The sequence below is a fragment of the Micromonospora echinospora genome (assembly GCF_014203425.1).
In the GTDB taxonomy this organism is placed as follows: Bacteria; Actinomycetota; Actinomycetes; order Mycobacteriales; family Micromonosporaceae; genus Micromonospora; species Micromonospora echinospora_A.
On the sequence record NZ_JACHJC010000001.1, the window covers coordinates 3,250,001 to 3,307,671 of the forward strand.

General features: G+C 72.1%; 49 protein-coding genes, 1 tRNA gene, 2 rRNA genes and 1 pseudogene (2 of these 53 running past the window's edge). 30 read left to right on the forward strand and 23 right to left on the reverse strand.

Translation table 11 applies throughout. The annotated features are described in order from the left end of the window. Positions 1-2,977: ribosomal RNA gene (locus tag FHU28_RS15350) — 23S ribosomal RNA — on the forward strand; it begins 133 nt to the left of the window's first position. 77 nt (positions 2,978-3,054) lie between these two features. Continuing rightward, a 5S ribosomal RNA gene (rrf, locus tag FHU28_RS15355) occupies positions 3,055-3,171 on the forward strand. 94 nt (positions 3,172-3,265) lie between these two features. Here the strand turns inward: rrf and FHU28_RS33075 are convergent. Then, positions 3,266-5,188 carry a hypothetical protein gene (locus tag FHU28_RS33075; RefSeq protein ID WP_221454927.1) on the reverse strand — a complete coding sequence of 641 codons (1,923 nt, stop codon included), beginning with the start codon at positions 5,186-5,188 and terminating at the stop codon, positions 3,266-3,268. A gap of 3 nt (positions 5,189-5,191) precedes the next feature. Here FHU28_RS33075 and FHU28_RS15360 point away from each other — a divergent pair. Both FHU28_RS15360 and FHU28_RS15365 read left to right on the forward strand, forming a co-directional pair. Then, positions 5,192-5,956 (forward strand): annotated as a pseudogene (locus FHU28_RS15360) (hypothetical protein); the annotation flags it as partial. Positions 5,957-6,297: 341 nt separating this feature from the next. Then, the gene (locus FHU28_RS15365) at positions 6,298-7,293 is read left to right on the forward strand and encodes an HAD-IIA family hydrolase (RefSeq protein WP_184689562.1); all 996 of its coding nucleotides are present in this window, start codon (positions 6,298-6,300) and stop codon (positions 7,291-7,293) included. A 52-nt stretch (positions 7,294-7,345) separates the two neighbouring features. Here FHU28_RS15365 and FHU28_RS15370 read toward each other — a convergent pair whose 3' ends face one another. Then, entirely contained in the window at positions 7,346-7,681 is a 336-nt protein-coding gene (locus tag FHU28_RS15370; protein ID WP_184684760.1) for an SCP2 sterol-binding domain-containing protein, read from the reverse strand. 112 nt (positions 7,682-7,793) lie between these two features. Between FHU28_RS15370 and FHU28_RS15375 the strand changes: the two genes are divergently transcribed. The 13 genes from FHU28_RS15375 to FHU28_RS15435 all read left to right on the forward strand — a co-directional run bounded on the left by FHU28_RS15375 (position 7,794) and on the right by FHU28_RS15435 (position 23,967). Then, entirely contained in the window at positions 7,794-8,429 is a 636-nt protein-coding gene (locus FHU28_RS15375; RefSeq protein WP_184684762.1) for a phasin family protein, read from the forward strand. After that, positions 8,426-8,653, forward strand: a complete 228-nt coding sequence (locus FHU28_RS15380; protein WP_073831637.1) for a hypothetical protein — start codon at positions 8,426-8,428, stop codon at positions 8,651-8,653. The genes FHU28_RS15375 and FHU28_RS15380 overlap by 4 nt, the downstream gene beginning before the upstream one ends. 21 nt (positions 8,654-8,674) lie before the next feature. Continuing rightward, positions 8,675-9,523, forward strand: a complete 849-nt coding sequence (locus FHU28_RS15385; RefSeq protein ID WP_184684764.1) for a TlyA family RNA methyltransferase — start codon at positions 8,675-8,677, stop codon at positions 9,521-9,523. After that, positions 9,520-10,404 carry an NAD kinase gene (locus FHU28_RS15390; RefSeq protein WP_073831635.1) on the forward strand — a complete coding sequence of 295 codons (885 nt, stop codon included), beginning with the start codon at positions 9,520-9,522 and terminating at the stop codon, positions 10,402-10,404. The genes FHU28_RS15385 and FHU28_RS15390 overlap by 4 nt, the downstream gene beginning before the upstream one ends. A gap of 641 nt (positions 10,405-11,045) precedes the next feature. Beyond that, a complete protein-coding gene (gene recN, locus FHU28_RS15395; protein ID WP_184684766.1) occupies positions 11,046-12,803 on the forward strand; it encodes a DNA repair protein RecN in 1,758 nt (585 codons plus the stop codon). A gap of 118 nt (positions 12,804-12,921) precedes the next feature. Then, complete coding sequence (gene steA / locus FHU28_RS15400; protein ID WP_184684769.1) at positions 12,922-14,100, forward strand: putative cytokinetic ring protein SteA; 1,179 nt, start codon at positions 12,922-12,924, stop codon at positions 14,098-14,100. Between the two features lie 28 nt (positions 14,101-14,128). Beyond that, complete coding sequence (locus FHU28_RS15405; RefSeq protein WP_184684771.1) at positions 14,129-15,070, forward strand: copper transporter; 942 nt, start codon at positions 14,129-14,131, stop codon at positions 15,068-15,070. Between the two features lie 60 nt (positions 15,071-15,130). Next, positions 15,131-15,994, forward strand: a complete 864-nt coding sequence (locus tag FHU28_RS15410; RefSeq protein WP_184684773.1) for a hypothetical protein — start codon at positions 15,131-15,133, stop codon at positions 15,992-15,994. A gap of 1 nt (position 15,995) precedes the next feature. Beyond that, on the forward strand, positions 15,996-17,693 hold the full coding sequence (gene murJ, locus FHU28_RS15415) for a murein biosynthesis integral membrane protein MurJ (RefSeq protein WP_184684775.1): 1,698 nt from the start codon (positions 15,996-15,998) through the stop codon (positions 17,691-17,693). After that, entirely contained in the window at positions 17,690-18,823 is a 1,134-nt protein-coding gene (locus FHU28_RS15420; RefSeq protein ID WP_184684778.1) for a glycosyltransferase family 4 protein, read from the forward strand. The genes murJ and FHU28_RS15420 overlap by 4 nt, the downstream gene beginning before the upstream one ends. Beyond that, positions 18,823-21,258 carry a collagen-like domain-containing protein gene (locus tag FHU28_RS15425; RefSeq protein ID WP_184684780.1) on the forward strand — a complete coding sequence of 812 codons (2,436 nt, stop codon included), beginning with the start codon at positions 18,823-18,825 and terminating at the stop codon, positions 21,256-21,258. Before FHU28_RS15420 ends, FHU28_RS15425 begins: the two co-directional genes overlap by 1 nt. A gap of 338 nt (positions 21,259-21,596) precedes the next feature. After that, the gene (locus FHU28_RS15430) at positions 21,597-23,327 is read left to right on the forward strand and encodes a CTP synthase (RefSeq protein ID WP_184684782.1); all 1,731 of its coding nucleotides are present in this window, start codon (positions 21,597-21,599) and stop codon (positions 23,325-23,327) included. 34 nt (positions 23,328-23,361) lie between these two features. Further along, the gene (locus tag FHU28_RS15435) at positions 23,362-23,967 is read left to right on the forward strand and encodes an NUDIX domain-containing protein (protein WP_184684784.1); all 606 of its coding nucleotides are present in this window, start codon (positions 23,362-23,364) and stop codon (positions 23,965-23,967) included. A gap of 66 nt (positions 23,968-24,033) precedes the next feature. On the opposite strand, the gene FHU28_RS15440 is transcribed toward FHU28_RS15435, so the two are convergent. Continuing rightward, positions 24,034-24,348, reverse strand: a complete 315-nt coding sequence (locus tag FHU28_RS15440) for a TM2 domain-containing protein (protein ID WP_143194810.1) — start codon at positions 24,346-24,348, stop codon at positions 24,034-24,036. A gap of 228 nt (positions 24,349-24,576) precedes the next feature. On the opposite strand from FHU28_RS15440, the gene ald reads away from it, so the two are divergent. The 9 genes from ald (at position 24,577) to FHU28_RS15485 (ending at position 33,584) form a co-directional block, all read left to right on the forward strand. Next, positions 24,577-25,692, forward strand: coding sequence for an alanine dehydrogenase (gene ald, locus FHU28_RS15445; protein WP_184684786.1), 1,116 nt, complete (start codon positions 24,577-24,579; stop codon positions 25,690-25,692). 11 nt (positions 25,693-25,703) lie between these two features. Continuing rightward, positions 25,704-26,675, forward strand: a complete 972-nt coding sequence (locus FHU28_RS15450; protein WP_376700783.1) for a site-specific tyrosine recombinase XerD — start codon at positions 25,704-25,706, stop codon at positions 26,673-26,675. Between the two features lie 221 nt (positions 26,676-26,896). Beyond that, positions 26,897-27,820, forward strand: a complete 924-nt coding sequence (locus tag FHU28_RS15455; RefSeq protein ID WP_013285595.1) for a ParA family protein — start codon at positions 26,897-26,899, stop codon at positions 27,818-27,820. Between the two features lie 41 nt (positions 27,821-27,861). Next, positions 27,862-28,956, forward strand: coding sequence for a segregation and condensation protein A (locus FHU28_RS15460; protein WP_184684790.1), 1,095 nt, complete (start codon positions 27,862-27,864; stop codon positions 28,954-28,956). Between the two features lie 460 nt (positions 28,957-29,416). Beyond that, positions 29,417-30,295: an SMC-Scp complex subunit ScpB gene (gene scpB / locus FHU28_RS33265; protein WP_425326181.1), complete on the forward strand. Its 879-nt coding sequence runs from the start codon at positions 29,417-29,419 to the stop codon at positions 30,293-30,295. Continuing rightward, positions 30,282-31,052, forward strand: a complete 771-nt coding sequence (locus FHU28_RS15470) for a pseudouridine synthase (RefSeq protein ID WP_184684794.1) — start codon at positions 30,282-30,284, stop codon at positions 31,050-31,052. The genes scpB and FHU28_RS15470 overlap by 14 nt, the downstream gene beginning before the upstream one ends. 171 nt (positions 31,053-31,223) lie before the next feature. Continuing rightward, positions 31,224-31,904: a (d)CMP kinase gene (cmk, locus tag FHU28_RS15475; RefSeq protein ID WP_073831621.1), complete on the forward strand. Its 681-nt coding sequence runs from the start codon at positions 31,224-31,226 to the stop codon at positions 31,902-31,904. Positions 31,905-31,962: 58 nt separating this feature from the next. Further along, on the forward strand, positions 31,963-33,372 hold the full coding sequence (gene der, locus FHU28_RS15480) for a ribosome biogenesis GTPase Der (protein WP_260412992.1): 1,410 nt from the start codon (positions 31,963-31,965) through the stop codon (positions 33,370-33,372). Between the two features lie 138 nt (positions 33,373-33,510). Beyond that, positions 33,511-33,584: transfer RNA gene (locus tag FHU28_RS15485), tRNA-Pro, on the forward strand. A gap of 114 nt (positions 33,585-33,698) precedes the next feature. Here FHU28_RS15485 and FHU28_RS33270 read toward each other — a convergent pair. From FHU28_RS33270 to FHU28_RS15585, 20 genes are all read right to left on the reverse strand, one after another. Further along, entirely contained in the window at positions 33,699-33,896 is a 198-nt protein-coding gene (locus FHU28_RS33270; RefSeq protein WP_376700785.1) for an integrase, read from the reverse strand. 224 nt (positions 33,897-34,120) lie between these two features. Continuing rightward, positions 34,121-34,957: an alpha/beta hydrolase family protein gene (locus FHU28_RS15495; protein WP_184684796.1), complete on the reverse strand. Its 837-nt coding sequence runs from the start codon at positions 34,955-34,957 to the stop codon at positions 34,121-34,123. 22 nt (positions 34,958-34,979) lie between these two features. Then, a complete protein-coding gene (locus FHU28_RS15500) occupies positions 34,980-36,668 on the reverse strand; it encodes an acyl-CoA dehydrogenase family protein (RefSeq protein ID WP_184684798.1) in 1,689 nt (562 codons plus the stop codon). After that, positions 36,658-37,422 (reverse strand): SRPBCC domain-containing protein, encoded by a 765-nt coding sequence (locus FHU28_RS15505; protein ID WP_184684800.1) that lies wholly within the window; start codon positions 37,420-37,422, stop codon positions 36,658-36,660. The genes FHU28_RS15500 and FHU28_RS15505 overlap by 11 nt, the downstream gene beginning before the upstream one ends. A 49-nt stretch (positions 37,423-37,471) precedes the next feature. Then, entirely contained in the window at positions 37,472-38,638 is a 1,167-nt protein-coding gene (locus FHU28_RS15510; RefSeq protein WP_184684803.1) for a sulfotransferase family protein, read from the reverse strand. Further along, entirely contained in the window at positions 38,625-38,957 is a 333-nt protein-coding gene (locus FHU28_RS15515) for an acyl carrier protein (RefSeq protein WP_184684805.1), read from the reverse strand. The genes FHU28_RS15510 and FHU28_RS15515 overlap by 14 nt, the downstream gene beginning before the upstream one ends. 50 nt (positions 38,958-39,007) lie before the next feature. Next, positions 39,008-40,648: an AMP-binding protein gene (locus tag FHU28_RS15520; protein ID WP_184684807.1), complete on the reverse strand. Its 1,641-nt coding sequence runs from the start codon at positions 40,646-40,648 to the stop codon at positions 39,008-39,010. A gap of 17 nt (positions 40,649-40,665) precedes the next feature. Continuing rightward, a complete protein-coding gene (locus FHU28_RS15525; protein WP_184684809.1) occupies positions 40,666-41,283 on the reverse strand; it encodes a GNAT family N-acetyltransferase in 618 nt (205 codons plus the stop codon). 1 nt (position 41,284) lies between these two features. Further along, positions 41,285-42,898 (reverse strand): FAD/NAD(P)-binding protein, encoded by a 1,614-nt coding sequence (locus FHU28_RS15530; RefSeq protein ID WP_311773593.1) that lies wholly within the window; start codon positions 42,896-42,898, stop codon positions 41,285-41,287. Positions 42,899-43,548: 650 nt separating this feature from the next. Next, on the reverse strand, positions 43,549-43,770 hold the full coding sequence (locus tag FHU28_RS15535) for a hypothetical protein (protein ID WP_184684811.1): 222 nt from the start codon (positions 43,768-43,770) through the stop codon (positions 43,549-43,551). Positions 43,771-43,778: 8 nt separating this feature from the next. Further along, positions 43,779-44,747: an ornithine carbamoyltransferase gene (locus FHU28_RS15540; protein ID WP_184684813.1), complete on the reverse strand. Its 969-nt coding sequence runs from the start codon at positions 44,745-44,747 to the stop codon at positions 43,779-43,781. 25 nt (positions 44,748-44,772) lie between these two features. After that, positions 44,773-45,786, reverse strand: a complete 1,014-nt coding sequence (sbnA, locus tag FHU28_RS15545; protein ID WP_311773594.1) for a 2,3-diaminopropionate biosynthesis protein SbnA — start codon at positions 45,784-45,786, stop codon at positions 44,773-44,775. 43 nt (positions 45,787-45,829) lie between these two features. Next, positions 45,830-46,864 carry an ornithine cyclodeaminase gene (locus FHU28_RS15550; protein ID WP_184684815.1) on the reverse strand — a complete coding sequence of 345 codons (1,035 nt, stop codon included), beginning with the start codon at positions 46,862-46,864 and terminating at the stop codon, positions 45,830-45,832. 61 nt (positions 46,865-46,925) lie between these two features. Beyond that, positions 46,926-47,426, reverse strand: a complete 501-nt coding sequence (locus FHU28_RS15555) for a TlpA family protein disulfide reductase (RefSeq protein WP_184684817.1) — start codon at positions 47,424-47,426, stop codon at positions 46,926-46,928. A gap of 6 nt (positions 47,427-47,432) precedes the next feature. Next, on the reverse strand, positions 47,433-47,972 hold the full coding sequence (locus tag FHU28_RS15560; RefSeq protein WP_184684819.1) for a MauE/DoxX family redox-associated membrane protein: 540 nt from the start codon (positions 47,970-47,972) through the stop codon (positions 47,433-47,435). Then, a complete protein-coding gene (locus FHU28_RS15565) occupies positions 47,969-48,403 on the reverse strand; it encodes a lasso peptide biosynthesis B2 protein (RefSeq protein ID WP_184684821.1) in 435 nt (144 codons plus the stop codon). The genes FHU28_RS15560 and FHU28_RS15565 overlap by 4 nt, the downstream gene beginning before the upstream one ends. After that, positions 48,400-48,660: a lasso peptide biosynthesis PqqD family chaperone gene (locus FHU28_RS15570; protein ID WP_184684823.1), complete on the reverse strand. Its 261-nt coding sequence runs from the start codon at positions 48,658-48,660 to the stop codon at positions 48,400-48,402. The genes FHU28_RS15565 and FHU28_RS15570 overlap by 4 nt, the downstream gene beginning before the upstream one ends. Beyond that, positions 48,657-50,501, reverse strand: coding sequence for an asparagine synthase-related protein (locus FHU28_RS15575; protein ID WP_184684826.1), 1,845 nt, complete (start codon positions 50,499-50,501; stop codon positions 48,657-48,659). Before FHU28_RS15575 ends, FHU28_RS15570 begins: the two co-directional genes overlap by 4 nt. Positions 50,502-50,533: 32 nt before the next feature. Beyond that, positions 50,534-50,728 carry a keywimysin-related RiPP gene (locus FHU28_RS15580; protein WP_184684827.1) on the reverse strand — a complete coding sequence of 65 codons (195 nt, stop codon included), beginning with the start codon at positions 50,726-50,728 and terminating at the stop codon, positions 50,534-50,536. Positions 50,729-50,750: 22 nt separating this feature from the next. Next, a complete protein-coding gene (locus FHU28_RS15585) occupies positions 50,751-52,541 on the reverse strand; it encodes an ABC transporter ATP-binding protein (protein ID WP_184684829.1) in 1,791 nt (596 codons plus the stop codon). Positions 52,542-53,123: 582 nt separating this feature from the next. On the opposite strand from FHU28_RS15585, the gene FHU28_RS15590 reads away from it, so the two are divergent. The 4 genes from FHU28_RS15590 to FHU28_RS15605 all read left to right on the forward strand — a co-directional run. Continuing rightward, positions 53,124-54,923, forward strand: coding sequence for an AfsR/SARP family transcriptional regulator (locus FHU28_RS15590; RefSeq protein ID WP_184684831.1), 1,800 nt, complete (start codon positions 53,124-53,126; stop codon positions 54,921-54,923). Positions 54,924-55,058: 135 nt separating this feature from the next. Further along, a complete protein-coding gene (locus FHU28_RS15595) occupies positions 55,059-56,000 on the forward strand; it encodes a TauD/TfdA family dioxygenase (protein ID WP_184684839.1) in 942 nt (313 codons plus the stop codon). Between the two features lie 50 nt (positions 56,001-56,050). After that, positions 56,051-56,266, forward strand: coding sequence for an MbtH family protein (locus FHU28_RS15600; protein WP_184684848.1), 216 nt, complete (start codon positions 56,051-56,053; stop codon positions 56,264-56,266). A gap of 34 nt (positions 56,267-56,300) precedes the next feature. Continuing rightward, positions 56,301-57,671 carry the start of a non-ribosomal peptide synthetase gene (locus FHU28_RS15605; protein WP_184684852.1) on the forward strand. The gene runs 3,594 nt beyond the window's last position, so only the first 1,371 of its 4,965 coding nucleotides appear in the window; the start codon lies at positions 56,301-56,303; its stop codon lies off the right edge, out of view.

A 57,671-nucleotide genomic window follows, 5' to 3' on the forward strand; every position in this document is an offset into this window, starting at 1 on the left:
ATCAGTCATGTGATGTCACCCGCACCTGAACACATAGGGTGTGTGGGGGGAACGCGGGGAAGTGAAACATCTCAGTACCCGTAGGAAGAGAAAACAAATAGTGATTCCGTGAGTAGTGGCGAGCGAAAGCGGATTGAGGCTAAACCGGCTGCGTGTGATACCTGTCAGGGGTTGCGTGGTCGGGGTTGTGGGACCCTGCTGAATGAGCTGACACTTGTTCAAGGAGTTACAAAGTCAGTGGCTAGTCGAACAGTCTGGAATGGCTGACCGTAGACGGTGATAGTCCGGTAGGTGAAAGCTGCTGGTCTTCTGTGGGTGTTCCCGAGTAGCGGCGGACTCCTGAAATCTGCCGTGAATCTGCCAGGACCACCTGGTAAGCCTAAATACTTCCTGGTGACCGATAGCGGACAAGTACCGTGAGGGAATGGTGAAAAGTACCCCGGGAGGGGAGTGAAATAGTACCTGAAACCGTTCGCCTACAATCCGTCGGAGCCTTGCGGGGTGACGGCGTGCCTTTTGAAGAATGAGCCTGCGAGTTAGTGGCATGTGGCGAGGTTAACCCGTGTGGGGGAGCCGTAGCGAAAGCGAGTCTGAATAGGGCGTTTTCAGTCGCATGCTCTAGACCCGAAGCGGAGTGATCTAGCCATGGGCAGGCTGAAGCGCGGGTAAGACCGCGTGGAGGGCCGAACCCACCAACGTTGAAAAGTTGGGGGATGACCTGTGGTTAGGGGTGAAAGGCCAATCAAACTCCGTGATAGCTGGTTCTCCCCGAAATGCATTTAGGTGCAGCGTCGCGTGTTTCTTGCCGGAGGTAGAGCACTGGATGGTCTAGGGGGCCCACAAGCTTACCGAAATCAGCCAAACTCCGAATGCCGGTAAGTGAGAGCGCGGCAGTGAGACTGCGGGGGATAAGCTTCGTAGTCGAGAGGGAAACAGCCCAGATCACCAGCTAAGGCCCCTAAGCGTGTGCTAAGTGGAAAAGGATGTGGGGTCGCATAGACAACCAGGAGGTTGGCTTAGAAGCAGCCACCCTTTAAAGAGTGCGTAATAGCTCACTGGTCAAGTGGTTCCGCGCCGACAATGTAGCGGGGCTCAAGCACACCGCCGAAGCTGTGGCATTCACATTTTAACTTCGTGCCTCCTTGATGGGGTATGCAGGTGTGTGGATGGGTAGGGGAGCGTCGTGCCGGGGGTGAAGCAGCGGGGTGACCCAGTTGTGGACGCGGCACGAGTGAGAATGCAGGCATGAGTAGCGAAAGAAGGGTGAGAAACCCTTCCGCCGGATGACCAAGGGTTCCAGGGCCAGGCTAATCCGCCCTGGGTGAGTCGGGACCTAAGGCGAGGCCGAGAGGCGTAGTCGATGGACAACGGGTTGATATTCCCGTACCCGCGAAAGAGCGACCCTGACGAACCTCGTTGTGCTAACCACCCAAACCAGCCAAGACCTTCGGGTTGAGGTTGGGGAGCGTGGGAACCTGGCGGGTAGTAGTCAAGCGATGGGGTGACGCAGGAAGGTAGCTGATCCCGGCCGGTGGTTGTGCCGGGGTAAGCGTGTAGGCCGTGCCGTAGGCAAATCCGCGGCGCATATAGGCTGAGACGTGATGCCGAGCCGATTCAGGTGAAGTCAGTGATCCTATGCTGCCGAGAAAAGCCTCTAGCGAGTTCTTAGCGGCCCGTACCCCAAACCGACACAGGTGGTCAGGTAGAGAATACCGAGGCGATCGGGCGAACTGTGGTTAAGGAACTCGGCAAATTGCCCCCGTAACTTAGGGAGAAGGGGGGCCGGAGACGTGAAGCCCCATGCGGGTGGAGCGTTGTATGGCCGCAGAGAGCAGGGGGAAGCGACTGTTTACTAAAAACACAGGTCCATGCGAAGAAGTAATTCGATGTATATGGACTGACGCCTGCCCGGTGCTGGAACGTTAAGGGGACCTGTTAGCTCTTCGGGGCGAAGCGGAGAACTTAAGCGCCAGTAAACGGCGGTGGTAACTATAACCATCCTAAGGTAGCGAAATTCCTTGTCGGGTAAGTTCCGACCTGCACGAATGGCGTAACGACTTCCCCACTGTCTCAACCACAGGCCCGGCGAAATTGCATTACGAGTAAAGATGCTCGTTACGCGCGGCAGGACGGAAAGACCCCGGGACCTTTACTATAGCTTGACATTGGTATCTGAATTAGCTTGTGTAGGATAGGTGGGAGCCGGTGAAGTCCATACGCCAGTATGGGTGGAGGCAATCTTGAAATACCACTCTGGTTGATTTGGGTATCTAACTTCGGACCGTTATCCGGTTCAGGGACAGTGTCTGGTGGGTAGTTTAACTGGGGCGGTTGCCTCCTAAAGGGTAACGGAGGCGCCCAAAGGTTCCCTCAGCCTGGTTGGCAATCAGGTGTTGAGTGCAAGTGCACAAGGGAGCTTGACTGTGAGACTGACAGGTCGAGCAGGGACGAAAGTCGGGACTAGTGATCCGGCACTGGCATGTGGAAGCGGTGTCGCTCAACGGATAAAAGGTACCCCGGGGATAACAGGCTGATCTTCCCCAAGAGTCCATATCGACGGGATGGTTTGGCACCTCGATGTCGGCTCGTCGCATCCTGGGGCTGTAGCAGGTCCCAAGGGTTGGGCTGTTCGCCCATTAAAGCGGTACGCGAGCTGGGTTTAGAACGTCGTGAGACAGTTCGGTCCCTATCCGCCGTGCGCGTAGGATACTTGAGAAGGGCTGTCCCTAGTACGAGAGGACCGGGACGGACGAACCTCTGGTGTGCCAGTTGTCCCGCCAGGGGCACGGCTGGTTAGCTACGTTCGGAAGGGATAACCGCTGAAAGCATCTAAGCGGGAAGCTCGCTTCAAGATGAGGTATCCCACCCACCTTGGTGGGGTAAGGCCCCCAGCTAGACGACTGGGTTGATAGGCCGGAAATGTAAGCCCGGTAACGGGTTCAGTTGACCGGTACTAATAGGCCGAGGACTTGACTACTAAGCTGCTACGCGTCCACTGTGCAACTCTGAACACACAACAACCCGCAGGTTGGTTGTTTGATATGTTCATAGAGTTACGGCGGTCATGGCGGAGGGGAAACGCCCGGCAACATTCCGAACCCGGAAGCTAAGCCCTCCAGCGCCGATGGTACTGCACTCGGGAGGGTGTGGGAGAGTAGGACACCGCCGGACAAACTTCCAGTCGAGGGCCGCCCCAGCAGGGGCGGCCCTCGACTGCGTTAGCGTTCTCGGCGGAAACGCCATCAGGAAGGATGTACCTGTGAGTTCAGGACCCCAGGGCGGGGACCGCCCCCGTCGTTACGAGGATCGCGCCGACCGTGGCCAGGGGCGTGGTGACGCCGGCCGCGACGGCCGTCGCGATGACCGTCCCTCGTACCGGGGCGGCCGCGACGACCGCCCGGGCGGCTTCCGTGGTGGCGACCGTGACAGTGGCGCCCGGAGCGGTGACCGTCGTGAAGGCGGCTTCGGCGGCGGTGAGCGTCGTGAGGGCGGGTTCCGTGGTGGTGACCGTGAGGGTGGCTTCCGGAGTGGAAACCGCCCGGGCGGCGACCGTCGCGAAGGCGGGTTCCGGGGCGGCGACCGTGACGGCGGCTTCCGCGGTGGTGACCGTCGTGAGGGCAGCTCCGGCGGTGGTGACCGTCGTGAGGGTGGCTTCCGCGGTGGTGACCGTCGCGAGGGCAGCTCCGGCGGCGGTGACCGTCGTGAAGGTGGCTTCCGCGGTGGTGAGCGTCGTGAGGGCGGCTTCGGCGGCGGTGAGCGTCGTGAGGGCGGGTTCCGTGGTGGTGACCGTGAGGGTGGCTTCCGGAGTGGAAACCGCCCGGGCGGCGACCGTCGCGAAGGCGGGTTCCGGGGCGGCGACCGTGACGGCGGCTTCCGCGGTGGTGACCGTCGCGAGGGCAGCTCCGGCGGCGGTGACCGTCGCGAAGGTGGCTTCCGCGGTGGTGAGCGTCGTGAGGGCGGATTCGGCGGCGGTGACCGCCGTGAGGGCGGGTTCCGTGGTGGCGACCGTGAGGGTGGCTTCCGGAGTGGAAACCGCCCGGGCGGCGACCGTCGCGAAGGCGGGTTCCGGGGCGGCGACCGCGACGGCGGCTTCCGCGGTGGTGACCGTCGTGAAGGTGGCTTCCGTGGCGGTGAGCGTCGCGAGGGCGGGTTCCGGAGTGGAAACCGTCCGGGCGGCGACCGTCGCGAAGGCGGGTTCCGGGGCGGCGACCGTGACGGCGGCTTCCGTGGCGGTGACCGTCGCGAGGGCGGCTTCGGCGGTGGCGACCGTCGCGAGGGCGGCACCCGTGACGGCGGCTTCCGTGGCGGTGACCGTCGCGAGGGCGGGTTCCGCGGTGGCGACCGCCGTGAGGGCGGTTTCCGCGGCGGTGAGCGTCGCGAAGGCGGAGAGCGCCGTGAGGGTGGCTTCCGCAGTGGCGAGCGTCGCGAAGGCGGATTCCGCGGTGGCGACCGTGAGGGCGGTTTCCGTGGCGGTGAGCGTCGCGAGGGCGGCTTCGGCGGTGGCGACCGTCGCGAGGGCGGCACCCGCGACGGCGGCTTCCGTGGTGGGGACCGTCGCGAAGGTGGCGCCCGCGAGGGCGGTTTCCGGGGCGGTGACCGCGAGGGCGGCTTCCGTGGTGGGGACCGTCGTGAAGGTGGCGGGGACCGTCGTGAGGGCGGTTTCCGTGGCGGCGATCGCCGCGAGGGCGGCTTCCGCGGTGGTGACCGTGACGGTGGTTTCCGTGGTGGGGACCGTCGTGAAGGCGGCGTCCGCGAGGGCGGTTTCCGTGGCGGTGACCGTCGCGAAGGTGGCTACCAGGGCGGCGACCGCCGGGAGAGCTACGCCGGTGGCGACCGCCGTGAGGGCGGTTCCCGGGGCGGCGACCGCGACCGTGGCTTCCGGCGCGACGACCGGCCGGGCGGCTTCCGGGGTGAGCGGGACGGTGAGCGCCGTGGCTACGGTGACCGGCCGGGTGGCGACGACCGCCGTGGCAACTACGGTCCGCAGCGGGAGCGCCGGGACGAGCGTGGCGAAGGGCGTACCGGTGAGGCGCCGGAGCTGCCGGACGAGGTCGTCGCGAGCGACCTCGACTCGCCTGTCCGGGCGGAGCTGCTCTCCCTCGCCAAGCCGGTCGCGGAGACTGTCGCCCGGCACCTGGTCGCGACCGGGCTGCTGATCGACGAGGACCCGGCGCTGGCGCTGGCGCACGCCATGGCGGCCCGCCGGCTCGCCTCGCGGATCGCCGCCGTGCGGGAGGCCGTCGGACTGGCCGCGTACCACGCGGGTGAGTGGCAGACGGCCATCGCCGAGCTGCGGACGTACCACCGGATGAGCGGCCTGCAGAGTCACCTGGCCGTACTGGCCGACTGCGAGCGGGCCCTGGGCCGGCCGGAGCGGGCGATCGACCTGTTCCGCGGGGCGGACCGGGACAAGCTCGACCAGGCCGTCGCGATCGAGCTGCTCATCGTGGCTGCCGGCGCGCGCGGCGACCTCGGGCAGAAGGACGCGGCTGTGGCGATGCTGCAGGTCCGTGAGCTGACCGGCGACTCGGCCGAGCCGTGGGCCGCGCGACTGCGCTACGCGTACGCGGACGCCCTGCTGGCGGTGGACCGGCGCGAGGAGGCGCGGGAGTGGTTCTCCCGGGCTGCCGACGTCGACTCCGAGGGGGAGACCGACGCCGCCGAGCGGCTGCTGGAGCTGGACGGCGTGGTCATCGAGGGCGACGACGAGCCGGAGGACGACGCGGACGCGTCCGAGCCCTCGGCCGAGGGCACCCGCGACGACGACCTCGACGATGGCGACGATGACGACCTCGACGAGGACGAGGACGACGACGAGGACGACGACGAGGACGACGATGACGACCTCGATGACGATGACGACGATGACGACGATGACGACGATGACGAGGACCGCGAGGATGACGCGCGGCTGAGCGGCGACGACGACGTCACGTCGGGTGCCGGCGGGGACGCGGCACGGGCCGGCTACCGGGACCGTGACGCCGGCGATCTGGACGACGACGAGCTGACCGACACCGAGGCCGGCTCCCTCGCCACCAGCACCGCCACCACCCCGACCTTCGTCGCGGCGGCCGACGAGCCGACCACCACCGCTCCGGCCGGCACCGTCGCGGCTGCGGACGCGCCGGCCGCCGACGACACCCCGGCGGACAAGGCCGACGCCGACCGGCCCGCGCCGGGCGACGCTGCGGCCGGCGAGGGCGAGGCGGCGGAGCGCCGGTGACCGGGTACGGCGGGGACACCGCTACCGGCGCGGACCAGGGGCGACCCGGCCGCGCCGGTGCGGGCGGCCGGCTGGTCGACGCGTACTCGCTTGTCGTCTTCGACCTGGACGGCGTCATCTACCTGATCGACCGGCCCATCCCCGGCGCGGTCGAGGCGGTCGGCCGGCTGCACGCCGAGGGGCGCGCCGTCGCGTACGCGACGAACAACGCCTCCCGGCGCTCCAGCGAGGTGGCGGACCTGCTCACGGGCATGGGCGTCCCGGCGCAACCGGCGGAGGTGCTCACCTCCGCGGCGGCCACGGCCGAGCTGCTCCGGGACCGGCTGCCCGAGGGCGCGCCGGTGCTCGTGGTCGGCGCGGAGGCGCTGCGGGCCGAGCTGCGCGCGGTGGGCCTGCGGCCGGTGTCCACCGCCGACGAGGAGCCCGCCGCCGTGGCCCAGGGCTACGGTCCGCAGGTCGGCTGGTCCGACCTGGCCGAGGCGTCCCTGGCGGTACGCGCGGGCGCGCCCTGGTACGCCACGAACACCGACCGCACCCTGCCCAGCCCGCGCGGCCCGCTGCCGGGCAACGGCTCACTGGTCGCGGTGCTGCGTACCGCGTTGGGTCGTGACCCCGACGTGGTGGTGGGCAAGCCGGAGCCGGCGCTGTTCACCACCGCCGCGCGCCGGGCCGGGAGCGGGCGCACGCTCGTGGTGGGGGACCGGCTGGACACCGACATCGAGGGCGCGCGCCGGGCTGGGCTGGACAGCCTGCTGGTGCTCACCGGGGTCAGCGACGCCGCCGAGCTGCTGGCCGCGCCCGAGGAGCGCCGCCCCACGTACGTCTCGTTCGACCTGGCAGGGCTGTTCGACCCGGCCGCGGTGGTGGCGGTGCCGGGCCGGGCGACCACCGGCGGCTGGTCGGTGACGGAGGCCGGCGCGGACCTCGTGCTCGACGGCGCGGGGACGCCGCTGGAGGCGCTGGCGGCGCTCTGCGCGGTGGCCTGGTCGGCGTCGGCCGGGCCGCGCGTGCGGGCGCAGTCCCCGGCGGCGGCGGAGGCGCTCGCCGCGTTCGGCCTGGACGGCTGAGCGGCGAACCGGCCCGACGGCTGAGCGGCGGGCGGCCTGCGCGGCCGATCGACTAGAGCAGCTTGCGGAGCTTCATCAGGTCGAACGGGTTCGCCTTGATCGAGACCCGCCGGGAGGCGACCGCCGACATCACGTCGAGGCGGCCGTTCACCAGCTCGACCAGGTCGTCGCTTCCGGTGCTCAGCGCGATCTTCGCCTTCGGGTCGTCGCCGTCGGCCAGGTCGACCAGCCGCCCGCCCTCCAGCCGCCCGTGGAAGGCGGTGCCGAGATCGGTGATCCGGCAGGCGAGAGTGCGGTCCAGGTCGATGCGTCCCTGCGTCTCGGCGTTTCGGTCAAGCCGCGCGGCCAGGTCGTGCAACGCCTGCCGGCACTCGTCCACGCTGGCCACATCGTCTCCTCACCACGAACCACGCCGTTTCCCGGCACCGTACCGCAATGGGGCGTCCGGGGTGCCCGGTAGCGTGGCACCTGCACACCTCGCCCCGCGGAAGGACTCAGGCATGCAGGACGCGTGGCGCGCCTACCTCGAGCTGGCCATGGGCCTGACGGAGGCGCCCCGGAAGAAGGCACAGGACGCGGTCATGCGCGTCGTCGGCCAGGGTGGCGCGACCGCCGCCCAGATCCAGACGCTCGCCGAGGAGCTGGTCGCCACCGGCCTGGCGAACCGGGAGTCACTGACGAAGCTGGTCCGCTTCGAGGTGGACCGGGCGCTGGGCGCGGTCGGGCTGGCCACCGCCGACGAGGTCGCCGAGCTGACCCGCCGGGTGCACGACCTGGAGCGGCAGTTGCGCGAGGCGCGCGGCAACCTCGGGCCCGGCGAGACGCCGCCCGCCGGAGCGTCCGAGCCTGCCGCCCCGACCGGGGCCGCGGCGCCGTCCGGCGCGACCGCGCCGCAGACCGAGCCGTCCCGTGCTGAGCCGTCACCGGCAGCGCCGTCCGGGGCCGGGCAGCCGAAGGCCGCCGCCGGGACCCCGGCGACGACGCCGACGAAGGCGGTGGCGAAGAAGACGGTGGCCAAGAAGGCGATCGCGAAGAAGCCGCCCGCCACCATGGCCCGTACCCCTGCCGACGGCTCGCCCACCGCGCCCGCCCGGCCGGCGAAGAAGGCCACCGGGCGCCGGGCGGACGGCTCGTGACCGCGCCCCGGCCCGGTCCGCCGCCGGGCCCGCGGCCCGGACCGCCCCCGGGGGTACGCCCCGCGCCGGTCGAGGAGGTCGGCGAGGCGCGGCACCCGGCGGTGGACGCCGCCGTGCTCGGCATGGCCAACGCCGAGGCGCTCGCCCCGGCCGACCAGATCGCCCAGTACGAGGCGGCGTACGAGACGCTGCGCGAGACCCTCGCCACCATCGACCAGGCCTGAGCAGAGGCGGAGACACACCTGATGGCTCGTCGTACCCGGCTGGACGCCGAACTGGTCCGGCGCGGCCTGGCCCGTTCCCGGGAACAGGCCGCCGCGCTCGTGGAGGCCGGTCGCGTCCAGCTGCGCGGAGTGACGGCGCGGAAGGCCGCGGCGATGGTCGACCCGGCCGATCCGCTGCTGGTCACCGGCGAGGATCCGGCGCAGGAGTACGTCTCCCGGGGCGGCCACAAGCTGGCCGGCGCGCTCGCCGCGTTCGCCCCCGGCGGGCTGACCGTCACGGGCCGGCGCTGCCTGGACGCCGGCGCGTCGACTGGTGGTTTCACCGACGTGCTGCTGCGTGGCGGCGCCGCCGAGGTGGTCGCCGTGGACGTCGGCTACGGGCAGCTCGCCTGGTCGCTGCGTACCGACGAGCGGGTCCGGGTGTTCGAGCGCACGAACGTGCGTACGCTCACGCCGGAGGCGATCGGCGGCCCGGTCGACCTGACGGTGGCCGACCTGTCGTTCATCTCACTGCGTCTGGTGCTGCCCGCGCTGGCCGCGTGCACCGGCCCCGGCGGCGACCTGGCGCTGATGGTCAAGCCGCAGTTCGAGGTCGGCAAGGAGCGGGTCGGCGCCGGCGGCGTGGTCCGCGATCCGGCGCTGCGCGCGGAGGCGGTGCTGGACGTGGCCGCGGCGGCCGCCGGGCTCGGTCTCGGGCTTGCCGGTGTGGCGGCCAGCCCGCTGCCCGGGCCGAGCGGCAACGTCGAGTTCTTCGTATGGTTGCGCGGGGACGCGCCCGCCGCGGACCCGGAGCGGGTCCGCGCGGTGGTGGCCGCCGGTCCGCAGGGCGCCGCCACCACGGCGGCCACGACCGAGGAGGTGTCCGGGTGAGCCGCACCGCGCTGCTGGTGACGCACACCGGCCGTCGACGCAGCACCGAGCACGCCCGCGCGGTGGCCGCCGACCTGATCGCCGCCGGTTTCGAGGTGCGGGTGGTGGCCGAGGAGGCCGACGACCTGGACCTGCCCGGAGTGGTGCCGGTGACCGGTCCGGAGGCGGCCGAGGGCGCCGAGATCGTCTTCGCGCTCGGCGGGGACGGCACGTTCCTGCGCGCGGCCGAGCTGGCCCGCCCGACGAAGGTCCCGTTGCTGGGCATCAATCTCGGCAAGGTCGGCTTCCTCGCGGAGGCGGAGATCGACGACCTGGACACCGCGGTACGTGACGTGGTCGAGCGCAACTACAGCGTGGACGAACGGCTCACGCTGGACGTCACCGCCGAGTTCGAGGGCGGGCCGACCATCGAGTCGTGGGCGCTGAACGAGATCAGCGTGGAGAAGGGCGAGCGCGCCCAGATGCTGGAGCTGCTCGTCGACGTGGACGGCCGGCCGCTGTCCCGGTACGGCTGCGACGGCGTGATCTGCGCGACCCCGACCGGCTCCACGGCGTACGCGTTCTCCGGCGGCGGGCCGGTGGTCTGGCCCGAGGTGGAGGCGCTGCTGCTGGTGCCGATCAGCGCGCACGCGCTGTTCAGCCGCCCGCTGGTGACCGCGCCGACGTCGACGTTCGTCATCACCGTCGACCCGTTCACCACCCTGGCCGTGCTCTGCTGCGACGGCCGGCGCGTCTACGACCTGCCGCCCGGCGCCCGGGTCACGGTACGCCGGGGCACGTTGCCGGTGCGCATCGTACGGTTGCGGGCGCGCCCGTTCACCGACCGGCTGGTGGCCAAGTTCGACCTGCCCGTCCAGGGCTGGCGGGGCAACCGTCGCTGACCGACGGATCAGCGGAAACCTCCGTTCGGACCACCGGCCCGGGCCGCCGCGCGCGTTACGGTGGGCGTACGGGCCGCGATGAGGTGAGTCCGGGCGCGGCGGTGAGGCCCGCCGCTTCCGGATGCGTGGCCCGGATGTCGCGGGCTCGGCCAGGGGGTGGTCGGGGCCGCGACGGTCGGGACGCCGGAGCGTCGAAGCCGGCCGCGGCGGGCGGACCGGCGCGCCGCGTCCGATCGGGTGTCGACCCCGTCGGGCGGACAGGTCGCGGAGCCGCCGCCGGAGGAAGCGGCGGCGCGCGAGCTGGGCGACGCGATCTCCGGCGTCCCGGCCCTCCACCGCGCTGTGCTCGTGTCCACCTGGCGACATGTCGCCGGTGCGGCGGCCATCAGGTCGGCCAGCCGGCCGTGGTCGGGCACCAGCAGGCCGATCGCGGTGCGACCGTCCACCACGGCCAATCGGCGGCCCAGCCGCCGCGTGAAGTCACCGACGCGGGCTGTGTTCGCGCATACCAGGCAGCGGTAGAGCTCCTCCTCGTCCGCGGTCAGGCCGATCTCCTCCAACACACAGCTGAGCTGCACGGGTGCCCCGCCCCGCCCGGCCGGCTGGTCAACTGTCACAGGGCGGGGCTACTGTCGGGTGCTGTGCTGGAAGAGCTGCGCATCACCGGACTGGGCGTCATCGAGGACACCACGCTGCCGCTGGCCGCGGGGATGAACGTCATCACCGGCGAGACCGGCGCCGGGAAGACCATGGTGGTGACCGGCCTCGGCCTGCTCTTCGGCGGCCGCGCCGACGCCGGCCGGGTGCGCGCCCAGCCGGGCCGCGCGGTGGTGGAGGGCCGGCTGCGTCTGGGCGGGCGGGTGGCCGAGTCGGTGCACGCCCGCATCATCGACGCCGGCGGCGAGCCCGACGAGGACGGCTCGCTGCTGCTCAGCCGCACCGTCACCATCGAGGGGCGCTCCCGTGCGCACCTGGGCGGCCGGGCCATGCCGGTGTCCACGCTCGGCGAGGTCGGTGAACAGGCGCTCGCCGTGCACGGCCAGTCCGACCAGCTGCGGCTGCTGCGCCCGGCCGAGCAGCGGGCCTCGCTCGACCGGTTCGCCGGCCCCGAGCACGAGAAGCTGCTCGACGCGCTGCGCGAGACGTACGCCCGGTGGCGCACCGTCGTCGACGACCTGGCCGACCGGCGGCGCAACGCGCGCGAGCGCAACCAGGAGGCCGACCTGCTGCGGCTGGGCCTGGACGAGATCACCCGGGTCGACCCCCAGCCGGGGGAGGACGACGAGCTGAAGGCGGAGGCGCAGCGGCTGGAGCACGCCGAAGGGCTGCGCACCGCGGCGCAGGTCGCGCAGCAGTGCGTGGCCGGCGGCGTCGAGGCGGCCGACGAGACGCCGGACGCGGCGGCGCTGCTCGGCACCGCGCGGCGCACGCTGGAGGCGCAGGCCGGCACCGACCCGGCGCTGGGCGAGCTGGCGGCCCGGCTGGAGGAGGCCGCCACGCTGGTCACCGACGTGGCCGCGGAGCTGTCCACCTACCTGGCCGCGCTGGACGCCGACCCGGCCCGCCTGCAGACCGTCTACGAGCGGCGGGCCGCGTTGCGCGGGCTCACCCGCAAGTACGCCGACGACGTCGACGGCGTGGTCGCCTGGGCCGAGCGGGCCCGGACCCGGCTGTCCGATCTGGACACCTCCGACGAGCTGCTGGACGAGCTGGACCGCGAGGCGACCCGGCTCGCCGGTGAGGTGGCCGACCTCGCCGGCCGGGTGTCGGCGTCCCGGCGGGAGGCCGCGGTCCGCTTCGCCGAGGAGGTGACTGTCGAGCTGGCCGGGCTGGCCATGCCGCACGCCCGCATCGAGGTGGCGGTGCTGCCCCGGCCGGCGGGCCGGTCCGAGCCGAGCCTGCCGGTCAACGGCGTCGAGACCGGTGTCGGCGCGGACGGCGCCGACGAGGTGGAGCTGCGGCTGCTGGCCCACCCGGGCGCGCCGGCGCTGCCGCTGCAGAAGGGCGCCTCCGGCGGCGAGCTGTCCCGGGTGATGCTCGCCATCGAGGTGGTCTTCGCCGGTTCCGGCGGCCCGCCCACGCTGGTGTTCGACGAGGTCGACGCGGGTGTCGGCGGCCAGGCCGCGGTGGAGATCGGCCGCCGGCTGGCCCGGCTGGCCCGCAGCCACCAGGTGCTCGTGGTCACCCACCTGCCGCAGGTCGCCGCGTTCGCCGACCGGCACCTGGTGGTGGCCAAGGACACCGGGGGAGCGGTCACCACGAGCGGAGTGCGCGTGGTGGAGGACACCGAGCGCGCCCGGGAGCTGGCCCGGATGCTCGCCGGTTTGCCGGACTCGGATCTGGGTATCGCCCATGCCGAGGAGCTCCTGGCCGTGGCGGCCAAGGAAAGGCGTCCGTGATACCCCGATTGTGAGCGCAAGCACACCGGGGCGGGTTCCGGTGTGCTTCCCTGGGTAGGCGGCCCTGCTCAGGCATGTCGCGACAGCAAAACCTGCCTCACATGCCAGGATGGTCACGATGCGTCTACCCATACTGCGCCGGAGCCGGAACCCGGAGCCGGGCTCCATCGTCGGCACCGCGCGCCTCGATCGCCGGACGAAACGGCTGGTCGGGCGGCTGCGCCCCGGCGACATCGCGGTCATCGACCACGTCGACCTGGACCGGGTGGCGGCCGACTCGCTCGTCGCGGTGGGCGTGGCGGCGGTGCTCAACGCCAAGCCGTCGGTCTCCGGGCGCTATCCCAACCTCGGTCCGGAGGTGCTGATCTCCGCGGGCATCCCGCTGCTGGACGACCTCGGCGAGAGCGTCTTCGAGCAGGTCCGCGAGGGCGGCCGGGTCCGCATCGAGGGCAACACGGTCTTCGTGGGCGACGAGCCGGTCGCGCACGGCACGTTGCAGGACGCCGAGACCGTGGCCAAGTCGATGGCCGACGCCCGGGAGGGCCTGTCGGTGCAGTTGGAGGCGTTCGCCGCCAACACGATGGACTATCTGCGCCAGGAACGTGACCTGCTGCTCGACGGTGTCGGCGTACCGGAGATCCAGACCCAGATCCAGGGCCGGCACTGCCTGATCGTGGTGCGCGGCTACGACTACAAGGCGGACCTGGACGTGCTCCGCCCGTACATCCGGGAGTTCAAGCCGGTGCTGATCGGCGTCGACGGCGGGGCGGACGCGCTCGTCGAGGCGGGCTACACCCCGGACATGATCATCGGGGACATGGACTCGGTCACCGACGACGTGCTGCGCTGCGGCGCCGAGGTGATCGTGCACGCCTATCCGGACGGGCGGGCCCCGGGCCTGGCCCGGGTCAACGGTCTCGGCGTACCGGCCATCACCTTCCCGGCGGCGGCCACCAGCGAGGATCTCGCCATGCTGCTGGCCGACGAGAAGGGCGCCTCGCTGCTGGTTGCCGTCGGCACCCACGCCACCCTGGTGGAGTTCCTGGACAAGGGCCGCGGCGGCATGGCGTCGACGTTCCTGACCCGCCTGAAGGTGGGCGGCAAGCTGGTCGACGCCAAGGGCGTCAGCCGGCTCTACCGGCAGAGCATCTCCGGGTCGTCGCTGCTGCTGCTGGTCCTGTCGGCGGTGGCCGCGATGGCCTCCGCGGTGGCGGTCTCCACCGTTGGGAAGGCGTATTTGGGCGTGGTCTCCGAATGGTGGGACAATTTCGTGTTCCAGCTCGGCCAGCTCTTCTAGCTCCCCCGACGATCAAGAGGCTGCAAGCGTGATCAACTTTCGCTACCACGTGGTGTCCCTGACCGCGGTCTTCCTGGCGCTGGCGATCGGCCTGGTGGTCGGCACCGCCGCGCTCAACGGGCCGGTCGCCGACTCGTTGCGGGAGAACGTCAACGGTCTGCGCAAGGACAACTCGCTGATGCGCCAGACAGTCAACAGCATGCAGAAGCAGCTGGAGACCGAGGAGGACTTCGCCGCCGAGATGGCCCAGCTGGTCCTGCCCGGCAAGCTGACCGGCCGCCGGGTGCTGGTGCTCACCCTGCCCAGTGGCCGCGACCAGGCCGAGGGCGTGACGAAGATGCTCCAGACCGCGGGTGCCGACATCACCGGCCGGATCGACGTCCAGGACAAGTTCGTCAACCCGGACAGCAACAACAACCTGCTGGAGCTGGCGGTCACCGCCGCCCGTCCGAACAGCGCCCCCACCGTCAACCTGCCCGGCAACGGGCACGGCGTGGAGACCTCCAGCGCGCTGCTGGCGAACGTCCTGGTGGACCGCCCCGCGGGCAGCCCGGCGGTCAGCGAGGCCGACCGGCGCGCCGTGCTGGAGCACTACGCCACCGCCGGCTACCTCACCCCGGCGGACAAGATCTCCACCGCCGCCGAGGCGGTGGTGATGGTCACCGGCCAGCCGTACGTGGACAAGGACTCGGCGAAGAAGGACGAGTCGGTGGTGAAGATCGCCGAGCAGTTCGACCAGGCCGGGGCGCTCGTGGTCGCCGGCATGGGCTCGACCGGCGGGAACCTGGTCTCCGTGGTCCGCGGCGACCCGGTGCTGTCGCAGACCATCTCCACCGTCGACAACGCCAACACCGTGCAGGGCCAGCTGGGCACCAGCCTCGCACTGGCGCAGCAGCTCACCGAGAAGAAGACCGGCCAGTACGGCGTGGGCGACAACGCCACCTCCCGGGTGCCTACACTGCCCCGGTGACCGCTGCGGGCCGCCCGGTCCGTGCCGCGTCGCGTTCGAAGTCCGGATCGAGGAGGTCCCGTGAGACTGGGTCGGCTGCTCGCCGTGGGCGCCGGGGTGCTGGCCGCCCGCTACACGCTGCGCCAGACGCGCACGTCGCCGGGCGGGCCGGCGCTGGAGCGCACCAACTACCGGGGCCGCACGGTGACCCTGGCCGCCGGTCCGGCCCTCGCAGTGGGCGCGGCCACCGGCGCCGCGCTGGGCGCCGGCAGCGCACCGGCCGGCGCCGCCGCGCTCGTCGCCGGGCTCGGCGCGGGCGCTGTCGGCCTCTACGACGACGTGGTCGGCGCACGCCCCGAGCAGAAGGCCGCCAAGGGCTTCGCCGGGCACCTCGCCGCGCTGCGCGAGGGTCAGGTCACCGCCGGGATGGTGAAGGTCGCCGGGGTCGGTGTGGCCGGGCTCGGCGCCGCGGCGCTGCTCGCCGCCGACCGGCGGGTCGCCGCACACCCCCGCCGCCAGCGGGCCGGCGCGTTCGGCCGAGGGCTCGACGTGCTGCTCGGCGCCGGCGTGGTGGCCGGCACCGCGAACCTGGTCAACCTGCTCGACCTGCGGCCCGGCCGGGCGCTGAAGTCCGGCATGCTGCTCGGCGCGCCACTGACCACCGGCCCGTACGGCGGCATCGCGGCGGGCGCGGTCGGCGCGTCGGCCGCGCTCGTCGGGGACGACCTCGGCGAACGGGTGATGGTCGGGGACAGCGGCGCCAACGCGCTCGGCGCGCTGCTCGGGGTGAGCATCGCCGCGCGTACCGGGCCGCTGGGCCGGGCCGGCGTGCTGGCCGTGCTCGCCGCGCTCACCGCCGCCAGCGAGAAGGTCAGCTTCACCCAGGTCATCGCGTCCACGCCGGGGCTGCGGCACCTCGACGAACTGGGCCGGCTGCCCGACTGACGTGACGAAACCGGCACCTCTCGCCGCCGCCGGCCGCGTCGCCGGGGCGGCCGCCCTCATCGCCGTGCTCACCGTGGTCAGCCGGCTCGCCGGCTTCGGCCGTACCGCCGTGTTCACCTGGACGCTGTCCACCAGCGACCTCGGCGGCGCCTACCTGGTGGCGAACTACGTCCCGAACTTCATCTTCGAGATCGTCGCGGGCGGGGCGCTCGCCAGTCTCGTCGTACCGCTGCTGGCCGGCGCTGTCGAGGCGGGTGACCGGCGCGCGGTGGCCGCCACCACCGGCGCGCTGCTGACCTGGACGCTGACGCTGCTGATTCCGCTGGCGGTGCTGGTGGCGGTCTTCGCCGACCCGCTGCCGGGCCTGATCGGAGACGGCCTCAGTGAGGCGCAGCAGGCGTCCGGGGCCCGGATGCTGCGCGTCTTCGCGCCGCAGTTGCCGCTCTACGGCGTGGGCATCGTGCTCACCGGGGTGCTCCAGGCGCATCGCCGGTTCGCCTGGCCGGTCATCGCGCCGCTGCTGTCGAGCATCACCGTCATCGGCGTCTACCTCGCCTTCACCGCGACCGAGGGGCGGCTGGCCACGATCGGCGGGGCCGGGCGCGGCGGCGAGCTGCTGCTGTCCGCCGGCACCACGCTCGGCGTGGTGGTGCTCTCGCTGTCGCTGCTGATCCCGCTGCGCCGGCTGAGGCTGCGGATCCGGCCGGGCTACCGGTTCCCGGCCGACGCCCGGGCCCGGGTCGGCGGCCTGGCCGTCGCCGGGGTGGTCACCGTCGCCGCCCAGCAGATCGCCCTGGTGGTCGCGCTCAACCAGGTCACCTACGGCCGGACCGCCGACGTCGGTGTCTACAACCTGGCGCAGACCGTCTACTTCCTGCCCTGGGCGGTGCTGGCGGTGCCGCTGGCGGTGGCCGCGTACCCGACGCTCGTGGCGGCCCGGGCCGGCGGCGACGAACGTGCCTACCGGGAGACGCTCGCCCCGGCGGTACGCGGCGTGGTGCTGTTCAGCCTGCTCGGCGCCGCCGCGCTCGTCGGCACCGCGATCCCGGTCGGGCACTTCTTCTTCGCCGACCCGCTCGACGCGCGCACCGCCGCCGCCGGGATCGCCGGATTCGCGCCCGGCCTGCTCGGCTACGGCCTGTTCGCGGTGCTGACCCGCGCCCTGTACGCGCGCGGCGAGACCCGCGCGGCCATCGTCGCCACCGCGCTCGGCTGGCTCAGCGTGCCCGCGTTCGCCGTCCTGTTCGCCCAGGCGCTGCCACTGGCCGACCGGGTCCTCGCGGTGGCGCTGGCGACCTCCGCCGGCATGGTGCTGCTCGGCGCGCTGCTGATCGCCGCCGTACGGCGTGCCGCCGGCGCCGAGGCGCTCGCCGGCGTCGGGCGAGCCGGCGTCGCCGGGCTGCTGGCCGCCGCCGTCGCCGCGACCGGCGGGACGGCCGTCGCGGCGGGACTCGCCGCGCTCGGTGACGGCACCCCGACGACACCGTGGGCCCTCGCGCAGGGCATGCTGTCCGGGGTCGTGGTCGGTGTCCTGTTCCTCGCCGTCGCCTGGCTGACCGACGCCCGCGACCTGCGGCCGCTGCTCGCGGCCGTGACCCGCCGGCTGGGCCGGCGACGCCCGGCCGACGGGGACGACGGCCCGCCGGCGCAGCAGCACCCCGGCGAGCGGGGCGACGGAAAGGAGACCGTTTCCTCATGACGGACGCCTCGCCCGCACCGCGCTGGCCCGGGTCGGTGGCCCTGGTGCTGGCCTCCAGCACCGGCGGAGTCGGGCAGCACGTGCGCTCGATCGTCGGAGGACTAACCGAGGCCGGAGCGTCGGTGCTGGTGTGCGGGCCGGCCGCCACCGAGGAGCAGTTCGGCTTCACCGGCGCCGGCGCCCGGTTCACCCCCGTGGAGATCCCGGCCAGCCCCACGCCGGGCGACGCGCGCGCGGTCACCGCGCTGCGCCGGGCGCTCGCGGACACGCCCGTCGACGTGGTGCACGCGCACGGGCTGCGCGCCGGCCTGGTCGCCGCGCTCGCCCGCCCCGCCGCCCCGCTCGTCGTCACCTGGCACAACGCGGTCCTCGCCACCGGGCTGCGCGGCGTGGCGTCCCGGCTGGTCGAGCGGATCGTCGCCCGCGCCGCCCGGGTCGCCCTGGGTGCCTCCGCCGACCTGGTCGAGCGCGCCGCCGCGCTGGGCGCCGCCGACGCGCGCCTGGCCCCGGTCGCCGCGCCCACCCTGCCCGCGCCGCGCCGCCGCCGCGCCGCCGTCCGCGCCGAGTTCGGCGTCACCGCCGACCGTCCGCTGATCCTCTCGGTGGGCCGGCTGCACCCGCAGAAGCGGTACGACGTGCTCATCGACGCCGCCGCCCGCTGGCGAACCCGTACCCCGGCCCCGGCCGTGGTGATCGCCGGCAGCGGGCCCGCGTACCTGCCGCTGGCCGCCCGGATCTCGGCCGCCCGCGCGCCGGTCACGCTGCTCGGGCACCGGACCGACGTGGCGGACCTGCTGGCCGGCGCCGACCTCGCGGTGGTGACCAGCGACTGGGAGGCCCGGCAGCTGTTCGCGCAGGAAGCGCTGCGCGCCGGCGTACCGCTCGTCGCGACCGCCGTCGGCGGGCTGCCGGAGCTGGTCGGCGACGGGGCCGTGCTGGTGCCACCCGGGGACGTGGACGCCGTCGACGCGGCCGTGCGCGACCTGCTCGACGACCCGGCCCGCCGGGCCGAGCTGGGCCGCCGGGGCACCGCCCGCGCCGCGACCTGGCCCACCGAGGCGGACACCGTGGCCGCCCTCGCCGACCTCTACGCCGAGCTGACACCCCAGCACTCCGCCGGGAACCGCTGATGCTGCGCCGACTGACCCCGGTCCTGCTGACCCTGGTCGTGGTGGCGCTGGGCATCACCGCGCTGGCCGCCCGGCCGGACGACGGCGCGCACCGGCCCGGCGCCGACTTCGTGGTCCTCGTCGGCGCGGCCGGCCTGCGCTGGGACGACGTCGACCCGGAGAACACGCCGACGCTGTGGCGGATGGCCGAGCAGGGCGCGATCGGCTCCCTGTCGGTGCGTTCCGCGCACCGGCCCACCTGCCCGGTCGACGGCTGGCTCACCCTCGGCGCCGGGAACTTCGCCGCCTGGCCCGGCGCCCGTCCGGGCGGTGGCTGCCCGGCCGCCGGCGTGACTGTCGAACGGCCCGACGGCATCGGCGCGAACCTGCCCGACCAGCCGAGCGTCGTGGCGCACAACCAGGAACAGCTCGCCTGGGGCGCCAAGCCCGGCGCGCTGGCCGAGTCGGTGCGTTGCTCGGTGGCGGTGGGGCCGGGCGCCGCCGTGGCCGCCGCCCGTCCGTTCGGCCGGGTCGACAGGTACGCGCCCACGCTTCCCGAGAACGCGGCGGACCTGCTCGGCTCCTGCGTGCTGAGCATCGTCGACGTCGGCACCGTCGACGACGACGACCCGGTCGCACGGGCGGCCCAGGCGCGGCAGGCCGACGTCCGGCTGGCCCGGGTGCTCGCCGCCCGGCCGCCGCGCTCGCTGGTGCTGGTCGCGGGCGTCTCGGACACCGACTCCCCGGCGCGGCTGCACGTCGCGATCGCCGACGGCCCCGGCTGGGACGGTGGCTGGCTGACCTCGCCGAGCACCGCCCGCTCCGGCTATCTGCAACTCGTCGACCTGGCCCCGACGGTGCTCGCCGTGCTCGACCGGACGGCCCCGGACCGGGCCTTCGTCGGTCGGCCCGCGGTCACAGTCGACGACCGGCCCGACGACCTGCGGGCCGCGATCGAGGCGCCGGCCGACGCGGACCGGGAGGCCGCCGCCCAACGGCGCGTCGCCGGCTGGTTCTTCACCCTGCTCGCCGCCGCCCAGCTGGCCCTCGCGGTGGCGGTGCTGCCGCTGCTGCGCCGGGCCCGCCGGCACGCCGGACCGCACGGGCCCGAACCGGTGTCCCGGCGCGTCGTGGCGGTGGTGGAGCTGCTGCTGATCGCCGCCGCGCTCGCCGTGCCCGCGGCGCTGCTGGCCGACGCCGTGCCCTGGTGGCGCGGCAGCCACGCCGGCCTGTGGTACGCCTCGGTGACCGCGCTGCTCGTCGTCGGCGGCACCGCGCTGGTCCGGTTCAGCCCCGGGCACGAGCGCACGCTCGGCCCGCTCGGCGCGGTCGCCGGGCTGGCCGCCCTCGTGGTCGGCGTGGACGTGCTCACCGGCTCCCGGTTGCAGCTCAACGGCGTGGTCGGCTATTCCGCGCTGGAGGGCGGCCGGTACGCCGGGCTGGGCACCGTCGGGCTGGGCGTGTTCGTCGCCGGTTCACTGCTGTGCGGCGGCTGGCTCGCCCAGCGGTTCCGCAAGGGCTGGCGGCCGATGGTGATGGTGGCCGTCGGCGGACTGGCAGTGGTGGTCGTGGGCAGCCCGTACCTGGGCGCCGACTCGATCGGCGCGATCGCGCTCACCGCCGGGGTCAGCGTGGCGGCCGCCATCTGCACCGGCGGCTGGCTCACCGTGAGCCGGCTGGCCTGGGCCACCATGGCCGCGCTCGCGGTCACCATCGGCTTCGCCCTGGTCGACCTGGGCCGGCCCGCCGAGGAGCGGGGGAGCCTGGGCCGGTTCCTGGCCGCGCTCGGCGACGGCACCGGCGGGCTCACCGTGCACCGCTCCGGCGACTCCAACATCCAGACGCTGGTGAACAGCCCGCTCACCGTGCTTGCCCTGGCCGGGGCGGCGCTGGTCTGGCTGGCGTTGCTCCAGCCGTGGGGCGGGCTGATGCGGCTGTTCGGCATCTACCCGGCGATCCGGGCGGCGATGGCCGGCACCGCCGTGGCCGTCGGGCTGGGCGGCGTGCTGGGCGGCTCGGCGCTGGACGTGGCCGGTGCGGCGGCGGCGCTCGTGGTGCCCATGGCGGCGCTGTCGGCCCTGCGGGTGCTCGACCACTCCACCGACCGTACGTTGCCCGACAGCGGCCGTCCCGGCGGCGAGGCCGGCGCGGTCCCGCCGGGCGGCCCGGACAGCTCCTCCCGGGGAGGCGCAGCTGCCGACGGCCCCGCCGGCGACGGTGCGGGTAGCGGCCGGTCGGCGGACGACGGGCTGGCCGGTGACGGGGCGGGTAGCGGCCGGTCGGCGGACGACGGCCCAGTCGGTGGCGGAGCGGGCGATCCGGGGGAGGCCGGGGAGCCGGCCGGACCGGATCGGCAGGGCCCTGCCGGCAGCGAGCCGCCGAACGGGCCGCCCGCCGCCAGGGCGCGGGTCCCCGTACAGCCGACCCCGACGTCCTCGGAGATCCCCGCCGGCTGACCCGGCGCGCGCGTGCCGTCCGGTAGGTGAGCCCCCGCCCCCGCCAGGTCGGGGAAGTGGCGGGGTCGAGGCCGGGCGGAAGGCACCACATCGGCGAGGTGGTGTCGATCAAGGGCCGGACCGTGCGAGACCGTGCGGAACCCGGGCCGGACCGGGCCGGCGGAGCGCCCCACGAGCGCCGTGGGACGGCCGGCACCGGCCTCACGTGCGCCGACAGCGGGTGCGACGCCGGCTCACGGTCCGGATGGTGTTACCGTGGAATCCCGTGGATCGCGTGATCACTTGTCTGATCGGCACGGCGGTTCGCACGACCGCTACGGACGACACGGGAGCAGGCCTTGGCCCCTACAGCACGGACGACCAGGCACATTTTCGTCACCGGGGGCGTCGCCTCCTCGCTGGGTAAGGGCCTCACCGCCTCCAGCCTCGGCAGTCTGCTGACCGCGCGCGGACTGCGCGTGGTGATGCAGAAGCTCGACCCGTACCTGAACGTCGACCCCGGCACGATGAACCCCTTCCAGCACGGCGAGGTCTTCATCACCGAGGACGGCGCCGAGACCGACCTCGACGTCGGCCACTACGAGCGGTTCCTCGACCGGGACCTCTCCGGCAAGGCGAACGTCACCACCGGGCAGATCTACTCGGCGGTGATCGCCAAGGAGCGGCGCGGGGAGTACCTCGGCGACACGGTGCAGGTCATCCCGCACATCACCAACGAGATCAAGGCCCGCATCCGCGGCATGGCCGACCCGGACGCCGACGGCCAGGTCCCGGACGTCGTGATCACCGAGGTCGGCGGCACGGTCGGCGACATCGAGTCGCTGCCGTTCCTGGAGTCGATCCGGCAGATCCGCCACGACCTGGGCCGGGACAACTGCTTCTACCTGCACGTGTCGCTGGTGCCGTACCTGGCGCCGTCGGGCGAGCTGAAGACCAAGCCGACCCAGCACTCGGTGGCGCAGCTGCGCAGCATCGGCATCCAGCCCGACGCTCTGGTGCTGCGCTGCGACCGGGAGATCCCGGACAAGGTCAAGGAGAAGCTGTCGCTGTACTGCGACGTCGACCGGGAGGCGGTCACCGCCGCCCCGGACGCGCCGAGCATCTACGACATCCCGAAGGTGCTGCACCGCGAGGGCCTCGACGCGTACGTGGTGCGCCGGCTCGGCCTGTCGTTCCGCGACGTCGACTGGACCCGCTGGGACGACCTGCTGGAGCGGGTGCACCAGCCGCGGCACACGATCACCGTCGCGCTCGTCGGCAAGTACGTCGACCTGCCCGACGCGTACCTGTCGGTCAGCGAGGCGATCCGGGCGGCCGGGTTCGGCCACCGCGCCCGGGTGAAGCTCAAGTGGGTGCCCAGCGACGACTGCGTCACAGCAGCCGGCGCGGCGGCCGCCCTGTCCGGCGTCGACGGCATCGTGATTCCCGGCGGCTTCGGCGTACGCGGCATCGAGGGCAAGGTCGGCACCGCCCGGTACGCGCGGGAGAACGGCATCCCGCTGCTCGGCCTCTGCCTCGGCCTGCAGTGCATGACCATCGAGGTGGCCCGTCACCTGGCCAACCTCGACGGGGCGAACTCCCTGGAGTTCGACGAGGAGGCCGTGCACCCGGTCATCGCCACCATGGCCGACCAGGAGGACATCGTGGCCGGCCGCGGCGACCTGGGCGGCACCATGCGGCTCGGGGCGTACCCGGCGAAGCTGGCCGAGGGGTCGATCGTCGCCGAGGCGTACGGCAGCACCGAGGTCAGCGAGCGGCACCGCCACCGGTACGAGGTGAACAACGCCTACCGGGACCAGCTCACCAAGGCCGGGCTGACCATCTCCGGCACCTCGCCGGACGGGCGGCTCGTGGAGTTCGTCGAGCTGGACCGCAACCTGCACCCGTTCTTCGTGGCCACTCAGGCGCACCCGGAGCTCAAGAGCCGCCCCACCCGCCCGCACCCGCTGTTCGCCGCGTTCGTCGGCGCCGCCGTGGCGTACTCGCAGGCCGACCAGCTGCCGGTGGACCTGGACGGCGCGTTGAAGAAGGCCGGCCGCGGCGGCGCGGCGAAGGCCTCGGCCAAGTGAGCGGGCGGACCGCGCGAGCGGGCGGGGAGGCGGCGTGAGCGGCGTCGAGCACCGGTACGAGGTGACCGCGCGCCGCCAGATCTGGTCCGGCCGGATCTTCTCGGTGGTCAGCGACGATGTCACCATGCCCGGTGGCGGCGAGGCGACCCGGGACTACGTGCGGCACGTCGGCGCGGTCGCCGTGGTGGCGCTCGACGACGCCGGTCAGGTGGTGCTGATCCGCCAGTACCGGCACCCGGTCGGCCGGCACCTGTGGGAGCTGCCCGCCGGGCTGATGGACGTCGGCGGCGAGGACCTGGCCGTCGCGGCGCTGCGGGAGCTGGCCGAGGAGGCGGACCTGACCGCCGGGCGCGTGGACGTGCTCGTGGACCTGCACAGCTCGCCCGGCTTCGCCGACGAGGTGGTCCGGGTGTTCCTGGCCCGCGAGCTGGCCGAGGTGCCGGCGGAGCAGCGGCACGACCGGCACGACGAGGAGGCCGACCTCCAGGTGGTCCGCGTGGACCTCGACGAGGCGGTGCGGATGGTGCTGGCCGGTGAGATCACCAACGCGTCCTGCGTGGCCGGGCTGCTCGCCGCGGCCCGCGCCCGCGAGACCGGCTTCACCGAGCTGCGTCGGCCGGAGGCGCCGCTGCCGCGCTGATCGGGAACCGACGACGAAGGGGCCGCGCGGCGCTGTGCGCCGGGCGGCCCCTTTTCGTTCCGGTGGTCAGTCGCGCAGCGGGCGGCCCTGCCCGTCGACACCGCCGTTGACGAGGATCAGGATGCCGTCGACGAGGCCCCAGATCGCGCCGATACCGCACGTCACGAGCGTGACGATGAGCTGGATGACACCGGTCTTGGTGTCGCCCATGTAGAACCGGCCGATGCCGAAGCCGCCGAGGAGGATCTGGAGCACACCCGCGACGACCTTGCTCTTGTCCGAGACGCCCTGCGGGTACTGCTGGTAAGGAGTGGTCATGAGCGGACACAATAGTGATCGACTCGCGTCCTGTCGGCCCCGGCACTCCGTTCGTGGAAGGATATTTACCGAACTCTGTCCTGTCGGCTGATGACGTCTCCACCGGCCAGTCTGATGCACGCCTGACACACCGTCAGCACCAGCGGGCACCGGATGTCACAGTGTCGCCGTCCGTGGGCTTCCCACGGCTCTAGACTGCCGCCGGCGGGACCGGTGTACCGCGCCGGCAACGGAGCCGGCGCGGCGCCGCGCAGTCGGGGGTGAGCAGCCCCGGAGGAAGGTGTCTGCATCGTGAAGGTCGGAATCCCCCGCGAGGTCAAGAACCACGAGTACCGGGTAGCGATCACGCCCGCGGGCGTCAACGAGTTCACCCGCCACGGCCACGAGGTCTTCGTCGAGGCCGGCGCCGGCGTCGGCTCCAGCATCACCGACGACGAGTTCGCCGCCGCCGGCGCGAAGATCCTGGCCACCGCCGACGAGGTGTGGGACACCGCCGAGCTGGTCCTCAAGGTCAAGGAGCCGATCGCCGAGGAGTACCACCGGATGCACGAGGGGCAGGTGCTCTTCACGTACCTGCACCTGGCCGCCTCCCGCGAGTGCACCGACGCGCTGGTCGACCGCAAGGTCACCGGCATCGCGTACGAGACCGTCGAGCTGCCCGACCGGTCGCTGCCGCTGCTCGCCCCGATGTCCGAGGTGGCCGGCCGGCTCGCCCCGCAGGTGGGCGCCTTCTACATGATGCGCACCGGCGGCGGGCGGGGCGTGCTGCCCGGCGGCGTCTCCGGCGTGTACGCGGCCAAGACCGTGGTCATCGGCGCGGGCGTGTCCGGCCTCAACGCCGCCGCCATCGCGCTGGGCCTGCAGTCCGAGGTGCTGCTGCTGGACAAGAACGTGGCCCGGCTGCGCCAGGCCGACGCCATCTACCGGGGCCACCTGCAGACCGTCGCCTCCAACGCGTACGAGATCGAGCGGGCCGTGCTCGACGCGGACCTGGTCATCGGCGCGGTGCTGGTGCCCGGCGCGAAGGCCCCGAAGCTCATCTCCAACGAGCTGGTCTCCCGGATGAAGCCGGGCAGCGTGCTCGTCGACATCGCCATCGACCAGGGCGGCTGCTTCGAGGACTCGCGCCCGACCACGCACGCCGAACCGGTCTACAAAGTGCACGACTCGATCTTCTACTGCGTGGCGAACATGCCCGGCGCGGTGCCGAACACCAGCACCTACGCGCTCACGAACGTCACCCTGCCGTACGCCCTCGAACTGGCCAACCAGGGCTGGCAGCAGGCGCTGCGCAACGACCCGGCGCTGGCGCTGGGCCTCAACACCCACGCCGGCAAGGTCGTCTACGGCCCGGTCGCCGAGGCGCACGGCATGGACGTGCTGCCGCTGGACGAGGTGCTGAACTGACCGACACCGTGGTGCGCAGGGCCGGCGCGGAACCCGCGCCGGCCCTGCGCCGCGCGGTCCGCACGTACCTGGACCACCTCACCGTCGAGCGCGGGCTGTCCGCGAACACGCTCGCCTCGTACCGCCGGGACCTGGACCGCTACCTGGCCACGCTGGCCGCGGCCGGGGTGACCGACCTGGCCGCCGCCGGACCCGCGCAGGTCGAGGCCCACCTGGCCCGGCTGCGCGCCGGCGACGACGACCACCCGCCGCTCGCCGTCTCCTCCGCCGCCCGCGCCGCCAGCGCGGTACGCGGCCTGCACCGCTTCGCGCTGCGCGAAGGGCTCGCCGCCGCCGACCCCAGCCGCGACGTCCGCCCGCCCGCGCCGCCGCGCCGGCTGCCCCGGGCGCTGCCCGTGGACGCGGTCCTGCGGCTGCTGGAGGCCGCCGACCTGCCCGGCGCCACCGGCGACGCCGCCGCCCGCGCGCTGCGCGACCGCGCGCTGCTGGAATTCCTGTACGGCACCGGCGCGCGCATCTCCGAGGCGGTCGGCGCGGCGGTCGACGACCTGGACCTCGACGCCGGCGCCGTGCTGCTGCGCGGCAAGGGCGGCCGGACCCGGCTGGTCCCGGTCGGCGGGTACGCGGCCGACGCGCTGCGCGCCTGGCTGGTCCGGGGCCGCCCGGCGCTGCTCGCGGCCGGACGCGGCACCCACGCGGTCTTCGTCAACGCCCGCGGCGGCCCGCTCACCCGGCAGGGCGCCTGGGCCGTGCTGCGCGCCGCCGCCGGCCGGGCCGGCCTGCCGGTCGACGGCCCCGACGCGATCTCCCCGCACACGCTGCGCCACTCGTACGCCACGCACCTGCTCGACGGCGGCGCGGACGTGCGCGTGGTGCAGGAGCTGCTCGGCCACGCCTCGGTGACCACCACCCAGGTCTACACGCTGGTGACTGTGGAACGGCTGCGCGAGGTGTACGCCACCGCCCACCCCCGCGCCCGCTGAGCGCGCCAGGCTCGCGGTCCTCGGGTCTGTGATCGGGCCGCGTCCGCGGCTGACGGGCGGCCGACACGCCGACCCGCTACCGAACGTGCTGCTGGCCGGTGGCGTACAGTCGGCATCGGCGCGGGCCTCCAGGTACGACGGACCGGGGGTGCGCAGCGGCGCCGCGAGGGACGTCGGACGGCTCCGACGCCGGGTGGTCGTCGGGAGGGGGCAACGAGGACATGGCAGGAAACGGTGACCGTGCCGAGACCTGGACGTCGGAGCTCCGTGAGCAGCAGGCGACGCTGGGCGCCGATCTCGGCCCCGCCGACCCGGCCGCGTACACCATGCGCAAGCCGATCCCCGAACCCATGCCGACCGACCGGCACGGCCCGGCGCGGATCATCGCGATGGCCAACCAGAAGGGCGGCGTCGGCAAGACCACGACGACCATCAACCTGGGCGCGGCCCTGGCCGAGTACGGCCGCAAGGTGCTGCTCGTCGACTTCGATCCGCAGGGCGCCCTCTCGGTCGGGCTGGGCGTCAACCCGCACAACCTGGACCTGTCGGTCTACAACCTGCTCATGCAGGACGACGTCACCGCCGAGGACGTCCTGATCAAGACCGACGTGGCCGGGCTGCACCTGCTGCCCGCCAACATCGACCTCTCCGCCGCCGAGATCCAGCTGGTCAACGAGGTCGCCCGGGAGATGGCCCTGGCGCGGGTGCTGCGCACCATCCGCAAGGAGTACGACTTCATCCTGATCGACTGCCAGCCCTCACTGGGCCTGCTGGCGATCAACGCGCTCACCGTCGCGCACGGCGTGCTCATCCCGCTGGAGTGCGAGTTCTTCAGCCTGCGCGGCGTCGCGCTGCTGCTCGACACCATCGACAAGGTGCGTGAGCGGCTCAACTTCGACCTGGAACTCGAAGGCATCCTCGCCACCATGTACGACAGCCGCACCACCCACTGCCGCCAGGTGCTGCAGCGGGTGGTCGAGGCGTTCGGCGACAAGGTCTACCAGACCGTCATCACCAAGACGGTGAAGTTCCCCGAGTCCACGGTGGCCGGCGCCCCGATCACCACCCTCGACCCGGCCTCCTCCGGCGCGCGCAACTACCGGCAGCTCGCCCGGGAGGTCATCGCCGCCCAAGCGGACCGGTAGGGCGCACGCCGGCCGCCCGCCGCGTCGTCTACGGTTTCCCGGTGACCGCACCGCCCATCGACCCGCCGCACGGCACCGGCGACCCTGCCGTAGCCGTGCAGGTCGACGGCGCCGACCCGGTCAGCAGCGGTTTCACCGTCCGGCTGGACAACTTCACCGGCCCGTTCGACCTGCTGCTCCAGCTGATCAGCAAGCACAAGCTGGACGTCACCGAGGTCGCGCTGCACAAGGTCACCGACGAGTTCATCGCGTACCTGCGGGCGATGGGCGACCAGTGGGACCTGGACGAGACCAGCGAGTTCCTGCTCGTCGCCGCCACCCTGCTCGACCTCAAGGCGGCCCGGCTGCTGCCCTCGGCCGAGGTCGAGGACGAGGAGGACCTGGCGCTGCTGGAGGCGCGGGACCTGCTGTTCGCGCGGCTGTTGCAGTACAAGGCGTACAAGGAGGCCGCCGCGCACATCGCCGAGCTGGAGGCGGTCGGCGGCCGGCGCTACCCGAGGGCGGTCACGCTCGAACCCCGGTACGCGGAGGCGCTGCCCGACCTGGTGCTCGGCATCGGTCCCGAGCGGCTGCGCAAGCTCGCGGTCAAGGCGATGAGCCCGAAACCGGTGCCCGAGGTGTCGATCGCGCACGTGCACATGGTCCGGGTCAGCGTCCGCGAACACGCCGGCATCATCGCCGACCGGCTGCGCCGCGCCGGGATCGCCACGTTCTCGCTGCTCTGCGCCGACTGCGAGATGACGCTCGAGGTGGTGGCCCGGTTCCTGGCGCTGCTGGAGCTGTACCGGCAGGGTCTCGTGGCGTTCGTGCAGGAGCAGGCGCTGGAGGAGCTGACTGTTCGGTGGACCGGCCCGGCCGACGGCGAGGCCGAGCTCACAGTCGACGAGTACGCCGGCACGCCCGAGCCCACCCCCGCCGCGGCGCCCGACGGTGCCGGGGCCCCCGACGCCGCCGGGGTGCCCGACGGCGCCGTATCCGGCGCTGTCGCCGTGCCCGGTGGCGGCACGTCGGCTGACGCTGCCGCATCCGGCCCTGTCGCTGGGCCCGGCGGCGGCGCATCGGCCGACAGTGCCGCATCCGCTGACGCCGCCGCACCCACCGAGGCGGCGGACGAGCCCGCACCGACGCAGGAGTGAACGGATGAGCGACGAGGAACGCCGCGACTCGCTGGCCGACCAGGCTGCCGCCTGGATCCCCCCGTGGCAGCGCCCGTCCGCGCCCAAACCCGACCCGGACAGCCGTGATTCGGCAGAAACCGCCGACGCGGCGCCCGAGCCGTCCACAGATCTTGGAAGCCAAGGGCCCCCGGAGGGGCCAGATTCTTCCAAGATCGCCGAAACCGCGATGGAGCTTGGTACGGAGGCGTCCCTTGAAGGGCGCCTCCGTACCAAGATCCCGGGTGGAAGCTCGACGGCCGATGCTGACGAGCGCATCGAGCCCTCGGTCGACGTCGACACCGATCCGGCCGCCTCCGCCGACGCCGACCCGGCCGCCGGCACCGGCATCGCGCCGGCATCTGGCTCAGGCATCGCTCCGGCGGCCGTCGACATCGCCCCGGCAACCGACGCCGGCGTCGCCCCGGCAACTGACACCGGCATCGGCCCGGCAGCCGGCTCCGGCGCGGGTGCCGAGGCCGACGTCAGCGTCTACCCGCCGGGTGCCGTCGACTTCGTCACTTCCGACCCCCACCGAGACGACAAAATCGGCGCCGGACACGACATCGACGCTGGGCACGACGACGGCGGGCACGACGACGACGGCCGGCGAGACGCCGACAACACCGCTGGGCGGGACGTGGACGCGGGGCGGGACGCCGGCGCGCCCGCGCAGGAACCGGGGGACCGGGGGAGTGGGGGAGCGGCGAGCGGCGTACCCCCGAAGCGGGGACGTCGGCGGGCCGCGCCGGAACCGCCGCCCGCGCCCGTCCTGGACGACGCGGAGCTGCGCGGCGCCCTGGAGGCGATCCTGCTGGTGGTGGACCAGCCGGTCAGCGAGCTGACCCTGGCCGAGGTCCTGGAACAGTCCCCGGAACGGGTCGGCGCGATGCTCGACGAGATCGCCGCCGGGTACGCCGCTGCCGGGCACGGGTTCGACCTGCGCCGGGCGGCGGGTGGCTGGCGTCTCTACACCCGGCCGGAATACGCCACCTACGTAGAGCGGTTTGTGCTGGACGGGCAGTCCGTGCGGCTGACCCAGGCCGCGCTGGAGACGCTGGCCGTGGTCGCCTACCGGCAGCCGGTGACCCGTTCGCGCATCTCGGCCATCCGGGGTGTCAACTGCGACGGGGTGCTCCGTACCCTGGTGGGTCGCGGCCTGGTCGAGGAGTGCGGCACCGAAGCGGACAGCGGTGCCTACCTCTACCGGACCACCACCATGTTCCTGGAGAAGCTGGGGCTCAACTCGGTGGACGACCTGCCGCCCCTGGCCCCGTTCCTTCCCGACGACGTAGAAGAGCTTGCCGATGCGACGCGATGACCGTGCCCCGAAGCCCGACGCCCCCGTGTACGAGGGCGCCGAGCGCCTGCAGAAGGTGCTCGCCGCCGCGGGGGTGGGTTCCCGGCGTGCCTGCGAGGACCTGATCTTCCGGCGCCGGGTCACCGTGAACGGGCGGGTGGCGCAGCTCGGCGACAAGGCCGACCCGGCCCGCGACGTGATCGTCGTCGACGGGGAGCGGCTCCAGGCCGACGTCCGCCTGGTCTACGTGGCGATGAACAAGCCGCGCGGGGTGGTCACCACCATGGCTGACGAGAAGGGCCGTACCGAGCTCGCCGACTTCATCGGCGCGCGGCTGGAGCAGCGGGTCTACCACGTCGGGCGACTGGACGCCGACAGCGAGGGCCTGCTCCTGCTCACCAACGACGGCACCCTCGCCCACAAGCTCATGCACCCGTCGTACGAGGTACTCAAGACCTACCTCGCCGAGGTGGCCGGGCCGATTCCGCGCAGCCTGGGCAAGCGGCTGACCGCCGGCGTCGAGCTGGAGGACGGGCCGGTGAAGGTCCACGGGTTCAAGGTGGTCGACACGCTCGGCAAAAGCGCCCAGGTGGAGCTGACCCTGCACGAGGGGCGCAAACACATCGTCCGGCGCCTGATGGCCGAGGTGGGACACCCGGTGTCCCGCCTGATCCGTACCTCGATCGGTCCGATCAAGCTTGGTGACCTGCGCACCGGGCGGCTGCGGCGGCTCACAAACGCGGAGGTCGCCGCCCTGTTCAAGGCGGTGGGTGACTGACCCGCCGATCGGGGGTACGGCTCCCGGTAGGCTTCGACGCGGTCCGCGGGCCGGCGCGTGCCGTCCGCTGGGACGCCCGCGCGGCGCGGGCATGATTGACGACAGAACCATCCGCTCAACGGCGCCCGGGAATCCGGGCGACCCGCGAGGTACGGGCTGAGGAGGACAACGGTGGAGGAGAACGTACCGGCCGGGCGATGCGTGGTCGCTGTGGACGGGCCGTCCGGTTCGGGGAAGTCCACCGTGTCGCGGCGGCTGGCAGCGGGCCTCGGCGCCCGCTACCTCGACACCGGCGCCATGTACCGGGCGCTGACCTGGGCGGTTCTGCGCTCCGGCGTGGAACTCACCGACGCCGAGTCGGTGGCAAAGGTCGCCGCCGAGGCCGACCTGCGCATCGGCACCGACCCCCAGGGGTACGCCGTGACAGTCGACGGCACCGATGTGTCCACCGCCATCCGCGGCGCCGAGGTGACCGCCGCGGTGTCAGCGGTTGCCGCCGTCGCCGCCGTACGCGAGCTGCTGGTGGACCGGCAGCGGCGGGTGATCGCCGACGCGGGCCGGATCGTGGTCGAAGGCCGGGACATCGGCTCGGTGGTCGCACCGGACGCGGAGCTGAAGGTGTACCTGACCGCCTCCGAGGCGGCGCGCGCGAAGCGGCGCAGCGCCGAGGACGCCGCCGACGTCGCGGCGACCGCCGCGGACCTGGCCCGCCGGGACCGCCTCGACTCGACCCGCAAGGTCAACCCGCTGCAGCAAGCCCCCGACGCGGTGGTGCTGGACACCACCGAGCTGGGCATCGACGAGGTAGTGGCCCGCCTGCGCGAGATGCTCACGGAGCGGGGTGCCGCGTGAGCGCGAGGAGTGAGCGGGTTGCGCGAGCCCCGCAGTCGCGAACGAAGGGCGGCTCGGCATGAGTGACGACGATTTCGGTGGCTGGGTGGAGCTGCGCGAGCCGGAGGTCGACTCCGGTGAGCCGGCCGGCCCGCAGCCCGTGGTGGCAGTGGTCGGCCGCCCCAATGTCGGCAAGTCCACGCTCGTCAACCGCATCATCGGCCGCCGGCAGGCGGTCGTGGAGGACATCCCCGGCGTGACCCGGGACCGTGTGCCCTACGACGCGCAGTGGAACGGCCGGGTGTTCACGGTGGTGGACACCGGCGGCTGGGAGCCCGACGCCAAGGACCGGGCCGCGGCCATCGCCGCCCAGGCCGAGACCGCGGTGGCGACCGCCGACGTGGTGCTGTTCGTGGTGGACGCCATGGTCGGTGCCACCGACGTGGACGAGGCCGCGGTGAAGATGCTGCGCCGCAGCGCCAAGCCGGTGATCCTCATCGCCAACAAGGCCGACAACACCACCATCGAGATGGAGGCGACCTCGCTGTGGTCGCTCGGCCTCGGTGAGCCGTTCCCGATCTCGGCGCTGCACGGCCGTGGCTCCGGCGACCTGCTCGACGCCATCCTGGACGCGCTGCCCGAGGCGCCGGCGATCGTGGAGAACCGGCCGCGCGGCCCGCGCCGGGTGGCCCTGGTGGGCCGCCCCAACGTCGGCAAGTCCAGCCTGCTCAACCGCTTCTCCGGTGAGGAGCGGGCGGTGGTCGACTCGGTGGCCGGCACCACGGTGGACCCGGTCGACAGCCTGGTGGAGATCGGCGGCGAGACGTGGCAGCTGGTCGACACGGCCGGTCTGCGCAAGCGGGTCGGCAAGGCCAGCGGCACCGAGTACTACGCCAGCCTGCGGACCGCCTCGGCGATCGAGGCGGCCGAGGTCGCCGTGGTGCTGATCGACTCCAGCGAGGTGATCAGCGAGCAGGACCAGCGGATCCTCACCATGGTCGTCGAGTCCGGCCGGGCGCTGGTCATCGCGTTCAACAAGTGGGACCTGGTCGACGGCGACCGCCGCTACTACCTGGACAAGGAGATCGACCGGGAGCTGCGGCGCATCCCCTGGGCGATCCGGCTGAACCTGTCCGCCAAGACCGGCCGCGCCGTCGACAAGCTCGCGCCCGCGCTGCGCAAGGCGCTCGCCAGCTGGGAGACGCGCATCCCGACCGCGCAGCTCAACCAGTGGCTCACCGCGCTGGTCCAGGCCACCCCGCACCCGGTACGCGGCGGACGCGCGCCGCGCATCCTGTTCGCCACCCAGGCCGGGGCGGCGCCGCCGCGTTTCGTGCTGTTCACCACCGGGCCGTTGGACGCCGGCTACCAGCGCTTCGTCGAGCGCAAGCTCCGCGAGGAGTTCGGCTTCGAGGGCAGCCCGATCGAGATCTCGGTACGTCCGCGTAAGAAGCTCGGCCCCGGCGGCCGGGGCAAGGCCCACGGCTGACCCGCTCTCTGCTGCACGCCACCCTCCTAGGATGCTTTAGGGGGTGTGGCGTGCGGCGTGGGAGGGGCCTCTGCGCACGGTGCGAAGATCCTGCGCTAAGCTGTACCGGCTGCCGCGGGGGAGACCTGGCGGGGGCATCGGGACGTGGCGCAGCTTGGTAGCGCACTTGACTGGGGGTCAAGGGGTCGTCGGTTCGAATCCGGCCGTCCCGACAAAGAAAAAAGCCCTGACCAGCGAGAATGCTGGTCAGGGCTTTCGCTTTCGTCTATGAAGTTTTGAACCGCCCCCCGAAAACCCCCATTTACGGGGTACGGCAACCAAGTTCGTCATCGGTGTGCATCGTTGTGTGCTGCTGGTGGCTGCGGCCGCTTCCGGCTGGTGCCGAGTCGCTCGAGGATGTCGGACACGTCCGGGGCTTGGACGGGCTTGGCGATGTAGTAGGTCTCGGTGACCTCCTCGCTGGAGTGCCCGAGCTGGGCTGCGGCGCTCTTGGTGTCGATCTCCTCCTTGTCGAGGGTGGCCACGGTCTTGCGGAGGTGTGCGGGGTGACCCAGTCGAGGTCGGCGTCGGCGCGTGCCTGGCGCCACTGGCGGCGTACGTTGTTGGGCGACAGCCAGGTGCCGCGTCGAGAGGCGAAGATCGCGTCATGCGGGTTCTCGGCGGCACCGAGCTTTCGAGCCAGGAGCATGCCGATCGCGGATGGCCGTGCGCACAGCCTGGAGGTGCTCGTCGGTGAGGGCGACTGCTGTCAAGCCTGGTGGGCGTAGTGGGCGACCCGCCCGGCCAACGAGTTTTCGGTCCGGGCCCACGCGAAGTGGTTTACGGTGGCACCGGTCGCCGCGCTCAGGTGCAGCCGCTCGACCGGGGCGGAGACGAGCTTGCGGCACAAGTGGTCCAGGCTGGACTCAGGGACGTAGTTGTCGCCCGCGACGCTGACCGCGAGTACCGGAACCCGGAGCGAGGCAAGGGCCGACTCCGGGTCGCTGCCCGTCAGCCGTGGGTAGCGCCCGTGGCGGGCGGTGTAAGCCCAGTCGTGAATCACGCCGCGGGTCTGCCGGCCGCCGAAGCCCCAGCCGGGCCAGACACCGAGTAGCGACGCGGCACCGGCGACCACCTGCGTCTGCGCCAGCGTCAGCAGGCCCCGGACCGGCGGATAAGACCGCCAGTACGCGAGCCCGGCGGCCACGACGACCATGCCGGAGATGCCGGCCCCGCCATCGCCGGCGAGGTGCAGCAGGCACACGTGGGCACCCAGCGAGTGACCGAGCAGCAGCACGCGCCGGTCGGCGAGGCTGGGAGCCAGCCAGGCCCGCACGGCACCGACGTCCGCCACGAGTTCCGCGTACCCGTACCGGTCGGCCCGGTCGGCCCGGGGTGAACTGGCGCCGGTGCCGCGGAGGTCGACGGCGTGCACGGCCAGCCCGGCGTGCACGAGTTGTTCGGCGAACGGTCGGTAGAAGCGGGCGGGCACCCCCATCGCCGGCCAGATCACGACGGCGGGTGCGTCGGCGCGGTCCGGCGCCGGGTAGCTCTGCACCCCGAGCCTGGCGCCGTCCCGGTCGACGTACTCCTGAGTGGGATCCATCGGCAAGATTATAGGCCTTCCTCTATTCGCCCGCCGGCAGCGGAATCGGCGTCAGGGAGAACAGCTCAGGTGTCTCCACCTGTGCGGTGACCATCGCCTCGACCGCGGCGGCCGGGCCCGGCGACAGCTGCCAGGTCGGGTCCAGGTGCTGGGTGAGCCGGTCCAGGGCGGCCATCATCCAACTCTCGTCCGCGAAGACATCGCCACTGTTGTGCGCCCCGGTAAGGAGCACGCACGCGGCGGCGTGCAGCACGCAGTGGACCCGGGCGGACGTGTGCCCCAGCGCGGAGCCAGGCGCGCGACGGTCCATCTCGGCCAGCCGGACGGTCAGGTCACGACGAGCCGCATCGAGGCGCCGCACCGAGGGCCAGGACGAGAACCGGTCCGACAGTTGCGGCCACGCCCCGCCGATCTCATCCTGGCCGCCGTTGCTCAGGCTCAGGCGCCGGGCGTCGGGTACCCACGGTGTCAGCTCGACCTGCCGGTCGAACAGCGCCGGCAACAGTGTCGGGTCACCGCCCGACCGGTTGGCGGCGAACAGCAGGTCCGCGGCGATCGAGCTGAGGTTCACGTGTGTGGTGCCCTCGAAGATGCTCGCGATGGCCTGGTCGCGGTGCAGCTTTTGGAATGTGCGGGCGGGCAGACTGTCGCGCAGGTAGCCGCGCGCGCTGAGCACGGTGTTGAGGTCGGCCAACGCCCGTTCCACCGTGACCGGGACGAAGTACTTCACGATCGCGGACCACAGGCTGAGGCGCTCGGGTGATTCGGTGATCGCCCGCACCGCCGGGACCGAGACGCACTCGCCGATGATCAGGTCGAGGTACGCGCGTACCAGGATGTCCCGGATCGCCGGAAGCGCGGTGATCGGTGCTCCGTACAGCCGGCGGCTCCGGGCGTGTGCGTAGGCCAGCCGCAGCCCGGTGTCCAGACTGCCCAACGAGAGCGCCGCGATGAGCGTGCGGGTGATCTGCAGGGTCTTCATCGTCTGGGGAATGCCGGCGCCCGGTGATCCCAGCAGCGAGTCGGCCGGCACCGGGCAGTCGGTGAACGTGATGCCGCTCAGGTCGTGCCCGCGCAGGCCGACGGTCGGCACACCGGGACTGTTGTGGTGTCGCTGCGCAGGCAGTCGCCGCTTGTCGACCAACAGCAGCGAGAACTGCCGCGGACCGGTCCTGGCGTAGACGGTGCAGAACGTACCCCTGGTGGCGTTGCCGACCGGCCACTTCTCCCCGTCCAGCACGTACCGGTCACCCTCGCGTCGCGCGGAGACCTGGCATCCGGCGAGGTCGCTGCCGTGCTCGCGCTCGGACATCGCGAACGAGCCGAGGTCGCCGGCGAGCAGGCGGCTGGCGAGCCATTGCCGTTGCTGGTCGGTGCCCCACAGCCAGACCGGGTTGGCGCCGAGGAGGGTCGTCCCGAACGACACCGCGAGCCGCAGGTCCCGCCGGGCCACCGAACGACACATCGCGAACAACTCCGCGAAGGAGCGCAACCGGCCACCGAACGCCTCCGGTACGAGGAACGCCGGGAACTCCCACGAGCGCAGCGCGTCCATGGCACGCCACGGCATCTCGTCCCGATCGTCCTGTGCCACGCTGTGCGCGAACGCCGACACGGCCGTCTCCCGGTCAGGATCGCCCAGGAACTTCTCGAGCCGCGCCGCCGAACGGTCACTCGCGCGTATCTCTCGCAGGTCCGCGTCAATCAGCATCGGTGGAGCCTCCTGCGGCCACCGCCGGGACGGGGGAGCCCTCGGCGCGCGGGTCCGGTGCGGCGACCAGGTGTTGTAGGAAGGCCGCCCGGCTGGCCCGCATCCAGTTGCGGGTCGCGAACATCTTGGCCGGCGGGGCGTACAACGCCGCCGTGTGCTCGACGGCCGTGGTTACCTCCGCCGGGCTCGCTCCCGCCGTGGCAAGTGCCGTGCCCCACGCCCGGCTGCTCAACGCGGCGAGGCGGGTGAACTCGGGCGAGTGCTGGCCGGCTTCCGGGTCGGCGGTGACGATCGCCTCGCCACGCAGGTGCAGGTGCAGGCTGAGCAACGCCAGATCCCATCCCACCCCGGTCGCCCCCGGCCCGAACTCGGCCCAGAAGCGCTCGTCGACCAGGGCGGTGTGGTCGAGTTCGACGACCGTCCTGCCGGTGCCGCCGGACAACCGGAGTTCCACCTCAGACGCCGGGCTGTCCCCGATCACCCAATCCAACGCGAGCAGCCGGGTCGGCTCACAGCGTCGGACCGTGCCGTGCACGTTGCCCTCGAACGCGAACGAACCCCCCGGGCGCAACTCGCCAGTGACGGGGAGGAACCAGCGCGAGATCCGGTCCGGGTCGGTGAGCGCGGCCCACACCTCCTCCGGCGAAGCCTGGTAGGTGCGTCGCAGCAGGACGCTGCGCGCGTCACCGGCCGCGATCCGCCGCTGACCGATCTCCCGGTGTACGCCCTCGATCTCGCGGGCAATGTCCGTCATGGATGTCATCCTTTCCCCGGGGCGCGGTGCCGCCGGCGTCGATCTGCGTCTACACGCCGAACTCGGCGCGGTAGTCGCTGAACTGTCGGTCGATCTGATCGCGATCGAGACCGAAGTCGGCGAGCGAGTACCCGGGCCCGCCGGTCGGTTCCGGCGCCTGTTCGCCCAGGTGCCGTGCCATCCGCGCGCCCGCCTCGGCGGACATGGGCAGCCCGGCGAAATCACAGACCTGGGCAGTCACGCCCAGCGGGTCCGTCCGCAGGTCCCGCTGACGTACGTCGAGGGTGGGGGTGTCCGACCCGTACCGGTCGCCGCGGCGTAGGCCGGACAGCCCCAGCCAGGCGTACGCCAGCCACTGGTCACCGACGGCGTGCCGGTCCACCCGGGCTCCGTTCGCCCCGCGTACCACCGCGGTGAGGTTGCACGCGGAGGGCAGGCCGGCGGTCGGGTCGCGGTGCAGCCGAACGATCCGTGCCTGCGGGTAGACGGCGCTGAGCGCGTCGAGGTGCCACAGGTGGGACGGACATTTGAGGACGACGTGCGTGCCCGGCCGCCGCCACAGCATGCATCGCAGCAGCGTCTGGTGGTATTCGTAGACCTCCCGGAGGTCCTGCCCGTCGAGCCAGGCCAAATAGCCGGGGACCTCGTAGCGCTGGGCGAAGACCGGGCTGGTGAACGTGGCGGCGGTCAACCGGTGGCATTCGTCGGGACGCATCGCATCGAGGGGATGCAGATCGCGGAGCGCCGGTGCCGCGGTGTAGTAGTGCTCGACGTAGCTCTCGGCGGCCCGGATCAGCTGCGGGTGCCGCACCGGATCGGTGGACGCCGGCGGCGCCAGCATCTCCCACAACCGTGGTGCCCGTAGCCCGGGGTGCTCCGCCAGCAGATTGTGCAGGGCCGTCGTACCCGTGCGCGGCATGCCCGTGATCACCAGAAGGTTCTCCACCGGCAGTCGTTCGATCTCCGGATGGGCCTGCACGAGCCGGCCCGTCTCAATCTGCATGACGAGCTGGCCGACCACGAACTGGTGCAGGACCAGGCGACCGACCGGATCCAGCCCCGCTTCACCCTCCACGGCGGTGAGCAGTCGTTCCAGCGCGGGCAGAAATCGTAGGCGCTGCTCGTCGTGCCCACCCGCCATCTCGCGGGCCCGGCCGACCAGGTCGTCCAAGTCCAGGCTCACGTCCCCCGGACGGGTCGTGTCACTGATGCTCATGCTCGCCACCCGCCGTCACCGCGGGCCGGCTCGCGACCGTGCCGGGGCGGTCGCTCGTCGTCGGCGTCCCGTTGGTCAGCGCCACCTCGACAAGCTTCGTCAGGTCGCTCAGCGAACTGGCCCCGTACAGCTCGGACTCGTCCAGGGAGATCTCGAACCGTTTCTCGATGGCGTCGAGGATCTGGAACAGGGTCAGCGAGTCCAGGCCGGACAGGTCCGCGAGGCCGGCATCCTCGTCGACCGTCTCGATCGGGTGGTTCAACAGGTCCGCGATGACGGCGCGGATTTGGTGTTCCACCGCGGCGTGGGGATCGGACATGGCGGTTCCTTCCCGTAGTCGATTGAAAATCGGTCGAGGGGTGGCGGGGCTCACGGCATCGAGGGCGCGCTCGTTCGCACCTCGGCCCGTCGCACCTTGCCGCTGCTGGTGCGGGGCAGGGCCTGCGGTGGGATCAGTTCGACGGCGACGTCGGCGAGGCCGAGCCCGGTGGAGATCGCGGATCTGATCCGATCGGTGAGTGTCCGGCGATCGTCACTCGATTCGAGTCCGGTCTCGACCACCATGACGAGCCGTTCGCCGTGCTCATCGTCGTGGCGCACGGCGGCGCATCTGCGGCGGTGGACGCCCGGCAGGTCCTGGATGATCGCCTCCGCGTCCTCGGCGAAGTAGTTGTGGCCCCGGATCACCACCATGTTCCTGCTCCGGCCGGCGATGTAGAGCTCGCCGCCGTGCACGAAGCCCTGGTCTCCCGTGCGTAGCCAGCCGTCGTCGGTGAACAGGTCCCCGGGCGGTTGCCGGAAGTAGCCGCCGGTGACCGGCGTACCGGTTATCTCGACCTCACCGAGCTGGTTCTCGGCGCCGCCGGCGCCGCCGATGCGGACCCGGACACCGTCGACGGCCCGGCCCACCGCGACGAGCGATCGGGCGCCGGGTGCACCGGGCTGCGCGGTAACGACCTGGCCGCTGTCGCGGAGCTGGGCCCGGTCGACCCAGAGGATCGTCGGGCGGGTGCCGAGACGCGAGAACGTGACGGCCAGGGTCGCCTCCGCCATTCCGTAGACCGGCACCATCATGTCGGGAGGCAGCCCGCGGTGGGCGAAGGCGGCCCGGAAGCGGTCGATGGTGCCGGCACGGACCGGTTCCGCGCCGTTGAGGCCCAGCCGCCACCCGGACAGGTCGAGGTCCGCGCGGACGCGGTCGACGTCATCCAGGAGATGGTCGTAGAAGAAATTGGGCGCGGTGGTGACCGTGCAGCCATGTGCGACGAACTGCTCCAGCCAGGCGGCCGGGTGCCGCACGAAGGTGGAGGGGCGCCACAGGACCACCCGCAGGCCCTGGGCGAGCGCGGCGAGGGTGGAGAACAGGCCCATGTCGTGGAACAGGGGGATCCAGAGTCCCGCCACGTCCGTACGGGTCAGCGCGCACCCGTCGATGATCGCCTGGATGCCCGCCACCACGTTGCGATGGGTCAACATGACGCCCTTGGGTAGCCGGGTGCTGCCGGAGGTGTACTGGATGACCGCCAGCGCGTCGGCGCCGGCCGGCTCGGTGAGCTCCGGTCCGGTGGTCGACAGCGTGTCGCCCTCGATCAGCTGGACCGGGGGCAGCTGCGCCGTACGGCTGCGCAGCACCCGGAGGCAGGTCGCACTGACCACGAGGTGCCGCATCGCGGAGTCTTCGAGTACCCGCCGCAGGTGCTCGACGTAACCGTGCACCCCGCCCATCGCCGACGGAGTGGCCAGGGGCACCGCTACCGCGCCGGCGTGCAGTATCGCGAGGAAGCTGTGCAGGAACACCAGGCCGTTCTCCGCGACCAGCCCCACCGGATCGCCGGGGCGCACACCGTCGGCGCGCAGTTGAGCGGCGGCCGTCCGGCTGATCCGCAGCAGATCGGCGAGCGGTACTCGTTGGCCGGTCTCCGCGACCAGCAACTCACCGGTCCGGCTCGGTTGGTCCCGCTCCAGGGCCCCGGTCACGGTCTCGTTTCGCTGGTCCTTCGCCGTCAGCATGCTGCCTACCCCCGTGTTCATCGAACGAGCGACGCGATCCGTGCACGGTCGTCCGCCCAGTCGGTACGGCTGACCGCGACGAGGCAGGCGGTCTTGTGCGGCAGTTCGACCACGGCAACCTGCCGCATCCCGAGCATCCGGTGCAGGTTGACCATCGACCGGTTCCGGATGTCGGGGTCTCCGATGTAGTGCTGCGCTGCAGGCCAGGTCTCGAAGGCCCAGTCGACGGCGTCCACGACGACCTCGAGAACGACGCGTCGGTCCACTCGGTCCGTCGGGTCGACCAGCAGGTGCGACCCGCGTGCCTCGTCCTCGAGCAGGGGAACGCCGGCGAGCAGGCTGTCCTTTTTGGCATAGGCCTCGGCGTACGCCACCGGCCGCCCGTCCAGTTCACCGACGACCGGCTCGACCCCGAGCCGGTCCGCCGGCAGTGCCAGGTAGTCGCGCACCGTCTCCGGCCCGTACGGCGGCGGACCGACCTTCGCCACCCGGGGCGCCGTGCCCCAGTACGTTAGGACCGGCGCGGTCCACCAGCCCCAGATCGTCTCGGCGTCGGCCGCTCCGGCGGACCGCCAGACGAACGTGTGTCCGCGGCGCAGGTGCACGGTCCGGCGGATCCGCGTATGGGGTGTCATCTCACCGACCTCCGATCGTCTGTGTCAGTGCGGCGCCGGTCGGGGTGACCGGCCGGCGGCGGGTTCGAATGAGGGTGGTCCGGACCGCATGGGCGACGCGGAAGGCGTTGTCCCGGTTGGTCTCGAACGAGTTGGTGTAGAAGTGTGTGCCGAAGGTCATCGGGCCGACGAGGTAGAGGTTCGGGCACGGCCTGTTGTCGGCGGCGAGGACCTGGCAGGTGCCGAACAGCACCCGCAGGCCGCCGCGCGGATCGGGGCTGAGGAGACCGCGGTGGATCGCGGTGCGCAGCAGTGGGTCACGTCGGCAGGCGATGGCCAGCTGCCCGCCGGTTGCGTCGACGAGAACGTCATAGGCGGACCCGGGCGGGCCCGACCGGCTGTTGACACGCCAGCGGGTGGTGGCACCGGAGGATTCCGGCGTGACCGAGGTCAGACCGGTGCGGACGGTCAGTTGGCCGCTCGACACAGCGGGCAGCAGCGCCCGCGCGTTGACCAGCGGCATGCTGTGTCGATACTCGCTCCACCGGGCCCGCCAGGTGGTGAGAAACAGCAACTGGTCCCGCTCGTCGAGGGCGTTCCAGATGGCCGGGGTGTGCGGCGACAGCGAATCGAGCGCCTGGTACCAGGTCGTCCGAGATTCCACCGCGGCCGTGACAGCCGCCTGGAACACCTGGCTTTCGTCCTGCCGGCTCCGGTGCCGCCGGCCGTCGCGGGAGAACCACTCGCGTGGATCCGGCATGCCAGGTGTGTAGGGTTCCTCGGCGCGCGCGTCCAGGCCCTGCGCCAGGGCCCGGGCGACGGTACGCAGGCGGATCCGTCGCCGTCCCGCCCCGGTCGACCAGCTCAACCAGTCGGGATCGAGCAGCGCCGGCTGGGGCCGGGAGGTCGCGCCCTGAACCTTCGGGAACCCCCGGGTACGGGCGTGGCAGGTTATCGGTCCCCGATGCCCCTGGCCGAGCAGTTGGATGCAGATGTCGACCGCGCTCAGGCTGCTGCCGACGATGCCCACCCGGGCGTCGGCCGGAATCCGCCCGAGCTGGTGGGTCTCGGCCAGGGACGCGACGAAGTTCGGCCGGCCGGTCCAGTGACCGAGCGCGCCGTGCCGGGACTCGCCGGTCGCCATCACCACGACGTCGAACGACCGCGTCGCACCGTCGGCCCCGGTGATTCGGAACGACTCGCCGCTGCGGTCGAGCTCCGCGGCCGAGGTCCGCCAGTGCTCGACGGTCACGCCGGCCGACTCGGCCGAGGCGACGGCTTCGGCCAGGACCGTCCGGAGGTAGCGCCCGAAGAGTCGGCGCGTCGGATACTCAAGGTCGTCGCGGTCGTCGCGGTCGTCGCGGTCGTCGCGGTCGTCGCGGTCGTCGCGGTCGTCGGTGTCGCAGTGCGCACGCAGCCAGTCGGTGAATCCGGTGGGCGCCAGCGGGTCCATGTGCAGGCTGCTGGCCCGCATGTTCAGTCGGTGCGTGGCCTGGAAGGCGTAGCCCGCCCCCAGCTCGTCGCCGGGGTCGATGGCAGTCAGCCGTAGCGGGACCCCCGGTTGATCGGCCCGCAGCTCGTCGATGAGCTTCCACACGAAGGACGTGCCGGTGGGACCCAGACCGATCACCGCCACCGATACCTGCCCGCAGTTGTCCACCGCATCCCCCGTATCGAATCCCTGGATAGCTCGCTCGATCAACTACGCCGCAGGTAGGCGGCCGAGTGCCAGCGCCGGACAGGTGCCGTCGCCGCGATCTGCCGCCTGCGGTGTGAATGCCTCAGAATGAAGTCGCCGTGCTATTGCCGATCGGCCTGGTTGAGCCGGAAGCGAGTCCCAGAGTGGACAGTGTGCGTCATCAACTCAAACACCCCCGCGTTTGTGTCAAGCCGTTGTCGGGTCTGCGCTGGGAACATTCCATGAATGTGTCGAAGATCCGTCAGTGACACCTGGGGTGATCACCGGCGCCATTGCAGAGAAAAAAGACGTATCGACGTTGCTACGGTAGGTGGTGCGGATGGTGTGGTCAACCCCCGTGCTGGTCGGTCCTCAAATGGACTGTAGTCGGCAGGAACGCTCGTTGCGCTCACCGGTGCGATCGATCGGCGAGCCGGCCGTGAACGGCGGCTGAAGGCCTGCTCGAAGGGTGGGAAACCGCATCCCGAAATTGGCCTTGACGAGGGCAGAGAAGGTCGCGCCCGCGGCGAGTCAACAATTGTCGCCGGGCCGGCCGCCCGCCCGCCGTTTCCGCTATTAGATCAGTGTCAGCGGAATTCGTCGGATGTTCAGCTCGTGGCGATGTGCGATCGCCCGGAGTCCTCCTTCTCGTCGGTCAGCGTCAGGTGGATCGCCCGGTCCATCAACGCGGCGCGGTGGGGCGGTGCCACGCACGCGAGGAGCTCGCCGGCCCGGCGTACCGCCGAGCCGATCCGCAGTGGATGAGCCGAGCGCAGAAGATCGGCGACCCGGGCCACCAGCTCGTCGGGCCCCAGGTCCGCCGCGTCCATCGCGCCCCTCAGTCCCGGCCGGCGAACGCGTGCTCAAGTACCGCCATCGCGCTGTACAGCTTCATCCGTGCCTGCGACCACGCGATCGAACGCGTCCCGTCCAGGACGGCTCCGGTGACCTCCTCGCCGCAGTGGGCCGGCAGGTCGTGCAGGAACAGCGCCTTGGGCGTACGCGCGAGAAACGTCTCGTCGACGTGGAACGGCCGGAACACCTCCCGCCAGTCCGGGTTCGGCTTGCTGGTGCCGGTGGTCTGCCAGCGCGTGGTGTAGACGAACTCCACGCTGTCCGGAACGGAGGCCGCGTCGTGCGTCTGGGTGACGGACCCCCCGTGCCCGGCGGCCCGGGCGGCCGTCGCCCTCAGCACGTCCTCGGGCAGCCCGAATCCGGCCGGAGTCAGCAGATGCAGCCGGGTACCGGCGAAGTTGCTCAGGCCCTGGGCGAGCGCGGTCGCGGTATTGTTGCCCTCACCGACGTAGAGCACCTCCACCCGGTCCAGCGACCCGCGGTGCAGCAGGATTGTGGCCAGGTCGCAGATTCCCTGGGTCGGGTGCTCCTCGGCGGCCATCGCGTTGATCACCGGGAGGCCGCTCTCCGCGGACAGCAGCCGCATGTCGGCCAGCGACCCGGCGGTGCGGATGACGACGCCGTCGAGCATCAGGCCCAACGTGCGCGCGGTGTGGGCGAGTGACTCACCGGTGTTGGTCTGCAGGTCGCCGGGGCCGTACCCGATGGCCCGGCCGCCCAGCCGCTCGATGCCTGCGGTGAAAGCGGTCCGGGTCCGGGTCGACGTCCGGGTGAAAACCACACCGACGAGCCGCCCCCGCAGCGGCTCGTGGTGGGCGGCGGGATCGCGGTACAGATCGACCGAGCGGCGGGCCAACGCGCCCAGGACGTCCGGCGTGAGATCGGCCAGCGAGAGCACCCCGCAGGCGGCCCGGCGCGGCGGCAGCCCGGTGAAGGCATCGGTCATTGACATGGGTCTTCCCTCCAGGTGGTGCGGCTCAGACAGGGTCGGGACAGGCGGCCGTGGGCACGTCGGACCTGCCGGTGGACGCCGGGGGCGAGTCGAGCCCGCGCTCGGCGAGCCAGCCGGGGTCGTACAGAGTGCCGGCGTACCGGTCGCCGAGGTCGGGGCTGATCGCGACCACGACCGAGCCCGGGCGCAGCATCCGGGCGCGCGCGGACACCCCGCTGAGTACCGCGCCGGTGGAGCCGCCGCCCAGCAGGAAGTAGCGGTTGCGCAGCAGCCGGCAGGCCCGCACGGTGTCGTACTCGGAGACCATCACCAGGTCGGTGACGTGCCGCAGGGAGGCGATCTCGGGTGTACGGCTGGTGCCCAGCCCCGGGATGTGCCGCCGCCCCGGCGGGGTGCCGAAGGTGGTCGACCCGATGATGTCGACGGCGAACACCTTCGTCTCCGGTCGGTGCTGGGCGAAGTACTGTGCGCAGCCGGTCAGCGTTCCGGTCGTGCCGGCGCCCACGAACACGGCGTCGACCTCCGGAAACTCCTTGAGGATCTCGGCGGCGGTGGTGTGATAGTGGGCCATCGTGTTGACCGGGTTGGCGTACTGGTTGGGCCAGACCAGCGTGGGGTCGGCCGCCATCCGTTCCTGCAGGTGGGCCAAGCGCATCGACAGGAACCCGCCGTTCGCGTCCCGCTCGTCGATCACGACAACGCGGGCTCCGTACGCCCGCATCAGGGCGATCGTCGCCGGGGCCGTGTTCAGGTCGGTGACACAGGTGAAGCTGTATCCGCGGGCGTTGCACACGATGGCCAGCGCGATGCCGAGGTTGCCGGAGGACGACTCGATGACCCGGCTGCCGGGCCGTAGCAGCCCTCGCTGCTCCAGGTCGTCGACCATGGCCAGGGCCGGCTTGAACTTGATCGAGCCGGCGGGGTTCATCGCCTCGATCTTGAGGTAGAGGCGGCTGTCCGGCAGGAAGCCGGACAGTTCCAGGAACAAGTCGGGAAACTGGAGGTCCAGCGCGGATTGAAAGATCAACGGTAGCTCCACGAAGATGGTCGGGGACGACGGCCGGACGTGGAAGACACGCGGTTCAGAGCAGTTCGAGGAGTTGCCCGGCGCCCGTCGCCCGCGCGACCTGGGCGACGGCATGGATCAGCGCGACGTCCAGGACTGCCATGCCGAACGGGTTGCTGATGACGTATCCCTGCTGCGGGCGCTGCGCGGCGCGCCGGCCGATCAGCACCTCGCCGAGGCTGCCGTCGATCACCCGGGCGTCCGGCCGTCCGGGCTCATCGACCGTGGTCAGCGAGCCCTCCTGCAGCAGCCGCCCCATGACCCGGCGTGGGTTGTCCCGGACAAGCTCCACGTCGTCGACGAAGATCGCCTCCGCGGACCGGAACGCATCCTCGGTCAGGTCGTCGAGTGACACGTGCGCCACGAACGAACCGGCGGCCGGCCATCCGGCCGGGATGTAGGGGTCGTTGCTGGTGGTCGCGGTGATCAGGACCGGGGCGGCGCCGGCCGCCTGCCGGGCACCGGCTACGACGCTGACCTCCAGGTCGGGCCGTCGGGCCCGGAAATTCTCCCGGAACGCCCGGGCCCGAGCGGGTTCGAGGTCGAAGACGTACGCCCGCCGGACCGCCGGGAACGCCTCGACGATCGCCTCCAGGTGCACCCGCGCCAGCGTGCCGGTGCCGATCAGGCTGACCGCGTCGAACGACTCCGGGCCGAGATGGCGCAGGCTGACCACGGTGTAGGCGGCCGTACGGACCGCACTGAGCAGCCCGGCCTCGGCGACCACGCTGGGGCGTGCGGTCTCGGAGTCGAAGGTGAAGCTGAGACCGCCGGCGCGTTCCAGGCCGCGCTGGGGGTTGCTGACCGAGGCGTTGATCAGTTTCATGCCGTAGGCCATCGCGTCGCCCGACGGCACCGCGCCCAGCATCGCGATCGCCCGGCTGTACGCGCCCACGCTGTTGGACCAGCTGAGGTAGCCCTCGGCCGGAAGCTCGGTGCGGCCGAGGGTGTGCTCACGCAGGGTGCGCGCCACCACCTCGGCGGCGTCCAGCTTCGACAGACACGCCGCGACGGCGGCGCGGTTCAGGAAACGAAGGCTTTCGCCTGGCATCTTCTTCTCACATCTCTCTACGGATCTCTTCGCCGGCCGGGCCGGGAGGTGGTCGGATGGGTCACGGCTCGGCGAGTCCGGGAACCGCGTCGGCGTGCACGCCGGTCCACGCCAGTCGCCCGTCCGGAGCCACCACGAACAGCGCCGGGAAGCTTCGGATCCCGAACGCACGCCGTAACGACTCGTCGCTGTCCACGACGACCCGCGCGGCCGGGGCCAGCCCGGTCAGAAAGTCGGCGGAGGCGGTCGGCCCGGAGACCACGGCGACTGCCCGGTCCGGCCCGCCCGGCCACCGGGCGGCGACGCGGCCGAACCCCTTGCGTTCCTTGCGGCACCGGGTGCAAGTGGGCGAGAAGAACGCGACCAGCGTGTCCCCGTCGTGCCCGGCGAAGTCGTGCACGACCTCGCCGCGCGGCAGCGCCTGCGCGGGCACCCCACGCTCCTCCACCTCGGTGAGCAGTTCGGCGTGGTAGCGCAGTCGCCGGACGAGCGCCACGTTCAGCGCGGTGTTGAACGCGCAGACCAGCGCGAGCAGGACGACGACGGTGACGAGTACGCTCATCGGACCTCACAGGCGTGCCGGGAACAGGGACGTGATGTCGTTCAGCCGGACCAGGAACGCCGCGAGCAGCACCGCCGCGACGAGGCAGACCAGCACCCCGGCCAGGTCCGTGCCCTCGGTTCCGGCGACCCCGAGCGTGCTGCCCGCGCCCACGGCGGCCACGACCAGCAGCAGCGCGTTGCGCACCAGGCCGACCCGGCGGGTGGTGGCCGCCGAGCCGAAACACCCGCACGCGACGACCGGGCCGGCGTCCGGCATCCGGGCCAGCCGCCAGGAGAACAGCGACAGCAGCACGATCGCCGTAGCGGCCGCCCACGGGGCTGTCCGCGCCGGAACCGAACCGGCGGCCACCGCGGTCTCGCCAGCGACGATCAGTACCGCGAGCACGTCGGCGCGGCGATCCTGTAGGCCGGTCAGCGTGCGGGTGGCGTGCCGGAACCACGCAAAGGCGGGGGCGCCGCGGGTCTTGGCGGTCACCGACACCGCGAACACCAAGGCGAGCGTGCCACGGCAGATCCAGGAGAGGTACAGCAGCGTGGTGGTCATCCCGCGCTTCCTCGCTCGGCCGGCGGGACGGTCAACAGCGGGATGTGGAAGTCGGGCGGGTACGGCTCGTCCACGGCGGTGCCCTGGGCCTCAACCCATGCATGCGCGCCGAACGGCGGGTGCCGGCGGACGCCGGCGACCCAGGTCGGCCAACCGCCGCGGATGCGGCAGAGCAGCGCGGTGGTGATCGACCGGGGCAGGCAGCCCAGCGGGCCCGCACAGAAGGCACTGTTCGCCACCGTGTGCCGGCGGGCGGCAGCGGCTTCGGCGAAGGTCGCGGGCCGGGCACCGCGGCTCGCCTGACGCAGCACCCAGCAGATCTGCGCCGGAGGGCGCCGGGCCAGCACCCGCGCGAAGGCCACCACGCTCAGCACCCCGAGCCGTCGGCCCAGCCGGCCCGGCCGGTGGGCGAGAACCTGCTCGGTGGTCATGTCGCGACCACCAGACCGGCGGACCGCAGTTCGGCGAGGAACGCCGGCACGTCGGCGGCCATCGCCTCCGGGTCGCCGTCGAACTCGGCCGCGAGCCGGTCGGTCACCTGCGCCATCGGCGCGTCCTCCAGGATCGAGGCGAGCGCGGTGGTGGCGGTCGCGTTCAAGGTCCAGTACTCGCCGGAGGCGGAATCCAGGAGCACGCCGCCGTACTCGGTCGGCGTCCAGGAAACGTGGGCGGGCAGGGTCCAGCTCATCGGTTGTGCTCTCCGTTTCCGCGGATCGGTGTCTCGTGGACGCGCAACCAGGTTTCGGCGGCCAGCGTCTGGTCGAGGTCGTAGAAGGTGCGATCACCGGGCGTCTCGAGCGCGGCGCGCAGGGCCGCGCCGTCGATCAGGCCACGCTCGGCCAGCCGCGATCGTTCCGCCAAATCGAGCAGCGCGGCGCGGTGACGGTCGGCACCCAGCAGCGCGGCGATGGAGGTGTCGGCCTTGGTCGACCGGCTGCGCAGCGCTTCCGGCAGGACGTCACGCATCGCCCGGACGATCAGGGGCTTGTACTGCTGCGGTGAGGCGATGTCGGCGGTGCGTACGCTCAGGCTGACCTTGACCACCTGATCGTCCAGGTAGGGCAGCGCGGCGGTCACCCCGACCCGCCGGGACGCCTGGGCCAGATGCCGGCCGGCGGCTGCGCCGGCGTACAGCCCGGCCAGCCGGCCGTGCAGCCCGCGGTCGTCCTGCAGGGGGTTCGCCGCCGAGGCGTGGTCGCGGAGGATCCGGCGTACGGTGGCGCGGGCGTCGGGTGCGGTCCAGGGGGCCAGGCCGACCGGTGGCCCCCAGCTCAGCATCGGACCGTTGAAGCCGGCCTCCTCGGCGGCGAGCCCGTCGGCGAGTGAGTCGAACCAGCCGCCGTACGAACGCCGGTCGAGCACCGCCCGCAGGGTGGCGCCATGCTTCCAGCGATAGGCCGCGCGCAGGAGTCGCAGGTGGCGAAGGGCGAGGCGGGGATGCGTACGCAGGAGGGTGAGCTGCAGGGCCGGGTCGGCCGTGAGCAGTTCGTCGCCGCCGAAGCCGGTGAGGCGTACCCGGGCGCCGTGGTCGGCGGCCCGGCGTGAGGTGGCCAGGAACCCGGCGCGGTACATGACCGCCGCGGTGGGCTCGTCGAACCGATCGGCGGGCTCGTGCAGATCGGTGTAGGGCAGCGGGTTCGCGTCGCCGGCAACCACCTCATGAGTCACCTTGCCGAGTTCGCGCGCGGCCAGCTCGGCCCAGGGCAGGTCGTCGTCGAGCGGGTCCGGGCTGACGCAGGTCAGGCCGACCACGTTGCGGCCCTGCCGCACGGCGAGCGCGCAGAGCGAGGTCGAGTCCATGCCGCTCAGGTCGCTGGAGATCACATCGCCGGGGCCGCCCCGGACCGCGACGGCCTCGGAGAGTGCCTGGTGCAGGCCGACGGCTGCGGTCTCGAGGTCGAGCGACGGCTCGGGCGGCTGCCACCGTCGCCGGGCGCGCGGCGTTCCCGCGAGGTCGAGGACGAGCCGTTCGTCCGGCCGCACGGCGCGAATGCCCCGCCATACCGGCTGCCAGAACATCGGCCACGGCGAGAACGGGGTGAGCAGCCGCAGTGCCAGCGCCTCGTCGTCCACCTCGGCCCCGGTCAGGGCGGCCAGCACGTCGGCGCGGTCCGAGACCAGGGCCGGTCCGCCAGCGCGGTGGTGGTAGACGCGCCGGTAGCCGGAGAGGCTCCCCTGTACGGCGACACCGCCGGGCGCCGAGGCGATCGCGTGGAAGCTGCCCGGTTCGTCCTGCACGGTCGCGCAGAGCCGCTCGGTGTCCTGCGCGCCACGCGCGAGCCGGAGCAGGTCCTCGGCGGAGAGCCGGTGCTCGCCGAGCACGGCGAGGCGGTTCGGGCCGAGTTCGGCCGCCACCGCCTCGCCGGGCTGCCAGCGACCCACCAGCCAGGGGCGACCGGACGCGTGGCCGATCGTCTGCAGCACGCCGGTGAGCTGCTCCAGACGTCGCGCCAGGGGCTTTCCGGCGTCGCTGTCCGGCAGCACCACGAACCACGACACTTGTGACGCCGGGTCTGGCAACTGCGTCATGATCGTCCCTTCGGCTCAGCGGGTCCGCAGGGTCAACTGCAGATGGCCCTCGGCTTCTGGGTGACGTACGACTCGCGGCAGTTGGTGAAGAGGCTGCCGGCGGTCTTGTGGGCGAACGCGCCACCCCTGGTCAGCGTCGGGCGCTGGTACGACTTCTTGGCCATCTCGATGCACTCCTTCCCGGTGGGTAACTCGGACCGGTCCAGGCCGCTCCTACCGCGGGTCATCGGGCGAGCCTGGGCCTGAGGCTCAAGTCTCGGGGCGCTCTCTATATCCACTCGATACCGCGACGGCCGGGACGTGAGGTTCGATGAGCAACTGGGTCTCGGCCAGGCGCCGGTACAGGTCGTCACGGTCGATCAGGCTCTCGTGCGTGCCGACCGCGCGTACCCGCCCGGCTTCCAGCACCACGACGCGGTCGGCATCGAGGACGGTGGACAACCGGTGGGCGGCCATCAGCACGGTCGTGGTCCGGGCCACCCCGGCGACCAGGTCGCGCAGTGCCTGCTCGTTCACCGCGTCCAGGTGTGCGGTCGGCTCGTCGAGCAGCAGCAGGCCCGGCCGGCGCAGCAGCGCCCGGGCGATCGCGATGCGTTGGCGTTCGCCGCCGGACAGCGTCGCCCCGCGCTGGCCGATCCGTGTGTCGAGGCCCTGGGGCAGCCGGCGGACGAGGGAAACCAGCATGGCTTGCTCGAGGATCTCGTCGATCCGGCCGTCCGGGGCGTCCGCGGCACCGAGCAGCAGGTTGTCGCGCAGGGTTCCGGAGAGCACCGGCGCCTCCTGCTCGACGTATCCGATCCGGGCCCGCAGCTCACGCAGCGGCCACTGCCGTACGTCCCGGTCGCCGACCTCGAGGTGACCGGAGGTCGGGTCCTGGAACCGCTCGACGAGCGAGAGCAGGGTGCTCTTGCCGGCCCCGGACGGGCCGACCAGGGCGGTCAGGCCGGTGGCCGGGATCCGCAGGGTCACGTCGGTCAGCACTTCCGGGTCCTGCGGGCGGTGGCGCAACGAGACACCGTGGAACGCCACCGACATCGGCCCGATCGCCTCGGTGCTCGGCGCGGCGCGCCCGCCCGGGTCCTCGGCGGGCATCCGCACGACCGCGTCGATCCGGCCCACCGCGGCCAGCCCGGCCTGTAGTCCGGTCACCCCGCCGGCCAGTTGGGACACCGGCCCGGCCAGGTAGAACAGGTACAGCAGGAAGGCGACCAGCGACGACACGGTCAGGTCGTCGGCGGCGACTCGGGCCCCGCCGACGCCGAGCACGACGACGAACGCCAGTTGCACGGCGAGGCCGGTGGTGACCCCTGCCGCGGAGACCCAGCGCGCCGCCTGCCGACCGCGTCGCCACGCCTGGATCGCCGCGCTGTGCGCCGCCGCGGTCTGCTGCCGTTCGGCGCCGTTGGCCTTGACCGTCCGGAACGCGCCGAGCGCGCGGGCCAGCACCGCGCCGAGCCCACCCACCGCCGCCTGGGTCCGCTCGCTGACGTCGCGGATCCGCGCGGCGAGCAGCGCGGTGACGCCGAGCAGCAGCACCAGGACCAGGGTCACCACGCCGAGCAGCACCAGGTCGAGGCGGGCCATCAGCACGACCGCGCCGCCGATCTGGAACACGCCGGTGACGAGATCGACGACGTTCGTGGTGGCGGCGGACCGTAGCTGGGTGGTGTCGCCGGTGACCCGGGACAGCAGGTCACCGGACTCGGCCCGATCCATCACGCCGACGCGGAGGTGGAGCAGCCGGTCGATCAGGCGGCGGCGGGCGTCGAGCACCACGCTCTCGGCGGTGGCCTCCAGCAGGTACATGCCGCCGGCACCGACCAGTGCGCCGGCCACCAGGAGCGTGGTCAGCAGGATCACCGGGCCGGCGAACGACGCGTCGCCTGTCAGCCCGTCCAGCAGGTGCTTGACCGCGAGCGGCTGGGCAAGGTTGACCAGGCCGCCGAGAAACATCAGGCCGGCACCGACCAGAAGACCGCCGGTGTGCGGCCGCATGTAGCGCATGAGCAGCCGTATCGGAGCGCGGGCAGGGCTGGTCATAGGGTCCTACCGAAGTGTCCTCGGGGCGCGCGGGCGCCGGTCGGCCAGACCGACGGAATCGTGTGGCAGGTAGCGATATTTTTTCTATGTCGCTTCGATGCCCGGCGGATGCTGCCCAGGTAGGAGCGGGAAGCAGTCCGCCGGTGACCGTGATAGCCCAGCCCGACCTGTCCGGATTGTTCCATCCACTGTAGACCTGCGGTTTGGGTAATCGTCTTCCGGACTGTTACACCACATCGGCTCGGTGTATGGTGGCGTTCGGTTACAAGGAGTTACCATGCGGCTTCACCGATGGTGTGGGCGCTGAACGGACGAGGTGCCGAAGGGCCAGCTCAGGCCAGCTGAATAACGCCTCTTCGGCGACGCGACTCGATCGATGGACGACGCTGACCGCCGCTACTGGCCGGCGGTGGTAGACGGGGGTGAGTGCGCGAGAAATGCGTCGGTGATTTGACGCGGATTCGTACTTCTGAAGCTGTTTGAATCGAATCTGTCGGAGCTCGACCCTGCAGTCGGGATGGATCTACTCAAAGCCATACGGGGGCTATGCCTCGGCGTTACGCCGAGTGCGGAGGTGGAACCTTGAGTGAACTGGAGTTTCGTGTCCTAGGGCCGGTGGAGGTGTGGCGTGACGGACGTCGCGTCATGTTGCCCGGATCCAAGATCACGACTGTCCTCGCCGCGCTTCTGCTGGCGCGGGGTAAGGTCGTCCCACATGTGGAGCTGAGTTCTCTGCTGTGGGGATGGGATCCTCCCGCGACCGTCGACGCGCAGATCTACACCTACGTGTCGCGGTTGCGCAAGAGACTTGACTTCGAAGTCAAGATCGTGCGTGAGCACGCAGGCTACACGCTCCACATCGGCAACTCGTTCGTTGACCTCTTCGCGTTCGAGGACCTGGCCGCACAGGGTGCCGAGAGACTGGCCGAGGGGCATCGGGCGGCTGCGGCGAACGACCTCGAGAGTGCCTTGTCGCTCTGGCGCGGGCCGGCGCTGGCGAATGTGACCGAGCCGCTGGCCAGGCGGCATCTGCCCTGGCTGGATGAGGCGTACGCGCTGGCTTGCGAGCGCAAGTTCGAGGCCGAGTTGGGCCTGGGGATCAACCTCGAGCTCATTCCGGAGCTCACCGAGCTGGTGGCGCGTTACCCGCTGCGCGAGCAGTTCCGGGCCCAGCTGGTTCTCGCGCTGCACCGCGCCGGCCGCCGCTCCGAGGCCCTGGTGGCCTACGACCAGGCACGACGCGCGCTCGCAGACCAGCTCGGAGTGAGCCCGGGCGAGGCGCTCGCCCAGGCCTACGACGAGGTCCTGGTCAGCGACACGCCAGAGGCCCCGGCCCCGGCGCGGCCGGAGCCGTCGGCTGTCGTCGCCGAGGCCGCCCAGGTGACGCTGCCGCCGGACGAGGCCTACTTCGTGGGCCGGGCGAACGAACTCGCCGCGCTGGAGAAGATGCTCACCGGCGACCGGACCGCGACCAACGGACCCCGGCAGATCGTGCTCACCGGTGCGGTCGGCACCGGCAAGACGGCGCTCGCAGTGCGGGCCGCCCACCGATGCGCCCACGCCTTCGCCGGTGGCACCGCCTACGCCTCGCTCACCGACGCGAACGGCGCCTCGCTGCCCGCCTCCGCGGTGCTGAAGCGCCTACTGTACGGGCTGAGGGAGAGGGTCGATCCGGCGTGGAGCGACGAGGAACTGGCCCTGCGGTTCCGCGCCGCCAGCGCACGCCGGCCAGTGCTGATAATCCTCGACGACGTCCGGGCGGACTCCGACCTCACGGCGGTCACGCCCAACCATGCGTCCGCAACGCTGTTGCTGATCAGCCGCTCGCATCTGGTGGTCACCGGCTGGCGGGACACGATCTTTCTCAAGCCGATGGGGTTGGCTGAGGGCATCGTGCTGCTCGCCGCGATCGGCGGGGAGGAGCGCATCCTCGCCGACCTGGTCGCGGCCCGGGCCGTCGTCGAGTTCTGCGACGGGCTGCCGGCCGCGCTCCGGGTGTGCGGTACCCGGCTCGCCGCCCATCCGCTGTGGCCGGTCCGTCGGCTCGCGCATCGCCTCGCCGACCCGGCTCGCCGTCTCGACGAACTGTCGCTCGGCGACGAGCTGCTGCGCGGGCGCCTGCTGTCGGCTTTCCGATCGCTGCCGGACACCGCCCGGCGCAGCCTGTCGATGTTCGAGGACGTCGGCCCGGACGCCTTCACCGCGACCTCGTTGCGGCTGCCCGGCAGCATCCCCGAGGCGGAAGCCGAGCAGGTCCTCGACATGCTCGTCGAGGCCCGGTTGGTGGAGGAGGTCGCCGTCGACGACCTCGGCGGGAGCCAGTTCCGGATGACCGGGCTGATGCGGTTGCTCGCCATCGACCTGGCCCGCGCCCCGAGCTGAACCGCTCACGCATCGGCACGGCCGAGGCGCTTCACGGGACCCGCCGGGCGGGTCCCGTGACGCGTATAGGGCGGGTATGGCTGCCGTCGGCATGCTGCGCCAGACCTCAGTAACCACAGGGGAAGGACCGTTCCGATGGCCGGGCAGAGCTGGAAGCCGCTGGACATCACGGCGCAAGACATCGGTGTCGCGGCCACACCCGAGGCGCTCATCGGCCATCTCGACGACCTCGGCGGCGAACTCGACGATCTCCTCGTCCGAGAGAAGGCCCTGGTGTTCCGGGGCTTCGGCGTGGCGCCCGAGAAATTCGACGCCGTCCTCGACCGGCTGCTGCCGCACCGGCTCGCATACGTCAACGGCAACTCGCCGCGTACCAAGGTGGGCTCGAACGTCTACACCTCGACCGAGTACCCGCCCGAGTTCACGATCTCCATGCACAACGAGATGTCGTACGCATCCCGCTGGCCCAGCAGGCTCGCGTTCTTCTGCCAGATCGCCGCGGCGACCGGTGGCGCGACCCCGCTGGTGGACGCGGCGCTCTGGCTCGAATCGCTCGACCCCGAGGTGCGCGAGGCGTTCGCCGGCGGGGTGCGCTACACCCAGAATCTGCATGGCGGCCAGGGCCTCGGCAAGAGCTGGCAGCAGACGTTCGAGACCGACGACCGGGCGGTGGTCGACGACTACCTCGAGGCGGCCGGCGCGGAGTGGACCTGGCGGGCGGACAACAGCCTGCACGTCGAGCAGCCGCGGCCGTCCACCATCCGGCACCCGGTGACCGGCACCGAGGTTTGGTTCAACCAGTCCGACCAGTGGCACCCGGCGGCGCTGGGCGACGAGACCGCCAAGGCGCTGGCCCAGATCCTGCCGCCTGAGGAGCTGCCGCAGTACGTCACGTTCGACGACGGCAGCACGATCCCCGACGAGTACGTCATCCAGGTGCGCGACCGTGGCCTGGAGAACGCGGTCGACGTCGACTGGCGGGTCGGCGACGTCATGGTCTTCGACAACCTGCTGGTCGCGCACGGCCGCCGGCCGTTCACCGGCGCCCGCCGCATCCTCGTCGCGATGACGGGCTGACCCGACCTACCTTCCCGCTGTTCCGCGATCCGTCGAACAAGGAGTTGCACATGTCCGAGCAGACCCCCGCCACCCACCGCGTCGTGCTCAACGACGAGGAGCAGTACTCGATCTGGTGGGTCGATCGTCACCTACCCGCGGGGTGGCACGCCGAGGGCTTCACCGGCAGCGAGGAGGAATGCCTGGCGCACATCGACACGGTGTGGACCGACATGCGCCCGGCGAGCCTGCGCCGCCGCATGGCCGAACATGCCAGCGCCACCTGACATCCGAGCCAGTCGCCGAGGAGACAGCACTGCCATGCCCGCGATCCCGCCGAACAGCACCCAGGCCGTCACGGCACTCACGCCTGACCTCATCGGCTCCCAGGCAGTGCGCACGCCGGACGCCGTAGCCGTCATCGACGGCGTCCGGCGGCTGACCTACCGGGAACTGGATGTCCGCTCCGCCCAGCTCGCCCACTACCTGCGGGAGCGGGGCGCCGGGCCCGGCACCCACGTCGGTGTGCTGCTCGGCCGGGGCCTCGACCTGATTCCGGGGCTGCTCGGGGTCTGGCGCGCCGGCGCCGCTTACCTGCCGCTCGATCCGGCCCACCCGCAGAGCCGGGTAGACGGGATCATCGCCGCGTCGGGCTGCCGGCTCGTGCTCTGCGACGTCGCCGACGCGGACAGGGTGACCGCGGCGGGTGCCGAGCCGATCCACCAGGCGGAACTCGCCGCCGAGCTGGCGGCCCGCCCGGCCACGCCGCCGGTGGTCGACCTGAGCGCAGACCACGCCGCGTACGTCGAGCACACCTCCGGCTCCACCGGCATGCCCAAGGGCGTGGTGGTGACCCACGGCGGCTTGGCCAACCTCATCGACTGGGCGGTGCGCGACGTCGGGATCACCGGGACCGACCGGGTGCTGCAGCGCACCTCGCTGGTCTACGACGCGCACGCCTTCGAGGCGTTCTCCCCGCTGGTGTGCGGTGGCACGCTCGTGCTCGCCCCGGCGGACGACACCGCCCCGGCCACGCTGCTGACTGTGATCGCCGCGCACGCGGTGACCGTCATGCAGGTCGTCCCGTCGATCCTGCACACGCTTGTCGAGGAGGACGGCTGGCAGCAATGCTCCGCGCTGCGTCTCGTCGTCTCCGGCGGTGAACAGCTGCACGCCGAGCCGGTCGAGCGACTGCGCACGCTGGCCGACGTCGTGGTGTGGAACGTCTATGGCCCCACCGAGACCACCATCAACTCCCTCGCCACCCGGGTCGACCCGGCGCAGCGGACCGGGCCGATCCCGATCGGGCGACCGCTGCCGCGCACCCGGGTCCAGGTCGTCGACGAGCGCGGCCGGGTCGTCGGGGTCGGCGTCGCGGGAGAGCTGCTGATCGGCGGCGTCGGCCTGGCCCGCGGCTACCTCGGCAAGCCGGTACTGACCGCCGAGAAGTTCGTTCCGGACGCGCTGGCCGGCGACGGCGGCCGCGTCTACCGCACCGGCGACTGCGTACGGTGGCGCCCCGACGGGATGCTTGAGTACCTGGGCCGGCTCGATGACCAGGTGAAGGTCAACGGGGTCCGGCTCGAGCCCGCCGAGATCGAGGCGGCGATCGCCGCCTACCCGGACGTCGTGGCCGCGGCGGTCACCTCGTACCGGCTGGCGGACGGCGCGGCCCGGTTGGTCGCTTACGTC

Bases quoted from the DNA above. Each gene is read 5' to 3' on its own strand.
- FHU28_RS15375 (WP_184684762.1), top strand. From the start codon at position 7,794: ATGCAGGACGCGTGGCGCGCCTACCTCGAGCTGGCCATGGGCCTGACG.
- FHU28_RS15385 (WP_184684764.1), top strand. From the start codon at position 8,675: ATGGCTCGTCGTACCCGGCTGGACGCCGAACTGGTCCGGCGCGGCCTG.
- steA (WP_184684769.1), top strand. From the start codon at position 12,922: ATGCGTCTACCCATACTGCGCCGGAGCCGGAACCCGGAGCCGGGCTCC.
- FHU28_RS15420 (WP_184684778.1), top strand. From the start codon at position 17,690: ATGACGGACGCCTCGCCCGCACCGCGCTGGCCCGGGTCGGTGGCCCTG.
- FHU28_RS15425 (WP_184684780.1), top strand. From the start codon at position 18,823: ATGCTGCGCCGACTGACCCCGGTCCTGCTGACCCTGGTCGTGGTGGCG.
- FHU28_RS15455 (WP_013285595.1), top strand. From the start codon at position 26,897: ATGGCAGGAAACGGTGACCGTGCCGAGACCTGGACGTCGGAGCTCCGT.
- FHU28_RS15470 (WP_184684794.1), top strand. From the start codon at position 30,282: ATGCGACGCGATGACCGTGCCCCGAAGCCCGACGCCCCCGTGTACGAG.
- der (WP_260412992.1), top strand. From the start codon at position 31,963: ATGAGTGACGACGATTTCGGTGGCTGGGTGGAGCTGCGCGAGCCGGAG.
- FHU28_RS15495 (WP_184684796.1), bottom strand. From the start codon at position 34,957: ATGGATCCCACTCAGGAGTACGTCGACCGGGACGGCGCCAGGCTCGGG.
- FHU28_RS15500 (WP_184684798.1), bottom strand. From the start codon at position 36,668: ATGCTGATTGACGCGGACCTGCGAGAGATACGCGCGAGTGACCGTTCG.
- FHU28_RS15505 (WP_184684800.1), bottom strand. From the start codon at position 37,422: ATGACGGACATTGCCCGCGAGATCGAGGGCGTACACCGGGAGATCGGT.
- FHU28_RS15510 (WP_184684803.1), bottom strand. From the start codon at position 38,638: ATGAGCATCAGTGACACGACCCGTCCGGGGGACGTGAGCCTGGACTTG.
- FHU28_RS15515 (WP_184684805.1), bottom strand. From the start codon at position 38,957: ATGTCCGATCCCCACGCCGCGGTGGAACACCAAATCCGCGCCGTCATC.
- FHU28_RS15520 (WP_184684807.1), bottom strand. From the start codon at position 40,648: ATGCTGACGGCGAAGGACCAGCGAAACGAGACCGTGACCGGGGCCCTG.
- FHU28_RS15525 (WP_184684809.1), bottom strand. From the start codon at position 41,283: ATGACACCCCATACGCGGATCCGCCGGACCGTGCACCTGCGCCGCGGA.
- FHU28_RS15535 (WP_184684811.1), bottom strand. From the start codon at position 43,770: ATGGACGCGGCGGACCTGGGGCCCGACGAGCTGGTGGCCCGGGTCGCC.
- FHU28_RS15540 (WP_184684813.1), bottom strand. From the start codon at position 44,747: ATGTCAATGACCGATGCCTTCACCGGGCTGCCGCCGCGCCGGGCCGCC.
- FHU28_RS15550 (WP_184684815.1), bottom strand. From the start codon at position 46,864: ATGCCAGGCGAAAGCCTTCGTTTCCTGAACCGCGCCGCCGTCGCGGCG.
- FHU28_RS15555 (WP_184684817.1), bottom strand. From the start codon at position 47,426: ATGAGCGTACTCGTCACCGTCGTCGTCCTGCTCGCGCTGGTCTGCGCG.
- FHU28_RS15560 (WP_184684819.1), bottom strand. From the start codon at position 47,972: ATGACCACCACGCTGCTGTACCTCTCCTGGATCTGCCGTGGCACGCTC.
- FHU28_RS15565 (WP_184684821.1), bottom strand. From the start codon at position 48,403: ATGACCACCGAGCAGGTTCTCGCCCACCGGCCGGGCCGGCTGGGCCGA.
- FHU28_RS15570 (WP_184684823.1), bottom strand. From the start codon at position 48,660: ATGAGCTGGACCCTGCCCGCCCACGTTTCCTGGACGCCGACCGAGTAC.
- FHU28_RS15575 (WP_184684826.1), bottom strand. From the start codon at position 50,501: ATGACGCAGTTGCCAGACCCGGCGTCACAAGTGTCGTGGTTCGTGGTG.
- FHU28_RS15580 (WP_184684827.1), bottom strand. From the start codon at position 50,728: ATGACCCGCGGTAGGAGCGGCCTGGACCGGTCCGAGTTACCCACCGGG.
- FHU28_RS15585 (WP_184684829.1), bottom strand. From the start codon at position 52,541: ATGACCAGCCCTGCCCGCGCTCCGATACGGCTGCTCATGCGCTACATG.
- FHU28_RS15595 (WP_184684839.1), top strand. From the start codon at position 55,059: ATGGCCGGGCAGAGCTGGAAGCCGCTGGACATCACGGCGCAAGACATC.
- FHU28_RS15600 (WP_184684848.1), top strand. From the start codon at position 56,051: ATGTCCGAGCAGACCCCCGCCACCCACCGCGTCGTGCTCAACGACGAG.